Source organism: Acinetobacter seifertii (genome assembly GCF_016064815.1).
Classification (GTDB): Bacteria; Pseudomonadota; Gammaproteobacteria; order Pseudomonadales; family Moraxellaceae; genus Acinetobacter; species Acinetobacter seifertii.
This window is the reverse complement of the sequence record NZ_CP065820.1, coordinates 288,358-346,028: the sequence shown is the minus strand read 5'-3', so window position 1 is coordinate 346,028 and position 57,671 is coordinate 288,358. Positions and strand designations below refer to the sequence as shown.

Annotated in this window: 52 protein-coding genes, 6 tRNA genes and 2 pseudogenes (1 of these 60 running past the window's edge); 27 read left to right on the top strand and 33 right to left on the bottom strand. The window is 39.3% G+C overall.

The window, feature by feature from the left end; all coding sequences use genetic code 11:
- A protein-coding gene (ponA, locus tag I8T81_RS01655) for a penicillin-binding protein PBP1a (RefSeq protein ID WP_198071984.1) crosses the window boundary here: on the top strand, positions 1-437 show its 3' portion. It extends 2,119 nt beyond the left edge of the window; only the last 437 of its 2,556 coding nucleotides appear in the window; its start codon lies off the left edge, out of view; its stop codon occupies positions 435-437.
- A 16-nt stretch (positions 438-453) separates the two neighbouring features.
- On the opposite strand, the gene I8T81_RS01650 is transcribed toward ponA, so the two are convergent.
- From I8T81_RS01650 to I8T81_RS01610, 9 genes are all read right to left on the bottom strand, one after another.
- Entirely contained in the window at positions 454-1,278 is an 825-nt protein-coding gene (locus tag I8T81_RS01650) for a putative RNA methyltransferase (RefSeq protein ID WP_198071983.1), read from the bottom strand.
- 2 nt (positions 1,279-1,280) lie between these two features.
- Positions 1,281-1,613, bottom strand: coding sequence for a DUF7709 family protein (locus I8T81_RS01645; RefSeq protein WP_077163639.1), 333 nt, complete (start codon positions 1,611-1,613; stop codon positions 1,281-1,283).
- Positions 1,614-1,673: 60 nt separating this feature from the next.
- Positions 1,674-2,792, bottom strand: a complete 1,119-nt coding sequence (gene mraY / locus I8T81_RS01640; RefSeq protein WP_004705178.1) for a phospho-N-acetylmuramoyl-pentapeptide-transferase — start codon at positions 2,790-2,792, stop codon at positions 1,674-1,676.
- Positions 2,793-4,193, bottom strand: a complete 1,401-nt coding sequence (locus I8T81_RS01635; protein WP_198071982.1) for a UDP-N-acetylmuramoyl-tripeptide--D-alanyl-D-alanine ligase — start codon at positions 4,191-4,193, stop codon at positions 2,793-2,795.
- An 8-nt stretch (positions 4,194-4,201) separates the two neighbouring features.
- On the bottom strand, positions 4,202-5,701 hold the full coding sequence (locus I8T81_RS01630; RefSeq protein ID WP_198071981.1) for a UDP-N-acetylmuramoyl-L-alanyl-D-glutamate--2,6-diaminopimelate ligase: 1,500 nt from the start codon (positions 5,699-5,701) through the stop codon (positions 4,202-4,204).
- Between the two features lie 3 nt (positions 5,702-5,704).
- Positions 5,705-7,537, bottom strand: a complete 1,833-nt coding sequence (gene ftsI / locus I8T81_RS01625) for a penicillin-binding protein PBP3 (RefSeq protein ID WP_198071980.1) — start codon at positions 7,535-7,537, stop codon at positions 5,705-5,707.
- Between the two features lie 11 nt (positions 7,538-7,548).
- Complete coding sequence (gene ftsL, locus I8T81_RS01620) at positions 7,549-7,881, bottom strand: cell division protein FtsL (protein ID WP_004705170.1); 333 nt, start codon at positions 7,879-7,881, stop codon at positions 7,549-7,551.
- On the bottom strand, positions 7,881-8,804 hold the full coding sequence (gene rsmH, locus I8T81_RS01615) for a 16S rRNA (cytosine(1402)-N(4))-methyltransferase RsmH (protein WP_198071979.1): 924 nt from the start codon (positions 8,802-8,804) through the stop codon (positions 7,881-7,883). Before rsmH ends, ftsL begins: the two co-directional genes overlap by 1 nt.
- Positions 8,805-9,026: 222 nt before the next feature.
- The gene (locus tag I8T81_RS01610) at positions 9,027-10,028 is read right to left on the bottom strand and encodes a sulfate ABC transporter substrate-binding protein (protein WP_140336159.1); all 1,002 of its coding nucleotides are present in this window, start codon (positions 10,026-10,028) and stop codon (positions 9,027-9,029) included.
- Positions 10,029-10,428: 400 nt separating this feature from the next.
- Between I8T81_RS01610 and I8T81_RS01605 the strand changes: the two genes are divergently transcribed.
- The 8 genes from I8T81_RS01605 (at position 10,429) to I8T81_RS01570 (ending at position 15,517) form a co-directional block, all read left to right on the top strand.
- On the top strand, positions 10,429-10,728 hold the full coding sequence (locus I8T81_RS01605; RefSeq protein ID WP_049066027.1) for a hypothetical protein: 300 nt from the start codon (positions 10,429-10,431) through the stop codon (positions 10,726-10,728).
- Between the two features lie 118 nt (positions 10,729-10,846).
- Positions 10,847-12,355, top strand: coding sequence for a glutamate--tRNA ligase (gene gltX, locus I8T81_RS01600; protein WP_004705162.1), 1,509 nt, complete (start codon positions 10,847-10,849; stop codon positions 12,353-12,355).
- A 57-nt stretch (positions 12,356-12,412) separates the two neighbouring features.
- Positions 12,413-12,488: transfer RNA gene (locus I8T81_RS01595), tRNA-Ala, on the top strand.
- Positions 12,489-12,513: 25 nt separating this feature from the next.
- A tRNA-Glu gene (locus I8T81_RS01590) sits at positions 12,514-12,589 on the top strand.
- A 135-nt stretch (positions 12,590-12,724) separates the two neighbouring features.
- Complete coding sequence (locus I8T81_RS01585) at positions 12,725-14,143, top strand: amino acid permease (RefSeq protein ID WP_198071978.1); 1,419 nt, start codon at positions 12,725-12,727, stop codon at positions 14,141-14,143.
- 115 nt (positions 14,144-14,258) lie between these two features.
- Positions 14,259-15,143, top strand: a complete 885-nt coding sequence (locus tag I8T81_RS01580; protein ID WP_198071977.1) for a PGAP1-like alpha/beta domain-containing protein — start codon at positions 14,259-14,261, stop codon at positions 15,141-15,143.
- A gap of 134 nt (positions 15,144-15,277) precedes the next feature.
- Positions 15,278-15,353, top strand: a tRNA-Glu gene (locus tag I8T81_RS01575).
- Positions 15,354-15,441: 88 nt separating this feature from the next.
- A tRNA-Glu gene (locus I8T81_RS01570) sits at positions 15,442-15,517 on the top strand.
- A 95-nt stretch (positions 15,518-15,612) separates the two neighbouring features.
- Here I8T81_RS01570 and I8T81_RS01565 read toward each other — a convergent pair.
- The gene (locus I8T81_RS01565; RefSeq protein ID WP_198071976.1) at positions 15,613-16,560 is read right to left on the bottom strand and encodes a hypothetical protein; all 948 of its coding nucleotides are present in this window, start codon (positions 16,558-16,560) and stop codon (positions 15,613-15,615) included.
- Between the two features lie 273 nt (positions 16,561-16,833).
- On the opposite strand from I8T81_RS01565, the gene I8T81_RS01560 reads away from it, so the two are divergent.
- Positions 16,834-17,172 (top strand): zinc-ribbon domain-containing protein, encoded by a 339-nt coding sequence (locus I8T81_RS01560; protein WP_198071975.1) that lies wholly within the window; start codon positions 16,834-16,836, stop codon positions 17,170-17,172.
- Between the two features lie 18 nt (positions 17,173-17,190).
- On the opposite strand, the gene I8T81_RS01555 is transcribed toward I8T81_RS01560, so the two are convergent.
- From I8T81_RS01555 to I8T81_RS01520, 8 genes are all read right to left on the bottom strand, one after another.
- Entirely contained in the window at positions 17,191-18,147 is a 957-nt protein-coding gene (locus tag I8T81_RS01555; RefSeq protein ID WP_077168917.1) for a cation diffusion facilitator family transporter, read from the bottom strand.
- A 130-nt stretch (positions 18,148-18,277) separates the two neighbouring features.
- Positions 18,278-21,436 carry an efflux RND transporter permease subunit gene (locus I8T81_RS01550; protein WP_198071974.1) on the bottom strand — a complete coding sequence of 1,053 codons (3,159 nt, stop codon included), beginning with the start codon at positions 21,434-21,436 and terminating at the stop codon, positions 18,278-18,280.
- Positions 21,426-22,634 carry an efflux RND transporter periplasmic adaptor subunit gene (locus tag I8T81_RS01545; protein WP_198071973.1) on the bottom strand — a complete coding sequence of 403 codons (1,209 nt, stop codon included), beginning with the start codon at positions 22,632-22,634 and terminating at the stop codon, positions 21,426-21,428. The genes I8T81_RS01550 and I8T81_RS01545 overlap by 11 nt, the downstream gene beginning before the upstream one ends.
- The gene (locus I8T81_RS01540) at positions 22,634-24,043 is read right to left on the bottom strand and encodes a TolC family protein (RefSeq protein ID WP_019458436.1); all 1,410 of its coding nucleotides are present in this window, start codon (positions 24,041-24,043) and stop codon (positions 22,634-22,636) included. The genes I8T81_RS01545 and I8T81_RS01540 overlap by 1 nt, the downstream gene beginning before the upstream one ends.
- Before the next feature lie 57 nt (positions 24,044-24,100).
- The gene (locus I8T81_RS01535; RefSeq protein ID WP_025465216.1) at positions 24,101-24,496 is read right to left on the bottom strand and encodes a cation efflux protein, CzcI-like; all 396 of its coding nucleotides are present in this window, start codon (positions 24,494-24,496) and stop codon (positions 24,101-24,103) included.
- Positions 24,497-24,693: 197 nt separating this feature from the next.
- On the bottom strand, positions 24,694-24,867 hold the full coding sequence (locus tag I8T81_RS01530; RefSeq protein ID WP_002050594.1) for a hypothetical protein: 174 nt from the start codon (positions 24,865-24,867) through the stop codon (positions 24,694-24,696).
- A gap of 137 nt (positions 24,868-25,004) precedes the next feature.
- Positions 25,005-25,622 (bottom strand): methyltransferase family protein, encoded by a 618-nt coding sequence (locus I8T81_RS01525; RefSeq protein ID WP_019458439.1) that lies wholly within the window; start codon positions 25,620-25,622, stop codon positions 25,005-25,007.
- 230 nt (positions 25,623-25,852) lie between these two features.
- A complete protein-coding gene (locus tag I8T81_RS01520; protein WP_254626892.1) occupies positions 25,853-26,251 on the bottom strand; it encodes a cation efflux protein, CzcI-like in 399 nt (132 codons plus the stop codon).
- 317 nt (positions 26,252-26,568) lie between these two features.
- Between I8T81_RS01520 and I8T81_RS19070 the strand changes: the two are divergent.
- Positions 26,569-26,678 (top strand): annotated as a pseudogene (locus I8T81_RS19070) (hypothetical protein); the annotation flags it as partial.
- 338 nt (positions 26,679-27,016) lie between these two features.
- Complete coding sequence (locus tag I8T81_RS01515; protein ID WP_004705135.1) at positions 27,017-27,397, top strand: tetratricopeptide repeat protein; 381 nt, start codon at positions 27,017-27,019, stop codon at positions 27,395-27,397.
- Between the two features lie 42 nt (positions 27,398-27,439).
- On the opposite strand, the gene ettA is transcribed toward I8T81_RS01515, so the two are convergent.
- Positions 27,440-29,101, bottom strand: a complete 1,662-nt coding sequence (gene ettA, locus I8T81_RS01510) for an energy-dependent translational throttle protein EttA (protein WP_004705132.1) — start codon at positions 29,099-29,101, stop codon at positions 27,440-27,442.
- A gap of 220 nt (positions 29,102-29,321) precedes the next feature.
- Positions 29,322-31,043, bottom strand: coding sequence for a thiamine pyrophosphate-dependent enzyme (locus I8T81_RS01505; protein ID WP_198071972.1), 1,722 nt, complete (start codon positions 31,041-31,043; stop codon positions 29,322-29,324).
- A gap of 255 nt (positions 31,044-31,298) precedes the next feature.
- On the opposite strand from I8T81_RS01505, the gene I8T81_RS01500 reads away from it, so the two are divergent.
- Together I8T81_RS01500 and I8T81_RS01495 are read left to right on the top strand one after the other, a co-directional pair.
- Positions 31,299-32,582, top strand: coding sequence for an O-acetylhomoserine aminocarboxypropyltransferase/cysteine synthase family protein (locus tag I8T81_RS01500; RefSeq protein WP_198071971.1), 1,284 nt, complete (start codon positions 31,299-31,301; stop codon positions 32,580-32,582).
- 273 nt (positions 32,583-32,855) lie between these two features.
- Positions 32,856-33,746: an SDR family NAD(P)-dependent oxidoreductase gene (locus I8T81_RS01495; protein ID WP_004705127.1), complete on the top strand. Its 891-nt coding sequence runs from the start codon at positions 32,856-32,858 to the stop codon at positions 33,744-33,746.
- A 69-nt stretch (positions 33,747-33,815) separates the two neighbouring features.
- Here I8T81_RS01495 and I8T81_RS01490 read toward each other — a convergent pair whose 3' ends face one another.
- The 3 genes from I8T81_RS01490 to I8T81_RS01480 form a co-directional block, all read right to left on the bottom strand.
- Complete coding sequence (locus tag I8T81_RS01490; RefSeq protein ID WP_198071970.1) at positions 33,816-36,005, bottom strand: bifunctional SulP family inorganic anion transporter/carbonic anhydrase; 2,190 nt, start codon at positions 36,003-36,005, stop codon at positions 33,816-33,818.
- A gap of 336 nt (positions 36,006-36,341) precedes the next feature.
- The gene (locus I8T81_RS01485; RefSeq protein ID WP_198071969.1) at positions 36,342-36,983 is read right to left on the bottom strand and encodes a hypothetical protein; all 642 of its coding nucleotides are present in this window, start codon (positions 36,981-36,983) and stop codon (positions 36,342-36,344) included.
- Positions 36,984-37,060: 77 nt separating this feature from the next.
- Entirely contained in the window at positions 37,061-39,412 is a 2,352-nt protein-coding gene (locus tag I8T81_RS01480; RefSeq protein WP_039251066.1) for a Tex family protein, read from the bottom strand.
- 659 nt (positions 39,413-40,071) lie between these two features.
- Here I8T81_RS01480 and ompR point away from each other — a divergent pair.
- The 5 genes and pseudogenes from ompR to I8T81_RS01455 all read left to right on the top strand — a co-directional run bounded on the left by ompR (position 40,072) and on the right by I8T81_RS01455 (position 44,577).
- Entirely contained in the window at positions 40,072-40,836 is a 765-nt protein-coding gene (gene ompR / locus I8T81_RS01475) for an osmolarity response regulator transcription factor OmpR (protein ID WP_000060753.1), read from the top strand.
- Between the two features lie 17 nt (positions 40,837-40,853).
- Entirely contained in the window at positions 40,854-42,311 is a 1,458-nt protein-coding gene (locus I8T81_RS01470) for an ATP-binding protein (RefSeq protein ID WP_004705117.1), read from the top strand.
- Between the two features lie 53 nt (positions 42,312-42,364).
- Positions 42,365-42,466 (top strand): annotated as a pseudogene (locus I8T81_RS01465) (hypothetical protein); the annotation flags it as partial.
- Between the two features lie 35 nt (positions 42,467-42,501).
- The gene (locus I8T81_RS01460; protein ID WP_198071968.1) at positions 42,502-44,016 is read left to right on the top strand and encodes an acetyl-CoA hydrolase/transferase family protein; all 1,515 of its coding nucleotides are present in this window, start codon (positions 42,502-42,504) and stop codon (positions 44,014-44,016) included.
- A gap of 129 nt (positions 44,017-44,145) precedes the next feature.
- On the top strand, positions 44,146-44,577 hold the full coding sequence (locus I8T81_RS01455; RefSeq protein WP_019458450.1) for a GNAT family acetyltransferase: 432 nt from the start codon (positions 44,146-44,148) through the stop codon (positions 44,575-44,577).
- Between the two features lie 171 nt (positions 44,578-44,748).
- On the opposite strand, the gene I8T81_RS01450 is transcribed toward I8T81_RS01455, so the two are convergent.
- From I8T81_RS01450 to I8T81_RS01440, 3 genes are all read right to left on the bottom strand, one after another.
- Positions 44,749-44,824, bottom strand: a tRNA-Phe gene (locus tag I8T81_RS01450).
- A 126-nt stretch (positions 44,825-44,950) separates the two neighbouring features.
- Positions 44,951-45,026 (bottom strand) — tRNA-Phe (locus I8T81_RS01445).
- A 105-nt stretch (positions 45,027-45,131) separates the two neighbouring features.
- The gene (locus tag I8T81_RS01440; protein ID WP_004705113.1) at positions 45,132-45,515 is read right to left on the bottom strand and encodes a GNAT family N-acetyltransferase; all 384 of its coding nucleotides are present in this window, start codon (positions 45,513-45,515) and stop codon (positions 45,132-45,134) included.
- A 103-nt stretch (positions 45,516-45,618) separates the two neighbouring features.
- Here I8T81_RS01440 and hisB point away from each other — a divergent pair, with 103 nt between their 5' ends.
- The 5 genes from hisB (at position 45,619) to hisA (ending at position 49,082) form a co-directional block, all read left to right on the top strand.
- Positions 45,619-46,212, top strand: a complete 594-nt coding sequence (gene hisB, locus I8T81_RS01435; protein WP_002116767.1) for an imidazoleglycerol-phosphate dehydratase HisB — start codon at positions 45,619-45,621, stop codon at positions 46,210-46,212.
- Positions 46,212-46,829: an imidazole glycerol phosphate synthase subunit HisH gene (gene hisH, locus I8T81_RS01430; RefSeq protein ID WP_004705110.1), complete on the top strand. Its 618-nt coding sequence runs from the start codon at positions 46,212-46,214 to the stop codon at positions 46,827-46,829. The genes hisB and hisH overlap by 1 nt, the downstream gene beginning before the upstream one ends.
- A gap of 152 nt (positions 46,830-46,981) precedes the next feature.
- Positions 46,982-47,530, top strand: coding sequence for a DUF805 domain-containing protein (locus I8T81_RS01425; RefSeq protein WP_068935175.1), 549 nt, complete (start codon positions 46,982-46,984; stop codon positions 47,528-47,530).
- Between the two features lie 84 nt (positions 47,531-47,614).
- Positions 47,615-48,256, top strand: coding sequence for a 3'-5' exonuclease (locus tag I8T81_RS01420; protein ID WP_198071967.1), 642 nt, complete (start codon positions 47,615-47,617; stop codon positions 48,254-48,256).
- Positions 48,257-48,350: 94 nt separating this feature from the next.
- A complete protein-coding gene (hisA, locus tag I8T81_RS01415) occupies positions 48,351-49,082 on the top strand; it encodes a 1-(5-phosphoribosyl)-5-[(5-phosphoribosylamino)methylideneamino]imidazole-4-carboxamide isomerase (protein WP_002052186.1) in 732 nt (243 codons plus the stop codon).
- A 54-nt stretch (positions 49,083-49,136) separates the two neighbouring features.
- Here the strand turns inward: hisA and I8T81_RS01410 are convergent, their stop codons facing one another.
- Positions 49,137-50,828, bottom strand: a complete 1,692-nt coding sequence (locus tag I8T81_RS01410; RefSeq protein WP_198071966.1) for an ATP-binding cassette domain-containing protein — start codon at positions 50,826-50,828, stop codon at positions 49,137-49,139.
- 182 nt (positions 50,829-51,010) lie between these two features.
- Positions 51,011-51,562: a helix-turn-helix domain-containing protein gene (locus I8T81_RS01405; RefSeq protein WP_191001667.1), complete on the bottom strand. Its 552-nt coding sequence runs from the start codon at positions 51,560-51,562 to the stop codon at positions 51,011-51,013.
- Between the two features lie 98 nt (positions 51,563-51,660).
- On the opposite strand from I8T81_RS01405, the gene I8T81_RS01400 reads away from it, so the two are divergent.
- Positions 51,661-52,563 (top strand): DMT family transporter, encoded by a 903-nt coding sequence (locus tag I8T81_RS01400; RefSeq protein WP_198071965.1) that lies wholly within the window; start codon positions 51,661-51,663, stop codon positions 52,561-52,563.
- A gap of 35 nt (positions 52,564-52,598) precedes the next feature.
- On the opposite strand, the gene I8T81_RS01395 is transcribed toward I8T81_RS01400, so the two are convergent.
- Genes I8T81_RS01395 through I8T81_RS01380 form a run of 4 tightly spaced genes read right to left on the bottom strand, consistent with a single transcriptional unit; the run spans position 52,599 to position 54,928 of the window.
- Positions 52,599-52,904 carry an antibiotic biosynthesis monooxygenase family protein gene (locus I8T81_RS01395; RefSeq protein WP_151761814.1) on the bottom strand — a complete coding sequence of 102 codons (306 nt, stop codon included), beginning with the start codon at positions 52,902-52,904 and terminating at the stop codon, positions 52,599-52,601.
- Between the two features lie 3 nt (positions 52,905-52,907).
- A complete protein-coding gene (locus tag I8T81_RS01390) occupies positions 52,908-53,300 on the bottom strand; it encodes a DUF4870 family protein (protein ID WP_019458458.1) in 393 nt (130 codons plus the stop codon).
- A gap of 36 nt (positions 53,301-53,336) precedes the next feature.
- Positions 53,337-53,966, bottom strand: a complete 630-nt coding sequence (locus I8T81_RS01385; protein ID WP_198071964.1) for a DUF1294 domain-containing protein — start codon at positions 53,964-53,966, stop codon at positions 53,337-53,339.
- Positions 53,967-53,977: 11 nt separating this feature from the next.
- Complete coding sequence (locus I8T81_RS01380) at positions 53,978-54,928, bottom strand: homoserine kinase (RefSeq protein ID WP_198071963.1); 951 nt, start codon at positions 54,926-54,928, stop codon at positions 53,978-53,980.
- A gap of 112 nt (positions 54,929-55,040) precedes the next feature.
- Here I8T81_RS01380 and hisF point away from each other — a divergent pair, with 112 nt between their 5' ends.
- The gene (gene hisF, locus I8T81_RS01375; RefSeq protein ID WP_198071962.1) at positions 55,041-55,799 is read left to right on the top strand and encodes an imidazole glycerol phosphate synthase subunit HisF; all 759 of its coding nucleotides are present in this window, start codon (positions 55,041-55,043) and stop codon (positions 55,797-55,799) included.
- A gap of 41 nt (positions 55,800-55,840) precedes the next feature.
- Here hisF and I8T81_RS01370 read toward each other — a convergent pair whose 3' ends face one another.
- Complete coding sequence (locus I8T81_RS01370; RefSeq protein ID WP_198071961.1) at positions 55,841-56,479, bottom strand: hypothetical protein; 639 nt, start codon at positions 56,477-56,479, stop codon at positions 55,841-55,843.
- 109 nt (positions 56,480-56,588) lie between these two features.
- Here I8T81_RS01370 and I8T81_RS01365 point away from each other — a divergent pair, with 109 nt between their 5' ends.
- On the top strand, positions 56,589-57,593 hold the full coding sequence (locus I8T81_RS01365; protein WP_198071960.1) for an AraC family transcriptional regulator: 1,005 nt from the start codon (positions 56,589-56,591) through the stop codon (positions 57,591-57,593).
- Positions 57,594-57,671: the final 78 nt, after the last annotated feature.

Below are 57,671 nucleotides of genomic sequence, written 5' to 3'. Positions count from 1 at the left end.
CAGGTTTTAATGGCAAATTAGTCGCTATTACTTGGGTTGGTTTCGACCAACCAACGACACTTGGTCGTCGCGAGTATGGTGGTATTGCCGCATTACCAATCTGGATTAACTTTATGGATCAATCGCTTAAAGGCACTCCAGCGTCTTGGGTTCGTTTAGAGAAAGATGCTCAAGCACCTATTTCTCGTGAAAAACAAGATGTCGCAAGTGAAGTTGGCGATAAGAAAACATATCGCGCAGCGCCACCATTGGCTCGACCACTTTATCGTCCTGCACCGCCACAGCCTAAAAACACTACCAATGACTTCGATGACTTACCAGGCGAAGAAATTGTAATTCCATCTAAGGCAGCGCCTCCAGCAATGAAGCCTGCACAAGGAGCAGCACCGAAGCGAGACAAAGATGAATTAGAAAACTTGATTAACCAAATTGAGTAAAATAAAAAAGCCATCGTTAGATGGCTTTTTTATTACGCTTTTGAAAAAGATAAATTTGAAAAGATGCTGTTACCTCTAATTGAGACTGCTGCTCTAACTGCATTCGACGCTCTGGAGAGGCCTTGTATGCATATGGCGTCATAGCGATCAGATTTTTTAAAGCCTCTTGGTCAAGTAATAAAGGGGCATCTATAATTTGCTGTTCTTTCAACTCAAATAAATCTTGCAGTTGTTCAACAAACTTTTGCGGTGTATGCGGATTGACCTGCTCAAACAGTGCCTCACGCATCGCATATAAATGTTCAGTTGCAGGTGTGACAACAATTAAAAATCCATCATCTTTTAGCACACGTAAAATTTCTGCTTGTGGAATTGGACTAAAAAGGCTGGTACACACATCCATACTTCGATCGATTACCGGCAAAGTCGCTCCTGTACCAACAACCCAAGTCACGTTGTGATTTAACTTTGCTGCGCGTTGTACAGCATTTTTCGCAATATCTACACCTACACACTGCTCAACAGCATCTTGCATTGCACTTGTGTAATAACCCTCACCACAACCAATATCGAGTACTGATTTAGCTTTAAGCTGCTTTAGCAAAGCAACTACAGCTTGCTGTAAAGGTTGATAATAGCCATCCTGTAAAAAGGCACGGCGCGCATCTACAGACTCTGGAGTATCTCCTGGATTTTTACTGTGCTTATGTTGGACAACATGTAAGTTTACATAACCTTGTTTTGCAATGTCATAGCTATGACCCTGATCACATCGCCAAGTTTTATTTACCAGCTCTAGTCTTTGACGACACACAGGACACATTAAATTTTGCATAGTCACTTTTAATTATTCTCTTGTTCTTTTTGTTGTAAATAAGCCTTTGCGTGTAGTCCAACAAATGTGCGGCCTGCATTTGTTCCAGAAATCCATTCATCTACATCAAACAAATCAAATAAACCAATTTTAATTAAAGTCGGAATCGCAATTTTTAATTCCTCTTCAATTTGGCCTCGCTGCCCTGCATTATACAAATCAATATTATGCAACATCGTCGCTACTGTTCCAGTTTGTACTTTACTACCATCTTTAAGTACAACTTGAGGTAATACTTCCCCATCACTAACCACTTTTTGGTTAATTACAGATAATTGGTCTAGCCCAACAACCTTTGTCATTTACCTCTCCAATAAAAAAAGCCAGTAGAAACTGGCTTTATATTGACACCAAAATAATTTCTAGCGCAATTTTAAGGTCATTAAGCCTAATACGACTAGTATAATCGTAATAATCCAGAACCGGATAACCACTTGAGTTTCTTTCCAGCCTTGTTTTTCATAGTGATGATGTAAAGGCGCCATCAAGAAGACACGCTTATTCCGCATCCGTAGCGACCCAATTTGCAGGAATACCGAAACAGCCTCCATCACAAAAACACCACCCATAATCGCAAATACAATTTCTTGGCGCACCATCACGGCAATTGTTCCAAGCATCGCACCTAAAGCTAAAGCACCCACATCACCCATAAAGACTTGCGCTGGGTGTGCGTTATACCAAAGAAACGCCAAGCCTGCACCAATCATGGCAGAACAGATTACAACCAGCTCTGAAGTATATTTCACATATGGAATATGCAAATAATTAGCAAAACGGATGTCACCAGATAAGTAAGCGAATACACCTAAACCTGAAGCAACCATAACCACTGGCATAATGGCCAAACCATCCAAACCATCAGTTAAGTTAACCGCATTAGACGCACCATTAATGACTAAATAAGTGAATACAATAAATGCTAGACCTAAAGGAACGATAGAAAGTGGAATAGAAAGATTCTTAAAGAAAGGAATCAATAAATCCAACATATTTGCTGTATGTTCTGCATTAGATTGTTCAGTTGCAATTAAATATAACGCAATACCAGCACCGAGTGACGCAATAGAAGTCCAGAAGAATTTCTTACGAGCAGGTAAGCCAGCATTGTCTTTGTAGCGGATTTTAATCCAGTCATCTGCCCAGCCAACCGCACCAAACACAACCATCACACCAAGCACAATCCAAACATACGGATTAGATAAATCAGCCCACAACAGAGTACTAATACCAATTGAAAGCAGGATTAGAATCCCCCCCATCGTTGGTGTACCCATTTTTTTTGCATGATTTTCAGGAGCAAACGAACTTACTGCCTGACCGTATTTTAACGCCTGTAATTTACGAATCATGATCGGTCCGAGAACCAAACCAATGGTCAGTGACGTTAATACACTGAGTAAAGAACGTAATGTTAAATAACGAACGACTTGAAACGAACTGTGATAGCCCGCAAGTTGTTCAAACAACCATAACAGCATTTAAAGTTTCTCCATCAAATCAGCCATCAACGTTTCCATATGAGTAAAGCGAGAACCTTTAAACAGGAAACTCATGGACTGGGGTTGATGTGTTTGGATTAGATTGATTAAAAATGGAAGCGCCTCAGCTTGAGTCTGAAATGCTTTCAATTTATTAGAATGAAGGCCTGCACCTTCAAGAGCTGCCGAGGCAAACTGCCCAACTGCAACAATATGGTCTAAAGGAAGTTCTGCAAGATCTCGACCTAAGTCGTGATGCTCTTGCCAACTACTATTGCCAAGCTCGCCAATATCACCCATCACCATGACTTTAATGCCATTTTGCTGAAGTAATACTTGTGCCGCAGCACGCATAGAGGTTGGATTGGCGTTATAAGTATCATCAATAAACAAGTAAGGCGCTTTTTGAATAAAGTTCAAACGACCTTTAGCACCTTGCGCTTGCTCTAAACCTTTTACAATATCTTCTAGGCTAATACCTAATGCTAAAGCAAACGCTACGGCTGCCGTTGCATTTTGTACGTTATGCTCACCAGCAAAAGGCAATCTTACGAGGCTAGTACCTTGAGGTGTATGTAGCTGAAAATTGGCAGACTGTGGTAGCAGCTCAACTTCTGTAGCAAATACATCACCACCTATACCAAAGCTAGAAATTTGATGATCTTTGGCTGCTTCACGAATCTCGGCAGTGAAATCGTCTTGTTGCGGAACAATAGCAACGCCCTGAGGCAAAATATGAAGATAAATTTCCGATTTAGCACGGCAAATACCATCACGTCCACCGAACTCACCTAAATGAGCAGTTCCAATATTTAAAATGCCCGCGACATGTGGCTGAACGAGTTTTGATGTGTAATCAATTTCACCTTGATGGTTTGCACCAAGTTCCATCACCGCGTATTGATGTTCCTTGCGAAGCTCAAGCAACATCATCGGCACGCCAAGGTCATTATTTAAGTTGCCTCGGGTGATGAGTGTAGGTGCTAAACGAGACAGTATGCTTCCTAACATTTCTTTCGTGGTGGTTTTACCACTACTTCCCGTTAAAGCAATCACTTTCAATTGAGCATTTTGTTGACGGCGATAAGCACCAAGTTGCCCCAAAGCTAAACGAGTATCAACAACCACAAGCTGAGCAATATCAATATCTAATGGACGTTCAACAATCGCAATTTGACAACCATTTGCTGCAACTTGTGCAACAAAATCATGTGCATCGAAACGTTCACCTTTTAGTGCTAAAAAGGCGTCCCCACTTTCTGCATGACGCGAGTCAGTCAAAATACGTTTAATTTCAGTTTGAGGGATCTGGTCTTTATGCCAGTAACCCTGCGTTGCCTGTTGTAATTGTTGAGCTGTCCACGGTTCCAAAGGCACGGTACTGGTGGTTGAAGTATGCATAATTTTTCCTATTGTGCAGGGTAAGCAGCATCTACCGTATGATGTTGTGCATCAATCGCAGAACGCACTTCAACCACATCATCAAACCAGTGACGCACACCATTAATTTCTTGATAATTTTCATGACCTTTACCGGCAATCACCACAATGTCACCAGCTTGAGCTTGTTCTGCAACAAATTTAATTGCTTCACGGCGGTCATGAATTTCATGCATACGGTGCCCTGAAAAATCGATTCCTTGCTTCATGTCAGCAAAAATCTGTTCAGGGTCTTCTGTTCTTGGGTTATCTGAAGTCAAAATAACCGGATTTGCACCATCTAAAGCGGCTTGAGTCATGAGTGGACGCTTACCACGGTCACGGTCTCCACCACATCCAAATACCGCCCAAAGCTCATTAGAGACATGGCGCTTTAAAGTCTTAAGCACTTGAATTAATGCATCTGGTGTATGTGCATAATCGACTACAAACAATCGCTCATCATCACGAATGACTTGCATTCGGCCTGGGGCACCAACTAGTTTAGGAACAAAATTAACTAATGCTTGTAAATCAAAACCAGCTTGCTCAGCAGCTATGAGCGACGCAATCAAGTTTTCAACATTAAAATGGCCTAATAGCGGACTTTCTACCGCAAATAAACCTTGCTGACACATCAAATTAAAGGTTGCACCAGCCAAGCTATAGCTTAAATCGGTGATGTAATAATCGGCTGTATTTTGAGTTAATGAATAAGTCAAAATTTTAGGTTGCGCTGGATTATTCTGAGCAGACTTAATCATTAAATCTGCATGTGCATCATCTAAATTAATCACAGCAATTTTTAATGAATTAAATTGAAACAAACGAGCCTTTGCTTCTGCATAAGCTTCTAAAGTGCCATGATAGTCGAGGTGGTCACGACTTAAGTTACTATAAACAGCAATTTCAATCTCACAGCCATTTAGTCGCCCCTGCTCAAGACCATGCGAACTCGCTTCTAATGAAGCAAAAGTTGCACCCTGCTTAGCATAAGCATGTAATTCATTTTGCAATTGCAGAGCATCAAGAGTGGTATGCGTAGAAGGAGTCAAGTCTGGCAAAATACCATTACCAGTTGTCCCCATCACTGCACAGCGCTGCTGTTGTGAACTAATTAACTCAGCAATTAAGCGAGAAATAGTCGTTTTACCATTCGTCCCTGTTACAGCAATAATCCGTAATGGCTTAACTGTATCAGTCTGTTGTAAATAACGTTTTTGCCACTCACCCATACGCTGGCGCACATCAGGGCATACCCACTCATTTGCAACACCTAATTCGGTTTCACTAATTACAGCAAGTGCCCCATTTGCTAAAGCTGCTTCAGCAAATGTACGTGTTTTTTCAGGTTGGCTATAACTGGTCAAAGCAATAAAAATTTGGCCTGTTTCGATTTTACGACTATCTAAACCAAAGCCATGAAATGGCTGGTGAGGCCATTGTGCATCAATCTCGATTGGATTAATTTCTTGAAAAGAAACAGTCATAGCTTACCTGCGAGTAGGATTCTGTGGAGTATTAAGTGGCTTATCAAGCGGTACGTTCATTAAACGCAATGACTCTTGCATAATACGAGCAAAAACTGGCGCAGCAACCAAACCACCGTAGTAACGACCTTGTGGATTCTCCACAACCACGATAACTGCTAAACGCGGGTCACTAATTGGTGCAACGCCTGCAAATAAAGCACGATATTCACTATTTGAGTAACCCTTACCATCAGCACGTAATTTATGAGCGGTACCTGTTTTACCACCTACTCTATACCCTGGGATATTGGCCTGTGTCGCCGTACCACCTGGCATAGTAACTTGCTCAAGCATTAACAAGACTTGATCAGCAATTTTCGGATTAAGAACCTGCTCACCTTTAGGTGCCTGATCTAATTTATGCAAGCTTAATGGCATTTTTACACCATGATTTGCAAGCATGGCATAGCCTTGAGCCAATTGAAGAATAGTTGCGTTTAGACCATAACCATAAGCCATAGTACCAATTTGAGAAGAGTTTAATTTACTTACAGGAAGTACTAAACCTGAACTTTCCCCTGGGAACTTCACAGCAGAACGCTTACCAAAACCAACACGATTAAAGAAGGTCGGCAATGTCTCTTTTGGAAGTGATAATGCAATTTTTGCAGAACCCACGTTTGAAGACTTAATAATGACACCTGTTACGGTCAAAGTCCCGTAGTTATGGGTATCACGAATGGTATGCCAACCTAAACGCATTGAACCGGGTGAGGTATTTACAATGGTATTTGGTGTGTATTGACCCGTTTCTAAAGCAGATGAAATCGTGAATGGCTTCATGGTTGAACCCGGCTCGAACATATCGATCGCACCACGGTTACGCATAGCATCCTTATTAGACAAACCATTCTTATCATTCGGGTTATAAGATGGCCAACTGGTCATAGCCAAAATCTCACCCGTTTTAACATCAACCGCAATAGCCGTTGCTGAACGTGCATTATTCGCAACGCCCGCTGCCGTCAATTCACGGTACATAATGTACTGTAAGCGAGAGTCGATACTTAAAGTGATATTTTCACCCGGTTCACCCTCACGGATTACTTCAGAAACTTTTAAACGGTTACCGCGCTTATCACGGATAACTTTTTGTTCGCCATCTACGCCAGAAAGCTGTTTATTCAACTGCATTTCCAAGCCTTCAACACCCTGACCTTCACTGTTGGTCAAGCCAATAATTTGAGCATTTGGCTGTGGTTGAGGATAATAGCGTTTGTAAGTTTTCTCCGCATAGACCCCTTGGAAGTTACCTTTCATAATAAGGTCAGCTTGTTGCGGTGGAACTTCTTTTTTCAAAACTAGATAGCGAGAACGCGGACGCGCATTCATCTGCTTCTTAAGATCAGCACGGTCAACACCAACTACATCAGCAAGCTCATCTAGGTTTAAATTTTTATCAGGTAGCTGACGTTTTAATTTACGATTTTTTGGATCTTGTTTTAGTTCAGCCGTAATTTGATCGTATAAATGTTTGGTTTCAAAATAATCACGCGGATCCATCACAATTTTCATGATTGGACTACTAATCGCTAAAGGCACACCGTGGCGATCGCTAATCACCCCACGCATAGCTTCTACACGTTCAGTACGCAAAATATTGGCATTGGCCTTATTTTGTAAAAAGTCCTTATTAATGATTTGAACATAAAATGCACGTGCAATTAATACCACAAAACACAGTAATACCACTGCCCAGAGCAGATAAAACCGCCACATATCAAAGGCAAGACTTGGTTTTTCCGAAATAGACTGCTGTTTTTTTCGTGTTTGCTTTGTTCGCTTATCTACCATACAGCAAGGCCTTACTTATTGTGCTCTGGAGTCATCGGTAAAGAAATTACCACCGTTTCTGCAGCAGGTGGCGAAAACATTCGTAATTGTGTGACAGCACGTGTACCAATTTGAGCAGTAGCACCAAACGTTTGCTGCTCAATCAATAAACGTCCCCATTCAGCATTGAGATCATCACGTTCACGCATATAAGAGCTTAGCTCTCTATAATCATGACGATACTCAAACACCTGTAATACCACCATCATGGCACTGATAAAAACCACTGCCACCATGACTGCATACACTACGAATTTTTTGACCACTTTTTTTCCTGTGGTTTCGATTTCATCACTGCTTTTCATTACTCGCCTTTTTGTTCCAAGCGTTCAGCAACCCGAAGCCATGCACTACGTGAACGTGGGTTCGCTTTTACTTCTTGTTCACTCGCACGAACCCGCGAAATTTTCTTTAATCTTCTCGTATCAACCCGCTGCTCTGGCATACCCCAACCAGAATCCTCGGCCAAAGTTGATTCTTTTTGAATAAACTGTTTGATCAAGCGGTCTTCAAGCGAATGGAAGCTGATCACCGACAAACGTCCTTTTGGTTTAAGCAAGTCTACAGCTTGCGGCAAAAACACTTCAATATCATCCAGTTCTTTGTTAATAGCAATACGGATTGCCTGAAAAGTACGCGTAGCTGGATGCTTATGCTTTTCCCATTTTGGATGAGCTGTTTTTACAAGTTCAGCCAATTGCGCCGTAGTATCTAATTTTCCGGCTTGTTTAATTGCTTTCGCAATACGTCGACTATATCGTTCTTCACCGTATTGATAAATGATATTAGCCAATTGTTCTTCTTCAATTTCAAGTAACCATTCAGCAGCCTTCAAGCCTTTAGAATTATCCATGCGCATGTCTAAAGGGCCGTCTTGCATGAAACTAAAACCACGTTCTGCTTGGTCTAATTGAGGAGAAGACACACCTAGGTCAGCCATAATCCCATCAACGCTTTGCACCCCAATTTCCTGCATTTTTTCTTTAATTTCAGCAAAACTTGCATGAATAATGGTAAATCTTGGGTCTTCTTGTGCTAAAGCAGCCGCAACTTCCAGAGCTTGAGGGTCTTTATCAAAGGCATATACTCGAGCATTTTCATCGAGTTTAGACAATAATAAGCGCGTATGCCCGCCTCGTCCAAAGGTTGCATCGATATACACCCCAGTTGTGCGATCTGCCAATAAGCTTTCAACGGTCTCAAAAAGTAAGACAGAAATATGCGACATAGGAGTTAAATCATAGCGTAAAAATGTAACTGCACATTATCACCTTGTTTATGATGAACACCAAACGGCTTTTTGTAGGAAAATATTAATTTTTCATAGAGAAAACCGTTTTCTTTGCATTTTTTAAGCAAAATAAAAAAGCAAGCTCACCTTTTCAGGTTCACTTGCTTCAATATTAAAAGTTTAAGTAATTTTTAAACTAGAGAACTGCACATATTTTATTTACTGTTTACCATCATAAATCTGATCAAAGATAGCTCCATTAGCAAAGTGAGTTTGCTGAGCTTTTGCCCATCCGCCAAAAACATCATTAATCGTAAATAATTTAATTTTTGGAAATTGTGCTGCATATTTTGCAGCGACCTGAGGATTACGTGGCCGGAAGTAATGTTTAGCCGCCAACTCTTGTCCTAAAGGTGAATATAAAAAGTTAAGATAGCCTTTTGCTAAAGTACGGTTACCATCCTTATCGACTGTTTTATCTACAATCGCAACAGATGGCTCTGCCAAAATTGAAATTGATGGATAAACAATTTCATATTTATCTTTATCAATTCCTTTAGTTGCCAATAATGCTTCATTCTCCCAAGAGAGTAGAACGTCTCCAATTCCACGCTCAGCAAATGTAGTCAGCGAACCACGTGCCCCAGAATCTAGCACTTTGACATTGTGATAAAGTTTTTTAACCAGCTCTTTTGCTTTGGCATCATTTCCACCTGGCTGTTTTAAAGCATATCCCCATGCAGAAAGATAAATCCAGCGCGGTGCTCCCCCCGTTTTCGGATTAGGCGTAATAATTTCAACACCAGGCTTAGTTAAATCATTCCAGTCACGAATATTTTTTGGATTACCTTTTCTAACCAAAAACACGACTGTAGATGTATAAGGTGCCGAGTTATTAGGAAATTCTTTTTGCCAGTTTGGCTGGATATATCCTGCTTTAACAATTTCATCAATATCATTTGCTAAAGCCAAAGTCACCACGTCAGCCTGAAGACCAGTTGCTACAGCTCGAGCCTGTTTTCCTGAACCACCATGGGATTGTTTAAAATCGACATCCTGACCAGTACGTTGTTTCCAAAATTTTCCGAATGCCTGATTATATTCTTGATAAAATTCGCGGGTTGGATCATAAGAAACATTTAAAAATGTAGTCGCAGCTTGCACCGCAGTTACTGCCAACCCCATATATGTTGCAACTGCAATTATTGCTATTTTTTTCATTTATTAAAAAATCCAATTTATTTTAAACTCTAATATATTTTTATTTTTTTATTTTTCAATCAAATACTTATAATATTTTAAGGTTTACTAATTACTTTAAAAGATATAATCGACGATTACTTTTTATTCATAATTTCGAAAAGTTTTGTAATTATTCTTATAGTTTATTTATAGTCTTCACTTTATCTACACATTAATTTGTTAAATAATGAGACGTAATGGATACAGATAGGCTACATTTGAAAGATACCAAGGTGAAATAAAGGTATTTTTTGTAAAAAGTGTGACATAGTTCTACTTTTTTATTAAAATTTATGTTTGAATCGTAGCGTTACCGTAATTTACATTTGGTTAAACTCAAAAAATAGACGAAATGTACATACTGAGGGGATGAGCAAAAATGAAAATTAATTATGGAAAAGCTTTGAGTTTGGGTTTGGTGCTCAGTTTTGCATCGCAATTATCTACTGCCGCAGCACTCAAAGATACACCGAGCAAAAGCGTTTCTGACCGTCAGTCTTCGCTTATTGAAAAAGCCCTAGACCAACAAAAACGCAATGCGATAGCTTTACCATCTACAGATGATGAGCTAAAAGTACTTAACACAATTCGTGTAACACCTACTCAAAATTTTCTTGCAGCACAGCATGAACGTTTTTCACGTTTTGTTCAGGCAATATTCCAGCCGCATACCTCTTAATATTTGAAACGCCCCCCTCAACGTTTCAAGTTAAGCCCAGTCTGTCGTTAAATAAAAACGTCAGAATACTGGGCTTTTTCGTTATAATAGTTTCAATTTTTATTTTGACCCATAATCTATGAAAGTTCGTACTCGTATTGCACCCTCTCCTACTGGTTTCCCTCATGTTGGTACTGCCTACATTGCCTTATTTAACATGTGTTTTGCGAAACAACATGGCGGGGAATTTATTTTAAGAATTGAAGATACAGACCAACTTCGCTCTACGCCAGAATCTGAAAAAATGATTTTAGATTCATTACGTTGGTTAGGTTTAAACTGGTCTGAAGGCCCAGATGTAGGTGGCCCTCATGCACCTTATCGTCAATCAGAACGTATGGGAATTTATAAGCAATACGCGTTAGAACTTGTTGAAAAAGGTCATGCTTTTTACTGTTTCGCGACAGCAGAAGAACTAGATCAAATGCGTGCCGAGCAGCAAGCTCGTGGTGAAACACCAAAATATGATGGTCGTGGTTTAAAGCTTTCTCAAGAAGAAGTTACTCGCCGCCTTGAAGCAGGTGAACCTCATGTCATTCGTATGAAAGTGCCAGAAGAAGGCGTATGTAAATTTAATGACTTATTGCGTGGGGAAGTAGAAATTCCTTGGGCACAAGTCGACATGCAAGTCCTTCTTAAAACTGATGGTTTGCCAACTTACCATTTAGCCAATGTAGTTGATGACCATTTAATGGAAATCACTCATGTATTACGTGGTGAAGAATGGCTTCCATCTGCACCAAAACATCAGTTGCTTTACCAATACTTTGGTTGGGAAATGCCAACACTTTGCCATATGCCATTGTTACGTAACCCAGATAAATCGAAGTTATCTAAACGTAAAAACCCAACATCAATTAACTACTACCGCGATATCGGCGTTCTACCAGAAGCCTTACTCAACTATTTAGGCCGTATGGGCTGGTCAATGCCAGATGAGCGTGAAGTATTTACCCTGCAAGACATGATGGATCACTTTGATATTCAACGTGTATCTTTAGGTGGTCCAATTTTTGACGTCGAAAAACTCAATTGGTTAAATGGTCAATGGATTAAAGGCTTAACACCAGGCCAACTATTAGACCGATTACTTACTTGGAAAAGTGATCGCAACACTTTAGAAGACATTGCTGCGGCTATTCAACCACGTATTAATTTACTTTCTGAAGCTGTGAATTGGGCTGGTTTTTACTTTAACCATATGCCACAAATTACAGCCGAAATGTTTGAAAGTAAAAAATTGACTCAAGAACAAGTTCGTCAAAGCTTACAATTTGCAATTTGGCGTCTTGAAGGTCAATTTACTTGGAATAATGACACGGTTAGCCAAACCTTAATGGACTTGGCAAATCAGATGGGCATTAAATTACGTGACTTTATGCCAGCGTTCTTTATTGCAATTGCTGGTTCAACCAGTTCAACACCAGTGATGCAATCGATGGTTACGATTGGTCCTGATTTAACCTTTGCTCGTTTACGACATGCATTAGAAATTGTGGGTGCACCGAGCAAAAAAGAAGTAAAAATCTGGGAAAAGCTCAATGAAAGCTTAAAATTGCCGAAAAATGAAGCAACTAGCGAAGCTTAATTCATTTTTTTGTTGACGTGTGAGCGCATTAACCCTAATATTGCGCTCACACAAACTGGGGCCATAGCTCAGTTGGTAGAGCGCTACAATGGCATTGTAGAGGTCAGCGGTTCGATCCCGCTTGGCTCCACCAAGATCCTTTGTGTTTGCCTCATCAAGTCCCTATCGTCTAGAGGCCTAGGACATCGCCCTTTCACGGCGGTAACCGGGGTTCGAATCCCCGTAGGGACGCCATTTTCTATTAGAAAAACTCATTTTAAAGACTCTTTCGTCATCTTCCTGTCTATTCTTTGACACCTTCTTGATTGCACATTTGTCTATTTTATCTAAAATAGCGTCTTTCTCAAATTCTCTCAATGTGTATGTAATATGCAGCCATCTGACAATCAACTAGATGCTCAGCATCAGAACAGTACTGCACCTTTAAAAAGAGCCATGAGTACTCGCCACCTTGTGATGTTATCGCTCGGGGGAGCAATCGGTACTGGTTTATTTTTGGGTTCAGGGGAAGTCATTTCACAAACTGGACCTATTGGCGCAATTATTGCCTACATTCTTGGGGGCGCGATTGCTTACATGGTTATGCTCTGTTTAGGCGAGCTGGCTGTCCACATGCCTGTATCTGGCTCTTTTGGTGCATATGCTCAAAAGTACATTAGTCCAAGTACAGGTTATATGATTTCATGGATGTATTGGCTAACATGGACAGCAACGCTAGGAACCGAGTTTACTGCTGCAGCTCTACTGATGCAGGAATGGTTTCCACAAGTCTCAATGTGGATTTGGACACTGATTTTTGCCATTACGATTTTTGGACTCAATATTAGTTCAACTCGAGTATTTGCTGAGTCTGAGTTCTGGCTAGCACTGGTTAAGGTCGTTACCGTTATTGCCTTTATTGTGCTTGGATTATTAGCCATTTTTGGTTTAATTCCTTTTCATGGCGCTCAAACTGCTCCTCTATTTAGTAATTTAACTGCCCAAGGCTGGTTCCCACACGGTTTCCTTCCTATTTTTACGACCATGCTGATTGTGAATTTTGCGTTCTCTGGAACGGAACTGATTGGTGTGGCTGCTGGCGAAACTAAAGATCCTGCTCAGAATGTTCCTAAAGCGATTAATGCTGCGATCTGGCGTCTTCTTATTTTCTTTGTCGGCACCATTATCGTGATTAGCGCATTACTTCCTTTCCAGCTTGCAGGCTTAAGCAGTGAAAGTGTAAGTAGCAGCCCTTTTGTTACTGTATTTAATTATATTGGCATTCCATATGCTGACGACATCATCCGTTTTGTAATTATTACTGCTCTACTTTCAGCTGCCAATTCAGGTTTGTATGCGGCATCACGCATGATGTGGTCTTTATCAGAACAAAAGCTTCTTCCAAGTGTATTTTCAACTCTTTCAAAAAGCGGAACACCTATTGTTGCTTTAGTAGTAACTATGTTTGGTGCAATTCCCGGTTTATTGTCAGAACAATTTGCACCTGAAACCATCTTTAAAAACTTACTCGGTGTTGCAGCTTTCACCATGGTTATTGTCTGGATGAGTATCTGTTTAAGTCAGTTCAATTTCCGTAGGCAGTGGTACCGAGCTGGGCATACAGTTAAAGATTTAAAATATGCAGCGCCGTTATTTCCTATCGTTCCAATTTTAGGTTTTCTTTTCTGCTTTATTACCTGTTTAAGTATGGCAGCAGATCCTCAAATGCGAGCTGGTTTTGTAGGTTGCTTAATTTTTACTGCTTTATGTTATGTGAGTTACTTTATTTTTTATCGTGACAAAGCTTAAGTGCTTGTAATTAAAAGTGTAGCAAAAAGCTACACTTTTTTTTGCCTAGACACTGGCTTTATAGAACCTGCCGTTGTAGATTAAAATTCATATTAAAAACAATTCTTTGCCTACAATGAAAATTATATTTATCCACGGGATGAATCAGCAGAATTACACAGCACATAGCTTAAAGGAGCATTGGCTAAAAGTATTTAAACTGGGCTTAAAACAATTACATTGTAGAGTTAATTTAAGAGATCTACATATACATATGCCATTTTATGGCGATTTAATGACGAAATATCAATTATCCAATCAATTAGACCTAAACACCTTACTTCCAAAATCTTTTAACTTTCACTTGCCTATCCACTTAAACCAACACCCCCCTACACTTAAGGAACATACTCCTTTTGTTCCTCAGCTTCCGCTTTCCCCAGATCAACCAGCAGAAAGCTTATCAGAACGCCTATATCTAACCTCTCAGTTAGTAAAAGACCGTGTTCTTAAGGAAATGGTGGTCCTTTTAAATAGTTTTCCAAAACTACACGAGAGCTTAATTCAACAATTCTTAATTGAAACGTATATGTATTTATCAAATCCTGATTTTATGCATGAAGTTCACCAAAGAATTTTAAAACAAATGCACAATGATGAAGACTGCATTGTAGTTGCGCACTCTTTAGGTTCTGTGATTGCATTTCACTTATTATCAGATCCGGCTTATCATTTTTCAGTACAACGCTTTGTTACCTTGGCTTCACCACTTTCTTTTCGGGTAATCCAAAGTAAACTTCCCATTCCGATTGAACGACCAAAATGCCTCAATGGTGATTGGTATAATTTCTACTCAAAAGATGATTTTTTAACTGCTTTCCCGTTAAGTGAAGCACCTTTTGATTTTACCCCGCCCATCATTAATCAAGAGATTTTTACTTTTGCTAACCAGCCCCATGAAATTGTTGGTTACTTACAGCATCATGAAGTTATCAAAGCCATTATTGAACCTTTTCAATAAAAATAAGCCATAAATGCCTATATTTTCTACAATTTGAGTTATTTTTAAGCGCTTGACCATTTTTTTTAATATTTCTTCAGAAAACTATTTGACACTTTTATTAAATCGACCTAATATACGCCCACCTCTGAAACGTCCCTATCGTCTAGAGGCCTAGGACATCGCCCTTTCACGGCGGTAACCGGGGTTCGAATCCCCGTAGGGACGCCACTAAATTCGAGGAAAAGCAAAGATTAATTATTTTTGTCGAGAATTTAGGTAAGCAGTTTACTGCACACAGGTAACTAGCCTCATATAAGTCCCTATCGTCTAGAGGCCTAGGACATCGCCCTTTCACGGCGGTAACCGGGGTTCGAATCCCCGTAGGGACGCCAAATTCTAAAAAGCCACTGCATAATGACAGTGGCTTTTTTCTTATCTAAAAAAAGTAGAAAAAGCTGATCATCAACCAGCTTTCCATCATTTTAATTTAATTCGCAATTCCAACTTGAACTTCAAGACGACCTGATTGAACTCGCAAACCTTTTATTTCAAACTGATCTACCAATTGCTGTACAAGCTCACGGCTTTCTCTCAAAATATTAAGTCCCGGTAAAATACTAAAGTCGGTTAAGTTTAAAAGCTTCTCGACCATCCATGAACGGTTATTAATGAAGTCAATAAATCCTGCCTGTTCAAGGTCAATAAACCACATACGGTGACCATCACGCTGAATGCCTGGAATATCACGAATCAAATGATTAATTAGCGATGGTATAGGTAACATGTTAATCACTTCAAAACCAACTCGTCCAATTCGACGCACAGCCCAATTCGACAAAGTTCCCCCATGACGAATTTGCACATCTAAGCTTTCATCCATTTGGCGTAAGCGTAAAAATTTTTCTTGCCCAATTCGACATTCCAACACACGGAAATCTAAACTAAGTCGATATATAAAACGGTGATAGTGTCCATCTATTTCAACCTGAAATCGATCGTTCCCACACTGAACTTTAATATCATCAATTTCTGAACGATCTATTCGTTTACGAATTTGACTGTTTAACAGCATTTCAGGCAAATATAAATTCAGCGTGCTTTTACCTAAAAAGGTACGTGCCATAATTAAGGCAACTTGCCGCGCAGTTTCGCTCGTTTCAGACACCATGTCTCTAACAGTTCCAGCTGCCAGATTGGTCATGCCAACAACCCCTCTCTTTGTATGAGTTGTTACATGATCTAAAGCATCTAAAGCTGCATCTGCAACCTCTGCAAGATTACGTGTCGTATCACTAGCAAAGCCAACTGCATCATGAGCATGTTGCAAGGTCTTATGCAGCAATCGGCGTGAGAATGACAGTTTTATAGGGTCAGGGGCCCCTGAAACTGTTGATGTCGTTCTAGGCTCCGACTTATTGTCATCTTCTTGACCCAAGTCCCTCTCCTTTTTATATTTCTTTCACATCCTATTAATCAGCTTTTCAGCTCATTCCCAGTGTTGAACACACTTGGTTTTTATCTAGATTAGCATGCTCTACAGTATTATTTTAACTTTTATGTGTACGCATAAATCATCATTTTTTTATATATGCTTGTTTCAAAAAAGTATTTTATATCTCATTTTCACATCACTTTTCTAAAGCCCTACAAATTTTTTCCTTTCTCTGCATTTCCGTTAGAATAGATTCAAATTTAATGTGGAGCTGTCATGCAATATCGTTGCCCTCAATGTCAAAGTGTTAAAATTATGCCTGTAAGCCAAGGTGTTAACAGTGCCAAGCCTGTTGTGCCTAAGAGCTTAGTGATTTTAGTTCCTGCCATTTTTGTACTATTACTCTTGGTTGTGATTAGTATTTTTATGTGGATTTTTGGCAATGGTGCAGGCACTTCTCTACAAATTGCAACGGTCGTTATTTTTGTTGTGACTTTAGGGGCAGGTTTTATGTTCTGGCGTGATCTGCCTGACTTTAAGTTGTCCATGCAAGCATTTATGCAGTCACAAAAACACTGGAAATGTCGTGACTGCAATCACGAATGGGAAATTTAAAAAATTATTCACATCAGCTTAGTGCTGATGTGAATGTTCTTTGTCAGTCTCATCATGTTCATGTGAAGCATGTTGAGCAATATGCTGGCAATTGATCTCGGCATCATCTTCAATTTGCAATGTCACTTCGCCAATACCATGCTCATGGGAAAGCATTTCAACAGCATCTTGATAGAGCTTAGTACGGTCAGCGTCAGGTGCAAATAAATGCACAGTTAAATGGATGTTTTTAGACGTAATCGCCCATACCTTGAGTTGGTGAATACTTTCAACACCATTTAAAGACAGTAAATCAGCACGTAACTTTTCAATATCGACTTCTTCGGGTACACCTTCGAGCAAAATATTAATACTTTGTTTGAGCAAAACCCATGTTCTTGGTAATACCCAAAAACCAATCAGTACCGCAATAATCGTATCGACCCAGTACCAGTTGGTAAAGTAGATCACAACTGCACCAATAATAACGCCAACCGAGCCTAGCGCATCACTCAAAACCTCTAAATAAGCACCTTTGACATTTAAGCTGTTATTAGCACTCGACATGAGGATTTTCATTGAGATGAGATTAATCACTAAACCAATGGTTGCTACAATGAGCATGCCCACACTTTGAATTTCAGGTGGCTTAGAGAAGCGGATATAAGCTTCATATAAAATATAAATCGCCACCACGAACAGCATGAGCGCATTAAATAATGCAGCCAGAATTTCAAAGCGCTGATAACCAAAAGTACGTTTATTATCGGCTGGGCGCTTCGCGATCTGAATTGCAACCAAAGCAATTGCCAGAGCAGCAGCATCAGTAAACATATGCGCAGCGTCAGAGAGTAATGCCAAACTTTGCGTGATTAAACCAGCTACGACTTCAACAATTAAAAATGTTGAAGTCAGTGCTAAAGCAATCATTAATTTCTTAGCATTACCTTCAGTCACTACAGCATGACTATGATCATGACTATGTTGTCCACCCATTTTGCGGACTCCTTATTATTTATCTTTATGGAGAGGTAAAAGTAACAATAGATACATTTTACTTTTACCTCTTTCAAATACTTTTTTGAATTGACGCTGTCATCAAAAAAGATATCTCAAAACGATGACATTATGAATGCTCAGCGCTTTTTGCTTTGCTTTCATTCATCCATCGATAAATGACTGGTAATAAAACCAAAGTTAATATCGTAGATGAAATAATGCCACCAATTACAACCGTTGCCAAAGGTCGTTGTACTTCTGCTCCGGTTCCTGTCGCTAAGGCCATCGGAATGAAACCAAGTGAAGCTACGAATGCTGTCATTAATACTGGACGTAATCGTAATACCGCTCCTTTCCAAGTTGCCGCATGAACATCTAAAGTTGTTCTTAGCTCTTTAATAAATGTGAGCATGACCAGACCATTCAATACAGCAACACCCGATAAAGCGATGAACCCGACCCCAGCAGACATGGAAAGTGGAATATCCCTCAACCATAAAGCTACTAGTCCACCGGATAAAGCGAAAGGAACACCACTAAATACCAGTAAGCTATCTTTAAAATTACTAAATACAGCCATCAGCAACACAAAGATCATGATGAGTGCCATAGGTACGACGATTTGCATTCTTGCAGTAGCAGAAGCAAGATTCTCAAACTGTCCGCCATAGCCTAACCAATAACCGCTAGGTAGCTTTTGCTGTGATAGCTTGCTTTGCATTTCTTGTACAAAAGACCCAAGGTCCCGATCACGCACATTTGCTGTCACAACAACACGGCGTTTACCATTTTCACGACTTACTTGAGCAAGGCCTAAAATATTCTCAACCTTAGCAACGTCTTGTAACTGGATCAAACCACCGTTTGGTAAGCGAATCGGTAACTGGGCTAACTGCTGAGGTGTACGCATGTTTTCCTGTAGGCGGATCACAAAATCGAAACGTCTATCACCCTGTAAAATTTGTCCTACACTCTGCCCACCAATGCTGGCAGCGACAATATCCTGAATCGATTTAACTGATAATCCGTATTGGGCAGCCAAAGCGTGATCAACATCTACATTCAGTAATGGTAAACCGTCAGTCTGTTCAACTTTGACTTCACTAGCACCTTGAATACTACGTAATTGTTGAGCTATTTTCTCTGCTTCCTGATTGAGGACCTGCATATCGTCCCCAAAAACTTTCACGCCAATATCACTACGTACACCTGAAATAAGCTCATTAAAACGTAGTTCAATTGGTTGTGAGAATTCACTGTTATTACCAGGAATCTGGTTCACGAATTGCAGCATTCTGGCACGCAATTCATCTATTGTTTCTTTAGGGTTTGGCCACTGATCGTGTGGTTTTAATAGCACGATACCATCAGAAATATTAGGAGGCATCACATCTGTAGCAACCTCGGCCGTTCCTGTTCTTGCAAAAATGGCTTTAATTTCGGGAAAAGCTTTCAATAACTGCTTTTCCACATTCTCCTGAATCTTAAGTGATTCCTCGATACCAGTACTCGGTGCACGCATGAGTTGCAATGCAAAATCACCTTCACTTAACTGAGGCGCGAACTCACTTCCTACTCTTGTTGCAACTGCACTTGTTAAAATCAAGATGCTGACCGCTGCTGTGACAACAACATATCGGAAGGCATATGCTTTATCGAGTAAGCCTGCATAACCTTTTTTCAAGGTCATCATCCAACGGCTTTCTTTTTCCTTCACTTCCCCCGTAACAAACAAAGCGACAGCAGCCGGCACAAAGGTCACAGATAGAATAATTGCTCCCAATAGCGCTAGGACAACGGTCATTGCCATAGGATGGAACATTTTTGCTTCTACGCCTGTCAGAGCAAAAATTGGCAGGTACACGACCATAATGATGATCTGACCAAATATTAGTGGGCGTCGTGCCTGTTTAGCTGCAAGGAAGACCTCTGTAAAACGTTCTGAACGTGTTAATAAACGACCTTTTAAATGCTGTGCTTCAGCTAAACGCCGAATACAGTTTTCAACAATAACAACTGCCCCATCCACAATGATCCCGAAGTCTAAAGCTCCTAAGCTCATGAGGTTAGCACTGATTTTTTGTTCTGCCATACCCGTTAAGGTAAAAAGCATTGCCAAGGGAATAATACAAGCGGTGATTAAAGCGGCTCGAAAGTTTCCTAAAAAAATGAAAAGGATAACAATGACTAAAATCGCCCCTTCAATCAAATTTTTGGCTACCGTTTTAATCGCTTTATCTACGAGACTACTACGATCATAGACTGTTTCAATCACAACACCCTGTGGGAGTGATTTTTGAATTTCTTGAACTTTCTGATCAATCGCTTTGGCAATCGTTTTACTGTTTTCCCCCATCATCATCATGGCGATACCTAAAACAGTTTCCTGTCCATTATAGGTAGCACCACCAGTACGCAAGTCATGACCAATCGATACTGAAGCCACATCAGCAACCCGTATAGGTAAACCGTTTTTAGTTGCGACCGTAACGTTCTGAATGTCTTGTATCGACGTCAGCATACCCGGAACACGAACTGTGAGTTGCTGACCATTCTCTTCAATAAATCCAGCACCGCGGTTTTCATTGTTATTTTGAAGCGCATCCTGTAAGTCGGTGAGTGGAATCTGCAACTGCTGTAACCGCGTCAGATCTGGTGAAACCACATAGGTTTTGTTATATCCACCAATACTATTAACCTCGGCTACCCCTTGTACGCGTTGTAACTGAGGACGAATAATCCAGTCTTGAATTTCACGTAGATCCATCGCGCTATAGGCTGAACCATCTGCTTTTTTGGCATTTGGCTCTGCTTTTACCACCCATTGATAAATCTCACCCAGTCCAGTTGAAATTGGAGACATTTGTGGATCAATGCTATTGGGTAAAGCACTCTTAGCCTCTTGTAAACGCTGGTTAATCAGCTGTCTTGCCCAGTAAATATCTGTACCATCTTTAAAGATAATCGTGACCTGAGAAAGACCATATCTGGAAATTGAACGCGTCTGTTCCAGATTTGGAATACCAGACATGGCATTTTCAATCGGATAAGTGATCCTTTGCTCAACTTCAGGTGCCGTAAAACCATTGGCCTGACTATTGATTTGTACCTGCACATTGGTGATATCTGGCACGGCATCAATTGAAAGTTTCTGGTAGCTATAAATTCCAACACCAATCCAAGCAATAACAAACATCATGACCCAGATGGCATTTTTAATTGAAAACTGAATGATCCGATCAAACAAACCTTCAGCCTCTGGCAAATCAGGTTTATTAATGTCCATGCTCAGCCTCCCCTTTTTCAAGTTCGGACTTGAGCAAGAAACTACCTTGAGTCACATATTGCTGCTTTTCAGTAATTCCGGATTTAACCTCGACCCATTGTGCATCTGAAGAATAATTGCCTAACTCTACGGTAACTGGAGCGAAATGAATTTTGTCCTTCTCCTGTTTTGCAACAAAGACCACATTCTTTCCATCAATCTGTTGTACCGCTACCTTGTTTACCCGTAATACCATCGCTGCATTATTTTGTTTCAATAACACGTTGACCATTAAGTTAGGACGTAATTCTTTTGAAGGTGTCAGCACCTTGGCCCGAACCTGTAATCGACCAGTTTGACTATCCGCTTCTGACGTTAAACTTTGTACCTGCGCTTTGAAAATATTGTTCGTTTGCAGTGATTTAAATTCAATTTCCTGATTAGGCTGAATATTGGTATTTGTACTTGGTAACACAAACTCAACCCATAGCTGATCTAGGCGATCAATCACAAATAATTGTTTTTCAGGGCCAATTTGCTCACCAATAACGATATCTTTATTACTAATTACACCGCTTAAAGGCGCCGTTAAAACATATCGACCGCTACTTGAACGATTCGCTCCCAAGGCACTTAAACGGCTATTTGCAGCTTGTACCTGAATTTGTGCCTGACGATAAGCATTGTAAGCACGCTGATAATCTTGACGTGCTGAAACACCTTGTTCCCACAATTGCTTTTCACGTTGATAATCTTGCTGAGCTAATGTGAGTGCTTCTTGTGCCATGCTTAAGTTAGCTTGTTGATCGACCAAATCTGGTACAAATAAAGTCGCAAGCGCCTGACCCTTTTCAACTTGTTGTCCCAGCGCAACATTTACACTATCCACTCGTGCAGAAAAAGTAGAAGAGACATGTGCTTGCTGGTCTGTATTTACGACAAGTTTGGCAGGATAAGAAAGACTCTGCTCAACTTCTCCACGTCCTACTTGCTCTAACTTCACACCATATTCAACCAGTTGCTTAGAAGTCAGATTTAAACTTCCTTCCTCTTTTTCAGACTCACTATGGCCTGCTTCACCTTCTGTATGTCCTTCTTCACTTTTCTCAGTATTAGGCTGTTTTTTCCCTGAGAAAAATAACCAAGCACTTATAACAAGACAGACTATCAGGAGCAAAATAGCAATAAGCCATTGGTTTTTCATTTTTTTAACTGACATTACTCTGCCCCTCCAACTGTCGGCAACTTATAAGTGTCTTGCCATAAATTTTGATTGATTTGATTTAATGCATCCCCAGCCATCACCATATTAGGATCGATCCCGAGAGCTAAACTTTCTGCTTCAATTGCTTTTTGCCAAGCAGATTTAAGTAGTTGAACTTTTTTCAACCTTTGTTCTTGTAATTGCAAGGTAGATTGCTGAACATCAGTAATTGCAAATTTACCGACTTTGAAACCAAGCAACATTTTCTCCTGTACCGTTTCTGATAAAGGAATCTGCTGTTCATTCATCAAGTTATATTGCTGCTTTAAACCAGCCAACTCGTACTGTAAGGTGCGTATAGAATCTAAGCTTTGCTTTTTATAAAAACTTTGCTGCTGAGCAATTAAATCAAGTTTGCTTTGAGCAATTTTCAGGGCATATTGTTGACGATTAAAAATATTTAAGGGAACTGCAATACCTACTCGAATCTGATTTTCAGTACTATTTGTATCTGCAGTTTTACTACGAACCACACCCATATTTACCGTAGGCGTAGGGCGATTTTTTGCTTTTAAATAATTAATTTCAGAATTTTGCTGTATTGCTTGAAGCCGCATGGACTGTTCTAACAAATTCTGTTTTAAGTATTGATCGATATCACCTTCATTTTTTAAAGGCCAAGCACTTTTGATATCTGGACGTAAGGTGAAGTTATCTTCCGTCTCACCCCATAAGTTCGCCAGTTTTCGTTTGGCACTACTCAGTGATAATTCAACTTCTTGATATAAACGCTGATTTTCAACATGCGTCATTAAAGTCCGGTCTAAATCAACCTGAGCAATACTGCCTGCTTGAAAGCGTAAACGCGTAGCATCAAGAAAGTTTTGACTTGTTCTTAACTGAGCTTTTGCAACCTCATGTTGAAGCTCTAAAATTGATACTTGTGACCATAAATATTTAACAGCCAACTTGAGTTGAGCCTCATACAAAACCTGATTTAACTCAACTTGATTTTGCTGGACAGTTGCTAGTTTTTTTGCCGCGGAGCGTACACCAAAAATATCTAGCTTTTGGGAGATACCAAGTTCAAGCTCCTGATCTTTTCCAGAGTTAAAACCCGTTTGCTGTACTGAAACAGTAGGATTTTCCCATAGCTGGCTCTGCTTGATATTACTGTCTGCAATATCTTGTTGAGCTTGCCAAATTCCTGTTTGAGTCTGAAACTGCTTAACCTGATCTAACACTTGGTCGAACGTTAAAACATTCTGTACGCGCTGCGCTTGAGTGTTCTCAGCAAGATTTTGATTTGAACTAGCAGCAGTTGTTATCACACTAGCTGAAAGTGCAACAGCAACAACTAATGATTTAAGTACCCAAGATGAACTCAGACTAACGAAACGTTTTTCGTATAAAAAAATAGACATAAAATAACCCTATGAAATAAATAATATTTCTGGTGGGCTAATTTTCGGCTACCCCACCTATAGCAGGGTTAAAACAGGAGGCGGATCTTGTTTAGAGATATGAGGGGACTTATAGGAATTGGACCAATAGTATTGTTGTTTGAGCTCAGATGATCGCATTAACGGTGAAACAATTTTTTCTTGCGCTTCTACAATCACAACATGAAAACATGAAGGTAAATGATCATGATGATCAGACAAGTTCAAAGGAGCTTTGTGAGTGGTCCCTGCGACGTCAGTCTTTTCAGTATGGCTATGCTGTGAAATTTCATAATTCAACGCTGCATGATGACCAAAATGATGCAATGCTTTTTCCTGATTTTCATGGGCGCAGAATGCCGCTGCCACATTCCATAAACTTTGGAATATGAGCAAACAGAACAAGACGGACATAAAAAGTGCAGAACGTGGCAACAGCACACCATTAAACTAAAAAGTTGAACAAGGGCACTATAGCAGGCTCATCGCATGTAATAAAATTACATCTCTGAATGCCAACATAGAAACAATACCGAATAACTTGGATTAAAGATAAATAAGCCATTAAAAATGTTTATCTTTATAGCTAGAAAGCTAATTATTAAATAATTAGCTTTCTGCAAAAATAAAAATTATTTACGTTTACATGTTAAATGAGGATTCTTACTTTTTTCTGTTTTAGCTTTCGTTTCTTGCTGAGACTTAATATTCTTTTCGAGGAATATTAATCCTCCATCAGCATGAGCCAAACTCGTTGAAAGAAATAGAACCATCAAAGCCGATTTTATATTTAATTTAATTAACATCATAATCACCTAATCTAAATATTCCGAATGTATTTAAGGAGTTAATCCTTAAATACATATAATTTTTTGCATGCCTCGATTCATCAATTCAGTACAATCTTCCGATTCTTTGAAAAGCATGCACATTTCACTTTTTACTAGAACCAACTAAATAATGAAGGAAGAACACCATGCGATCGCAGCTCATCAAAAAGTTGGACCAATGCAGCAATCCAGATAAACCAAACGACTTGAGTCAAAAAAATACGAAAGTGCTTTGGTGAAACTTGATAAAAATCTGGTTCTTTAAAATTCTGGAAACTGGGTAAAAAACGGGGAATTGTTTTTACATAATCTGTATATGCTGTTCCATATTTTTCACTTAAAAAAGCTTCTTCTTGGCTTATGACATAATGGTAATAACAGAAGAAATACAGCGTGAATAATATGGGAAAAATGAAAGTCTCAGTAATCAACATGATTCCGAGTCCTCCCAAATAGCTAAACAGATATAGAGGATTTCGACACAGAGAATATGGGCCGTCAGTCACTAACTTGGCATTTTTAAATCCGGAAATGTAAAGACTGCACCATATTCTTCCCATTACTCCGATACCAACAAATAGCCATCCAAAAACCCATAAGATATGTTCTACAAATGCCGCCTGAAAATGCCATTTGCTAAAACTTAAAGCGAGAATAATAGCCAAAACAAAACCAATAACTCTGGAACTCACAGTTCGAACACGGGGGGAAAATAAAATATTCATTTCCATAATCCCCCATCACTGTGAATACTCAGAGACAAGGTAACTGTTTTGTTTAGATGATATTTCTGTTCTTCAGAAAAATTTGATGGAAACTTATATTCTGCCTTTTGATTAGAATAAAGACGTGAATATCTAAATGAGTAATCCACATAGAGGACTACCGTGCCTTGTTTACACATACAATTAACCCTTTGAAATAAATAAATTTCTAGTGGGTTATTTTTCGGCTACCCCACCTATAGCGGGGTTAAAACAGGAGGAGGATTTAAGTCTCCAAGATACGGAGACTGATAAAAATTAGACCAGTAATACACTTGTGAACGCTCATGTACATATACAACAGGTTCTTGAGCCTGTTTGGCGTTATCAGTCATGACTACATGAAAACATGAAGGTAAATGATCATGATGATCTTGCCAACTTAGTGGAGCATTATCAGAATTTTCTACAATACCAACATGTTCAGTCTGCATATGGTCGGAAGATTGATACACATTTAAATCTGCATGATGACCAAAATGTTGTAATGCTGTTCCCCTATTTTCATGCACACAAAATGCTGCTGCCACATTCCATAAGCTTTGGAATATAAGCAAACTAAACAAGACGGACATAAAAACTGTAGAACGTGCCAACGGTACACCATGACGTAAATTGCACAAAGTCACTATAGCAGGCAATCAACATGTAATAAAATTACAGAATCTTGATTTATAGGTTCAGTTCTTGTAAATCAAATTGTTCCTAAATTTTCTTTCGTGAATAAAAATTTAAAAATTAGGATTTGAAAAAAAATACTGCCTAATTGTAAAAACTATAAATGCAGCTTTTATATCCTTTCACCTCAATTAGTTGCAAACAATAAGTTTAGCAAACCACTAATACCTTAAAAGCCGAGTCGATAATTTCAAAACTTTAAGATCGCATTACAGCAAAAAAAAAATGAAATAGGTTTAAACGTGTAACACGTATGGCACTTTATTCTTTAGCAATGGCATTTATGTAGTCACAGTAGCACCCTCTCTGATCTGGACAGATTTAAGAGGTAACTTTACTAAGTAGAGATTTCCTCAATAGTGAACAACTAGTTCTTAAACTGGTTTTGTTTAAAAAAATTTCTTTTGTTTGATATTTATAAATTTTCTTAAGAATTTTTTAACTTCATTAAACTTATTTTCTAATTTTAAAAGTTCTAGCTTTACTTAGGAACACCGCTATTTCTATTGTAATTTCGCTAAGCGTAAAAACACGTGTAACTTTTATGTAAGCTAAAACTTCATCATTTTTCATCCAAATGCGCTATATCACATTTACAAAATAAAACATAAGATTTCTGTATAAGGGACTAGCTTAAAAGTGTGAGTCAATTCAATCAAATTGAGGAACAAGGGGAGACTATCATGGATATGAAAACAATCAAGCATGGGCTTAATCACTTGTTTGCCTTTGAAAACTTACCCGCCGATATGCATTCGCAAGCTGAGGATGAAATTGAGCAAGGCTTACGTTTTGAAGAGTTAGCCCTACAAGATCATGAGCGTATGCAAAATTGGTTAGATATTACCCCAAATGACCGCAATGCAATGTGGTGTTATCTTCGTGCAGCTTTAAGAGGTAACGCCGATGCTTCCTTTAAACTGGGTATTGGCTATTTAAACGGTCAATTTGGTTTAGATAAAAACTACACTGAAGCTGAAAAGTGGTTAAACAAAGCAGCAAGCCAAGGTCATCCCGACGCTGAACGCTGCCTACAAGAAGCCTTTAGTAAACTCGCCTTCTAATAAAAAAACCAGCCCTTAGGCTGGTTTTTCATTTACGGATAATTAACCCGTAATCTTTTTGTATTTCGTACGTTTTTGAGATGCATCTTCGCCTAAACGTGACTGACGGTAAGCTTCATATTCTGCATAGTTACCAGTGTAGAATTCTGGCTGTTCGTTCTCAAACGACAAGATGTGCGTTGCAATACGGTCAAGGAACCAACGGTCATGCGATACCACCATTACCGTACCTGGGAACACAAGAATTGCATCCTCAAGCGCACGTAACGTTTCAATATCCAAGTCGTTCGATGGCTCATCCAGTAAGATCACGTTTGCGCCCATCTGTAAGATCTTCGCAAGTTGTAAACGGTTACGTTCACCACCAGACAATTCACCTACACGTTTTTGCTGATCTTGGCCTTTAAAGTTAAAGCGACCAATATAAGCACGTGATGCGATTTCGTAATCACCAATTTTCAGGATATCTAAACCGCCAGAAACTTCTTCCCAAACCGTTTTATTGTTATCCAAGGTGTCACGAATCTGACCTACGTAAGCCACTTTAACCGACTCACCTAAAGTCACAGTACCCGTATCCGGTTGCTGTTCGCCAGTCATCATACGGAATAAAGTGGTTTTACCCGCACCGTTTGGACCAACGATACCCACAATAGCTGTTGGAGGTACGGTAAACGTTAAGTTTTCGTACAACAAGCGACCATCGAATGATTTACTGATACCTTCCACTTCCACAACTTTATTACCCAAACGCGGGCCAGGTGGAATATAGATTTCAGACGTTTCATTACGTTGTTGGAATTCTTTAGAGTTAAGCTCTTCAAAACGTTCCATACGTGCTTTGTTTTTCTTTTGCTGACCTTTCGCATTTGAACGAACCCATTCAAGTTCTTTTTTCAATGCTTTAGCAAAAGATTCTTCTTGTTTCTGCTCTTGTTCTAAACGAGCATTTTTCTGTTCTAACCAAGAAGAGTAGTTACCTTGGTAAGGAATACCATGCCCACGGTCAAGCTCCAAGATCCACTCGGCAACGTTATCAAGGAAATAACGGTCATGCGTAATCGCAACGATTGTGCCAGGGAAATCTTTCAAGAAACGCTCTAACCAAGATACAGACTCTGCATCCAAATGGTTCGTCGGTTCGTCAAGAAGAAGCATGTCCGGCTTAGAAAGCAATAAACGACAAAGCGCTACACGACGACGTTCACCACCTGAAAGTAATGTTACATCTGCATCCCAAGCTGGAAGGTTCAAGGCATCTGCCGCGATTTCAAGCTGGTTATTTAGGTTGTGCGCATCCCAAGCATGGATAATTGATTCTAATTTTTCCTGCTCTTTTGCAAGCGCATCAAAATCTGCATCTGGGTCTGCATATTCTGCAAATACCTGATCTAGACGTTCTAAAGCATCTAAAGCTTCACGTACGCCATCTTCAACGTTACCACGAACGTCTTTAGTTGGATCAAGTGGCGGCTCTTGCTCTAAATAGCCGATTTTAATTCCAGGTTGTGCACGAGCTTCACCTGAGAAATCTTTATCTACGCCAGCCATAATACGAAGCAAGGTAGATTTACCCGCACCGTTCAAACCGAGAACACCAATTTTGGCACCCGGGAAAAATGATAAAGAGATGTCTTTTAAGATTTCGCGCTTTGGCGGAACCATCTTAGACACTCGGTTCATCGTATAAATATATTGGGCCACGCAGGACTCCTCAATTGAAAAACCAACAGATCGCAATGAGCGAAAAATAGTAGCTATTATATGCTGAACGCGGCAAAAAAATAAGGCGTGATTGAGTTTAATCGGTTTTTATGACTGATAAATGTCGTCAAAATTGTTTCCTGATATAAAAAATGCATGACCTTGAATCATGCATTTTTCACTTAGCAGAATGCGGAGAGTTGAACTGATTTACATAGATTTATTTAATGAAATTATTGACTAATAAGTTTTTAACATCATCTACCCGACCCGACATTAATGCTTTAATCGCATAGAGTGAGGTTGATGAAACCTGATTCAGGTTAGGATCTGGCGGCATTACCAGTTCCATCGGATTGGTATGAACATCGAGTAAAGCTGGACCATCATGTTTTAAAAAACTTTCAACTGCCTGCTCCAACCCTTCGCCATGCTTTATTGTTTGCCCATGTAACCCAATGACATTGGCAAGTTGACCAAAATCAGGATTGAGCAAATCAGTATAATGGTCAAGCAATCCTTCGACTTTTTGTTCAAGTTCTACAAAATTCAACGAACTATTGTTAAATACCACAATCTTGATGGGTAATTTTTCCTGAATTGTAGTGAGCAGGTCTCCCAGTAACATGGCTAAGCCACCATCTCCACACAATGCAATAATCTGGCGATTCGGAAACGCTTTTTGTGCTCCAAGTGCCTGCGGCATGGCATTGGCCATAGTGCCATGTAATAAGCTGGTAAAGGTTCGACGTTTGCCATTGACGTCAATATGTCTTAATACCCATACCATCGGTGAACCACCATCTCCGAAGAAAATTGCATCCTGATCTGCATAGCGGTTGAGTAGCGAAACCAGATATTGTGGATGGATTAGCCCGTCTTTACCCACCCGTTCTTCTTTATGGCGTGTTTCATCACTCTGATGTTTCAGCGCAAGACAATGATCTAGAAAATCACGCTCATGACGTGTTTCAAGTAGTGGCAATAAAGCATCGAGCGTCGATGAAATTTTACCCACGGCGCCCAATGTAATTGGATGGCGTCGACCCAAATGAGTCGGATCAATATCAATCTGCAAGATTTTGGCATGACTTGGATAGTACTGTGCCCATGCAAAATCGGCACCCAGTAAAATTAGTAAATCACAATCCATGAGGGTGTGATAACCCGCTTTATTACCAAAAATACCTGTCATACCCATATTGTATGGATTGTCATATTCGACAAAATCTTTGGCACGTGAAGTATGTGCTACGGGAGCTTTTAACTTATCTGCAAAAGCCACCAGTTGGTCATGCGCACCCTCACATCCTGCCCCTGCATAAATTCCAATTTTTTGATGCTGTGAAATCAGATCAACAATCTGTTTGAGCTCAGATTTACTCGGCAAAATATCAGGATCTGTTTGGCGTGGTACAAAAGGTAGACCTGCTTCAGCTGACGCTTCACTGATATTCGCAGGAACAATGACCACGGCGACACCACGCTTGCTCAGTGCAGCCTGACAAGCCATACTCATAATATGTCTGGCTTGTGAAGGTTGGGTTATTTCTTCACAGAAAACCGAATTTTTGGCATAAACCGATTTAAAATCAACATATTGTGGAAAGTCGATAAATCCGGCCATCTCAGTGGAAATCTGGCTGGCAATCAAGATGACTGGGGCACGATTACGATGCGATTCATACAAACCATTAATAAAGTGCAGACTCCCTGGTCCACAAGATCCTGCACATGCCGTTAAGTGACCACTGAGTAAAGCATCCGTACCTGCTGCAAAGCCACCAACCTCTTCGTGGCGCACATGAATCCATTCAATTTTACTCTTAGACATGGAGTCGGTGACATGGTTTAAAGTGTCACCCACAATACCGTAGCAACGTTGAACACCTGCCTGTTCCAGCACCTCAATGATAATGTCAGATACTTTTTGAGTACTCATTACTTCACTTCTCCAGCTTTTTTATCATGAATTGAATTACTTTTGCTTTTTATAGTGTTCTTGCAAGGTTCAGACTGCCAGTAAGTTTTTGTGGCGTTCTCTCAACATCATGTAAATTCAATTCAGTGATCTGAAAAAATTAAACTAAGTTCTTTTATGCTTAAAACTGCTGAACTTTACATAAAAATATCTAAATCATGCATAAAGAGTATGCTAAAAAATCTGGATTATTCTTTGACCACTTCGATGATAACAATGTCACATACATACCGAGATGAAACCTTAGCCATTCACGCAGGCTACACTCCTGAAGCAACAACCAAAGCGGTCGCTGTTCCTATTTATCAAACCACTTCTTATGCCTTCGATAATACACAGCATGGTGCAGACCTTTTCGACTTAAAAGTACAAGGTAATATTTATACTCGTATTATGAACCCCACCACTGCTGTACTTGAGCAACGCCTTGCTGCACTCGAAGGAGGCATTGGTGCTTTAGCTTTAGCATCGGGAATGGCAGCCATTACTTATGCCATTCAGACCATTACTGAAGCTGGAGATAATATTGCTTCTGTCTCAACTTTATATGGCGGTACATATAACTTATTTGCCCATACACTACCAAAACAAGGAATTGAAGTTCGCTTTTTTGATTATCAAAAACCTGAAAGCTTGCGTAATTTAATTGATGATAAAACTAAGCTTATTTTTGTCGAGTCAATTGGTAACCCGCTCGGCAATATCATTGATCTAGAAGCAATTTCAAAAATTGCACATGAATATGGCGTACCTGTCGTTGTCGACAACACAGTTGCCACCCCTGCTTTATTAAAACCATTTCAATATGGCGCCGATATCGTTATCCATTCGCTGACTAAATATATTGGTGGCCATGGCAATAGTATTGGCGGTGCGATTGTCGATAGCGGCAAATTTCCTTGGGGTAAATATCCAGAACGTTTTAAAGTTTTGAACACGCCAGACCCAAGTTATCACGGGGTTAATTATGTCGAAGCTTTAGGTGAGGCTGCCTATATAGCACGAGCTCGTGTAGTGCCATTACGCAATACAGGTGCTGCGATTAGCCCGCTCAGTGTTTTCTTAATTTTACAGGGTCTAGAAACGCTTAATTTACGGATAGAACGCCATACTGAAAATGCACAGAAAGTCGCGGAATATTTGCAAAATCATCCAAAAGTAAAATGGGTCAATTACGCAGGCTTAAAAGATCATCCACAACACCAACTTGCACAAAAATATGTAAAAGGTAAACCTTCTGCAATTTTATCCTTTGGTGTTCAAGATGGTCGTGAAGGGGGTACTCGCTTCATTGACGCACTACAGCTATTTACTCGTCTTGTGAATATTGGTGATGCGAAAAGTCTGGCTTGCCATCCTGCAACAACCACACACCGCCAGCTTAATGAACAAGAATTAAAAGCTGCCGGCGTAAGTGAAGATATGGTTCGTCTTTCTATCGGTATTGAACATGTTGATGACCTGATTGCCGACTTAGAACAAGCACTTTCATCTGTATAATTTTTAAACCAATAAATAAGCCTCTGGAATATAGAGGCTTTTTTATTTTCATTTGATTTAATCCTTCACAATAATTAATGGATTAGGGTAATAATTTAGAGTTTTTACTCTAAATAAATTGTTAAATTTCATATATTTACATACTAGACAATTTTTATACATCTATTAAGATAGGGCAATATTTAGGAGTTCATCAGGATGAACCAACGGTTGTAAAAAATAAAAATTACATACCGGAATAAATAGCCCCTGCCCCTACTTAGGTAAAATGCTGTGAATAAAAAATTAGAAGCTCTGTTCCAAGAAAAGGTACAAGGTAAAGTCATTTTAGTGACAGGTGCCTCAAGTGGAATCGGTTTAACGGTTTCGAACAAACTTGCTGACGCTGGTGCGCATGTTTTACTGGTTGCCCGTACTCAAGAAACATTAGAAGAAGTGAAAGCAGATATTGAAAGCCGTGGCGGTCAGGCATCAATTTTCCCATGTGATCTTAACGACATGGACATGATTGATCAGGTTTCTAAAGATATTTTAGCTTCTGTTGATCATATTGATATTTTAATCAATAACGCAGGTCGCTCTATTCGTCGTGCTGTTCATGAGTCTTATGATCGTTTCCATGACTTTGAACGTACCATGCAATTAAACTACTTTGGCGCTGTACGAATGGTGCTTAATATTTTGCCTCACATGATTCAACGTAAAGACGGTCAAATTATTAATATTAGTTCAATCGGCGTATTAGCAAATGCAACACGCTTCTCTGCCTATGTCGCTTCTAAAGCTGCACTTGATGCATTTAGTCGTTGTCTTTCTGCCGAAGTTCATGCGCATAAAATTGCGATCACATCAATTTATATGCCTTTAGTGCGTACCCCAATGATCGCACCAACCAAAATTTATAAATACGTGCCAACCCTTTCACCTGAACAAGCAGCTGACTTAATTGCTTATGCAATTGTGAAACGTCCAAAACGTATTGCGACGAACTTAGGTCGTTTGGCGTCTATGACGTATTCTGTAGCACCAGGCATCAACAACATGTTTATGTCGATTGGTTTCCGCCTGTTCCCAAGTTCTGATGCAGCAAAAGGCCAAAAAGCTGAGAAATTGAACTGGGCACAAAAAGCTTATGCACGAATTTTCCCAGGTGAACATTGGTAATTCGACATATTAAGTTGAGTTAAAAATAAAAAAGCGCTTCTTAAGAAGCGCTTTTTTATTTAGGCTTGTTTACGCATCTAAAAATTCAACATGCCCTGTTTTAACATCGTAAATCGCACCAACAATTGCAATCTCACCGCGGTCTAGCAAGTCTTTAAGTACTGTACTGTTATTAATAATATATTGGATGTTGTAGTGAACGTTCATTGCTGTCACCTGATTAATAAAAGCTTTGTTTACCTCACGTGGTTGCATAATGTCATATACACTTTCTACCGAGCGCATGAGCGGTCCAAGCACATATTGAATATGCGGCATTTCTTTGACATCAGAAATTTGTTTTTCCTGTAACCTTAGCTGACATGCACTGGTCACTGCTCCGCAGTCGGTATGACCTAAAACTAAAATGACTTTAGAACCTTTGGCCTGACAGGCAAACTCAAGTGAACCTAGTACTTTTTGACCTGCGATATTACCGGCAATCCTTAAACTAAACAGATCACCAATACCCACATCAAAGATCATTTCGGTAGGCGCACGTGAATCCATACATCCCAAAACAGCCGCAATCGGGTGTTGACCTTCATCTGCAGTGACACGGATTTGACGGTAAATATCACGTTGTAAACGTTCATTTTTTACGAAACGTTCATTACCTTCTTTAAGTAAAGTAACCACCTGCTGCGGACTTAATTTACGCTGTAAATCTCTAGTACTAATGTAGATATCAAGAACTGCATCATCTACTTCTTCATAGTGCTGTTTAAACCCTATAAGCTTCAAATCAACCTGACGCTTAACTGCCGTTTCATTTTGATAATCTTGAATGACCTGATAAATATCTGGATCAATCGAATCGCATTGAGTCGCATCAATAATCAACTGCTGATCTTTATGAACATGTTCCAATGCAGAAATGAGCGCTGAACGATTAAGAAAAGTCACTTGTGATGGAAGCTCAATACGGGTCACGATTCCATGTAAGTGCTTTTCTTTATAAACACGAACGCCTTTATTGAAGTTGCCATACAAAATAAACGCACTACTGGTAAATAGACCCACCAAAATTCCGGTTAACAAGTCTGTCAGTAAGATTGCAACAAGGGTGATAATGAAAGGTAAAAACTGTTTCCAGCCTTTTTGATAAAGCTGTTTAAATAGCTTTGGATGAGTCAGTTTAAAACCAGTCACGATTAATATCGCTGCAAGTGCAGACAATGGAATCATATTCATAAGTTGAACAAAGAATAAAACTGCTAGTAGCAATAATATGCCGTGAATAATCGTGGAATATTTACTACGTGCGCCTGTATTTGCATTTACAGAACTGCGGACAATGACTGAAGTGACTGGCATGCCGCCAATTAAACCTGAAACAATATTCCCCGCACCTTGTGCCCACAGTTCACGATTAGGTGGAGATGAACGCTTTTGAGGATCAAGTTTATCTGCGGCTTCTAAGTTTAGTAATGTCTCTAAAGACGCCACAATCGCGAGTGTAATTGCTCCAGTATAAATTAATGGTTCAGCCAGATAGCTAAAGTCTGGAAAAACCAATACCTCTTGCGGCGCTTGCAATATGTTTGGTAGTTGAATCAAATTATTGGTTTGTACTGCCCAAGGCGAGCCGATATTCATTAACACAAAATTTAAAACTGCTGCAATAACCACAGCAATTAAAGCCGAAGGTATGGCCAACTTTTTAAGTGGACTATTATCCCAAGCTAAAATTAAAAATAAACTCAGTAGGCCAATAATCGCTGCGCCAGCGTCAAAGTGCTGAAGAAAAGTATCAGGTGTAGCAGTCCAAACGTTTTTCCATGAAAAGTCAGTCAGCCCAAATAAATATGGCAACTGAGTCACAATCAGAATAGCACCAATAGCAGCCAATAATCCTAAAATGACGTTGTTTGGAATAAAGTTAGCAAAGAAACCTAACTTAAATATTCCAAATAGAATTTGTAAAATTCCTGCAAATACAATACACAATAAAAAGGCGGCATAGTTGCCGCCTAATTGATCTAACTGTACAAGGATGACCGCAGTCAGCCCTGCTGCTGGGCCAGAGACACTGATGTGAGAACCACTCAGTAGGCCAACAATAATTCCACCAACAATCCCGGCAATAATACCCGAAATGATTGGAGCGCCTGAGGCTAAGGCAATACCCAAACATAAGGGTAACGCCACGAGAAATACGACCACTCCCGAGAGGAGATCGTTTAAATGAAATCTATTTTTCAGTTCTAAAGCCGGCATAAAAACAACCATTTATAATATAAAAAAACAATCAATTTTTAATGTAACTGCCTGAAAGTGAGGAACTTACTTCAAGGCTTTGTCGATATTGTCTGACAACTGAAAAGGGTTAAAGTTGAGTTATGCTATAACGTTGTATAGTTGATTGTAGATTTCACAACGTTTTTGTTGATCTTAAGATTCACCTCATCTTTACCACTGCGATTTTTTAATAAATACTCATGATTAACTATTCATAAATATAACTGGTACAACAATTTATAGATTTGGAAAGTTGAATAAGATACGAAAATGCTTAAGTACTCTAATCTTTATTAGATAATTTTTATTTTAGATTTATAAAATATAGCCTATCCAAACATTATCTGTTTCAACAATATAATATTCATCCCCATCAATTCTTTTTACTTCTCGATATTTCTCAATTACATTGTTATTAAACCATTTTTTTGTATCTTCATAATTTTTTTGAGTCTTATAGTCTTCAGGACTACCAAGCCAATCTTTCTCATATAACGTTATTTCTATTTTCTTCTCCCAATTGACTTTCTTCATCATATCGCTCACTTCTTGCCACTCGACTATACTTAAAGAAGTTTCATCTAATGGTTTTTCAAAAAGATGTTGATAATATTCAATTTTTTCACCAATTACGCAAACAACCTGTGACCGCTTCAAATCATTTTCAAATAACCATATTTTTAAATAATAAGGTTGATCTAAGAAATCTAATTGTTCTTTCCATGACATGTATATTTGGAGCAAACCATTAAAAAATAATTCCTTATATATACCTTGAGGCTGTGGATACTGACTATTTGTCAGAGATAACCTATCCCATGGGTCTACCCAAAACTTTACATATTCACACTGATATCGCTTTAAATATGCAGTATCAAGGTCAAGATGATCATCAATCCACTGTTTAATTTTTCTAATACGTCTTTTTTCTCCACGAATTTTTTTATATTTAATCATTACTTATCCTATTATTTCCACATAAAAAAGAAGCCTATCGAGATAGGCTTCTTTAATCAAATTTTTAATCCAGTAGTTTATTTAGAACCTTTAATTCCTGCTTGTAGTAACAATGCACCAAAACCACCAATTTTTTGCTCTTGTGGTTTTTCTTGCTTGCTACGTTGTGGACGCTCAACCTGATCTTTACGCGGCTGTTGAGGACGTTTACCTTGCGGTTTACGCTCAGAACGCTGTTCATTATTTTGCTCACGACGTGGTGGACGCTGTGCCTTAACAGGAGCTGCACCTTCTGCACGCATACTCAAGTTCACACGGTTACGCTCAGCATCAACTTGCATCACACGTACTTGTACAATCTGACCTGGTTTAACTACTTTATGCGGATCAGAAACAAACTCATTTGCTAATTCAGAGATATGAACTAAACCGTCTTGATGTACACCAATATCAACAAAGGCACCAAAGTTTGTAACATTGGTAATTACACCTTCAAGCTGCATGCCTTCAGTCAATTGACCCACTTCAGTAATATCTTCGCGGAATTTAGCAGTACGGAACTCTGGACGAGGGTCACGGCCTGGTTTTTCAAGTTCAGCTAATACGTCTTGAACTGTTGGCAAACCAAATTTGTCATCAACAAATTCATCAGCTTTTACTTGGCGAATGATTTCGGTATTACCAATAATGTCTTTAACTGTCGTCGCTTTCGCCGCAACAATTTTCTCAACAAGACCATAACTTTCAGGGTGAACAGCAGAAGCATCTAAAGGTTCAGAGCCATTTTGAATACGTAAGAAGCCAGCCGCTTGTTCAAAAGTGCGCTCGCCTAAACGAGGTACGCTTTTCAACGCTTGACGGTTATCAAAACGACCATGTTCTTTACGGTATTCAACGATTTGCTGAGCAATTGCTTTGTTTAAACCTGCAATGTAAGCCAAGATTGCTGGTGAAGCAGTATTTACATCAACACCAACAGCATTCACACAGTCTTCAACTACCGCATCAAGTGTTTTTGCCAAACCAGTTTGATTTACATCGTGTTGATATTGACCTACACCAATCGATTTCGGGTCGATCTTCACAAGCTCAGCAAGTGGGTCTTGTAAACGGCGAGCAATAGAAACTGCTCCACGAATTGAAACATCAAGCTCTGGAAGTTCTGCCGAAGCCAGTTCACTTGCAGAGTAAACAGATGCACCTGCTTCGCTTACAGTCACACGTGTTAATTTAAGGTCTGTATTTGCAGCCATCATTTCAGCAACTACAGCTTCTGTTTCACGGCTCGCAGTACCGTTACCAATCGCAATAAGCTCTACGTTATATTCACGACACAAACGAGCCAATTCAGCAATTGAACCTTCTTTATCTTCTTTAGGCGCAAATGGGTAAATCGTGCTATGAGCAAGTACATCACCTGCATCACTTACGACAGCCAGTTTCACACCTGTACGGATACCAGGGTCAACACCCAAAGTTGTACGGCTACCTGCTGGGGCAGATAACAATAAATGACGAAGGTTTTCAGCAAATACCTGCATTGCTTCTGCTTCAGCAGCAAGACGTTTTTCTGTTAGTAATGAATGCTCGATTTGAGGACGAACTTTACCTAACCAGAATAATTTTGCAGTTTGCTTTAAGAAATCTTGGCGAGTTTGTGGCTGAACTTGATCAAGGTTGTATTCAGTTTCAATACGTGCTAAAGGTGCATCATCTTCACCATCTACTTTTAAACCAAGTACGTTTTCTTGACGGCCACGTAACATTGCCAATAAACGATGAGAAGGTAGTTTGTTTAAGCCTTCAGAGAATTCAAAGTAATCGCGGAACTTTTTACCGACTTCTTTCTTTTCTTCAGAAGCAACTGTACTTTTTAATACTGCTGTTTTTGCAAAAGTTGCTTTTAATTCTGTAGTCAGCGCAATGTTTTGTGCCCAGTCATCAATCAGAATATGCTGAATTGCATCTAACTGACTTTCAACATCTGGATATTCTTCATGACTAAAACCAGCCAATGCTTCTGTTGGGTCAATTTGTTCTGCAATAATTTTTTCAGCGATTGGTCCTAGACCCGCTTCTTTCGCCTTGAAAGACTTACTCGTACGCTTAGGACGGTACGGTGCATAAATTTCTTCTAAAGCATTTTTTGTTTCGGCTGCATTCACCCGCGCCAATAAGTCATCATTCAATTTATTCTGTTCTTGCAATGACTGAATGACCTTTTCACGGCGCTCATATAAATCACGTAAATACGCTAAACGAGTATCTAATTGGCGTAACTGCGTATCATCTAAACCTTGTGTTACTTCTTTACGGTAACGGGCAATAAATGGAACACTGGCACCTTCGTCAATTAAGCGGATGGCAGCTTCTACTTGGTTTGGACGTACGGCAAGCTCACTTGCCAACTGCTGAACTAAGTCAGTCATCGTGTTTGATCCCACAAGGATAAAGTTTAAAAGCAATGATTATAAAGACCAAGCCCATAAAATCCACACTTGTTTGCGTATTCAAAACGTTTTTTTGTATTGACTATGAATTTTTCACATTCTTATCTTAAAAAAACTCTTTTAAAACCTGATCTATTTGTCATTCTACTTTTCAAGTCAAACTTTATTTAAAGATAGGAGTTGTAGCAACTCTTCTAGCATCCAATTAAATTTTTTAATACAAATTACGAGAAAATGAACATATTGATACATGGCTAGAAGGTATAAAAACTTCATTTTTCTTCTTTTTATATATAAATTTTGAACCACTCATCAATAAAATATCTAACAATGCTTGTAAAAACTAAAGAATAAATGAAGGGGATTTTTTTAAATAATTTATTTGAAACAAATGTTTATTAAAATTTAATCGATAAAAATCTGGCGAATGATTGAATATTTGGTTTTTTATCGCGGCCTTTGCTAAATTATGGGCATAAGATGTTGTTTTTTGGTTTCAAGCACCTACGAAAATTGTAATTTTGAGCAAATTGATACATAGTCTTAACAAGAACATCGGCATTATACTGAGGGCTTGCTGGCAATAAGCCTGAGCGCCCCAATAATATATAAATTATGACTTTAAAAGGGAGTACATCATGAGTTTAGTTGTACCTGCTGAACATCCTGAAACCGTACATAACGAAACGGATCGTGTCGAGCGCATTTTAGTAGTCGATGACGATGTGCGTTTACGTACCCTCTTGCAACGCTTTTTAGAAGATAAAGGCTTTGTTGTAAAAACTGCCCATGACGCTTCGCAAATGGATCGTTTATTACAACGTGAGTTATTTTCTCTTATCGTTCTCGATTTCATGTTACCCGTTGAAGATGGTTTAAGTATTTGCCGACGCTTACGTCAGTCAAACATTGATACTCCTATTATCATGTTAACTGCTCGTGGTAGTGACTCTGATCGTATTGCTGGTCTAGAAGCTGGTGCAGATGACTATTTACCAAAACCATTTAACCCTAATGAGCTTCTAGCACGTATTCGCGCAGTATTACGTCGTCAAGTTCGTGAAGTTCCGGGTGCTCCAAGCCAACAAGTTGAAGTAGTTAGTTTCGGCCCATGGTCTTTAGATCTATCTACACGTACGCTTACTCGTGAAGGTCAAATCGTTACCTTGACTACAGGTGAGTTTGCGGTATTGAAGGCTTTGGTACAGCATCCACGCGAACCATTAACACGTGACAAACTCATGAACTTGGCTCGTGGTCGTGAATGGGGTGCAATGGAACGTTCTATTGATGTTCAGGTATCTCGTCTACGTCGTCTGATTGAAGATAATCCAGCACGTGCACGCTACATCCAAACTGTGTGGGGCGTGGGTTATGTGTTTGTTCCAGACGGTGCTGAATAAGTTTGAGATAAAATAGAGTGACTTTAGAGCCAATTCCACCACAAAACTTTACCGATTACGTTACGTACTCAGAGCGTAAACGGACGAGGTGGGAACGTTTTCTCGACAAGATTAAGCCACGTTCTGCTGCCATGCGTACCACTATTTTGGTACTGCTGGTGGTGTTCTTTAGCCTGTTTATGTCATTGTGGTTTTTTTGGCGCACTCTCTATTTACCAGAAATTCAACAACATGCCCGTTATCTGGCTGTTGAACTAGAACTGGTCAATAACCCTAATATTCGTATTTTACATGGTAATAACGAAGTTGATATCGATACCTGGTTACGTAATCGGGTTGGTATTGAATACATAACCGACCCTAAAGAATATCCTAGTGTCCGCGATAAAGTTATTGCTGAGTTTTTTACTAATCATGTTGAGCAGAAACTAGCCAATGAGATTGGCACTAAGGACGTTACGGTTTACTTCCAATTTAAACCAAGTCCTCGTATTTGGATTCAAACTCCTGAAATGCATGGTAATTGGGTCCGTGAGCCTCTAAAAACATATGCAAACTATAGCCCTGAACTATTAATTGGTTGGGTTGTGGGTGTTCCTTTAGCCTCAGCCATCATTATTTTGATTTTGGTTCGACAAATGAACCGCCCTTTGCGTCGTTTGCAAAATGCTGCTAATGAATATAGTAAGTCAGGAACAGCGCCTTACCTAGATACCAATCATGGTCCACTAGAAATTCGGCAAGTAAACCAAGCCTTTAATCGCATGGTATATACGCTTGATCAAACCGAGCGTGAACGACGGATTATGTTGGCTGGTATTTCACATGATTTGCGCACGCCCCTTACACGTATTCGTTTAACAGCAGAAATGTTGCCTGATGAGTTTTTTCGTGAAGGCTTGGTGTATGACGTAGATGATATGGATGCGATTTTAAATCAGTTCATCTCGTATATGCGAGACGGTTCGGATGAAGAATTAAAAGACACCAATATCAATATGTTATTGCAGGAATTAATTGTTCAGTTTAAACCGCTTGATATTCGTTTCGAAATGCAAGATGTACCGATTATTCCTGCACGTAGCCTCTCATTAAAACGTCTCATTGCCAACCTAATTAACAACGCAAAGCGTTATGGTGCAGAGCCAATCGAACTCAGTGCAAAAGTTGAAAATGAACATATTTTGATTACAGTGGCCGACAATGGTGAAGGCATTCCCGAAGACCAAATTGAAGAATTAATGCAACCTTTTGTTAGAGGTAACGCTGCTAGAACAATTCAAGGTAGTGGTTTAGGCCTTGCAATTGTTAAACGTATTGTCGATATTCACCAAGGTGAGATCCAAATTCACAACCGTGAACAAGGTGGCTTAGAAGTTATTATTTCGTTACCTATCCCAAAACCAGCGGTTGAAGAAAATACCACGACAAATCCGTTAGAAAAAATTAAACAAACTTTAAGTGAGCGCTTCTAATTTGATCGAATGATCATTTAAAGTGCTATTTTAAATTTTTAAAAAATATTTAAAATCAATTAAATAAAAATCATAAAAATAAATTATACCCACATTTATTTAAAAAATTAGACCTTAGCCTAACACCTATGCACTTTTCATTTTTTCATAGCTAAAATCCCGTATGTTTTGACAATATTGAGGATGTCCAATGTCTTTAAGTCGTATTCGCCTAGCTTCTCTACATGACAAGGTCATCAGTGCTGAACAAGCTGCGCAATTCATCGAAAATGGAATGACCGTTGGTATGAGTGGTTTTACTCGTGCCGGTGAAGCTAAAGCTGTTCCACAAGCACTTGTAGAGCACGCAAAGAAAAATCCGTTAAAAATCACGTTAATTACGGGTGCTAGCTTAGGTAATGACTTAGACAAACAACTCACGGAAGCAGGTGTTTTATCTCGTCGCATGCCATTTCAGGTAGACAACACTTTACGCCGCGCAATTAACAACGGCGAAGTCATGTTTATTGACCAACACTTGTCAGAAACTGTCGAGCAAATGCGTAACCAACAACTTAAACGTCCAGACGTTGCAGTTATTGAAGCGATTGCGATTACTGAAGATGGCGGCATTATTCCAACAACTTCAGTTGGTAACTCTGCAAGCTTTGCTATTTTTGCAGAAAAAGTAATTGTTGAAATCAATACTTCATTAAGCGAAAGCTTTGAAGGTTTGCATGATATTTATATTCCGACTTACCGTCCAACACGTACGCCAATTCCATTAACAAAAGTGGATGAGCGTATTGGTACAACAGCAATTCAAATCGATCCTACAAAAATTGTAGGTATTGTATTTAACGATACGCATGACTCACCATCAACAGTTACTCCTCCAGATGATGAGACTCAAGGTATTGCAAACCACTTAATTGCTTTCTTTAACAAAGAAGTTGCAGAAGGTCGTTTACCGAAAAACCTTGGTCCATTACAAGCAGGAATTGGTTCTATTGCCAATGCTGTATTAACAGGTTTAAAAGATTCTGATTTTGAAGACCTCATCATGTACTCAGAAGTACTACAAGACTGTACTTTTGAACTCATTGATGCAGGCAAAATGAAATTTGCTTCTGGTAGCTCAATTACCCTTTCAGCGAAATGTGGCGAAAAAGTTTTTGGCAATATCGAAGCTTACAAAGACAAATTAGTGCTTCGTCCGCAAGAAATTTCTAACCATCCTGAATTAGTTCGTCGTTTAGGGATTATTGGCATTAACACTGCGCTTGAGTTTGATATTTACGGTAACGTGAACTCAACTCACGTATGTGGTACAAAAATGATGAATGGTATCGGTGGTTCAGGTGACTTCGCGCGTAACGCACACTTAGCGATCTTTGTGACTAAATCAATTGCTAAAGGCGGCGATATTTCCTCTATCGTGCCAATGGTGAGCCACGTTGACCACAGCGAACACGACGTTGATATTTTAGTGACAGAGCAAGGTCTAGCAGACTTACGCGGTTTAGCACCTCGTGAACGCGCTCGCGCTATTATCGACAACTGTGTACACCCACTTTATCGTGATGCATTAAATGACTACTTTGACCGTGCATGTGCCAAAGGTGGACATACTCCTCACTTACTTCGTGAAGCATTGTCTTGGCATGCAAACTTTGAAGAGACAGGTCAAATGCTTCAAGCAGCACCAGTTGCAAAATCAGCTTAAATCACTGGTTTAATTCAAGCACTTCTTCGGGGGTGCTTTTTTATTTGTTTAAATTATTAATAAACACTGCTCAAACTCATATTTTTATTTTATCTTTTCAACACATCAAAACAAAAAGTAGAAATCCGCATGTTCATTATTCGCCAATTTACAAATGCAGATCTGGATGATGTCGTTAATTTATGGGAAAGCTGCGGTCTCACCCGCCCTTGGAATAGTCCTGAAACAGATATTTTCAGAAAAGTTTCACAACAAGATGATTTATTTTTAGTTGCTATTAAGGATGAGCAACTCATTGGCACGCTCATGGGCGGTTACGACGGTCATAGAGGCTGGATTAACTATTTGGCTGTTCATCCCCACCAACAACGCTTAGGAATCGCTACAGCGCTTGTACAGCAACTTGAGAAGCGCCTTATCGCTCGTGGTTGCCCAAAACTTCAATTATTGGTGCGTAAAGATAATTTGAATGTATTGAACTTTTACGAACAGCTCGGTTACGACGAAGTAGAAGCCGTGTGTTTAGGTAAACGACTCATTAATGATAATCCTCACGAGTAGAGACAAGTTTTCAGTTGAGCCATTTTTAGAAAGTGAAGGTAATATTGGGGATAACCCTATTTGCTTGTGGATAAAATGAGATTTATACACAGGCGCGATCTTCATATTTTTTATTAAATCAGCAGACATGAAAAAAGCCCCATACTTTAAAGTATGGGGCTTTTTCGAATATGGTGGCGAGACCCAGGATCGAACTGGGGACACACGGATTTTCAATCCGTTGCTCTACCTACTGAGCTATCACGCCGATGGCCTGTATTAAGCCGCATCTCAGAACAATAGTCAACAATTATCCTGAGTTTCTGATTTAAATGGATATTTTTTATACTTAAAAAAAATCCCTGATGGGATCAGGGATTGAAAACACAAATAATGGTGGCGAGACCCAGGATCGAACTGGGGACACACGGATTTTCAATCCGTTGCTCTACCTACTGAGCTATCACGCCGAAGTGGGCGTATTAAACAATGTTTATTAGTTAACGTCAAGTAACTTCCGCATTTTTTGTAACAAGTGATTATTTTTAAATCACAATTACACTAAAAATAGGCTTTTAGGTATGTAGTTTACCAATATGTGCTAAACAACGATGGATAGCTCCACATCCCGGTTCAAAAGTTTTAACGCCATTTGATTCTTCTATACGGCAAGCTTCTTCAACTAAGCGCTCAGCGACACCACGACCACGGTTAGCAGGATGCACAACAATATATTCAAGAACCTTGCTTTCACCTTGTCCTGAAGACCAAATTGCACCTATAATTTTGGTGTTAAATTCCGCAGTGTATAGCGTGGTATACTGCTGTAAATCTTGTTCAAGTTGTTCAATCGCATCGTGCCCGTCACCAAACTCCGGGCTTGTATCATACAGTCGCTCAAGCTGATCGCGGATCTCTGAATTATCTAGAGAACTATAAGCATGTACGGTAATAGGCATTGATTAACCCTCCTGAGCAAACTATGATGCTGTCACGAATTCGTCACAGCGAAATTGTCGTTAACATCCAATCATTTTTGACGTTTTTTTGAGGAACGTGTCCATGACGCAACGTATCAGTGAAGTGGTTAGAAATACCAATGAAACCAAAATTCGAGTTCGTTTAAATCTCGATGGTACTGGTCAAGGCACACTAAACACCGGAGTTCCATTTTTAGACCATATGATTGATCAAATCAAGCGACATGGCTTATTTGATATCGATATTCATTGTGATGGAGACCTCGAGATTGATGATCATCATACCGTAGAAGACTGCGGTATCACGCTTGGACAAGCTTTTGCACAAGCTTTAGGTGATAAAAAAGGTTTAAAACGCTATGGCCACTTTTATGCGCCGTTAGACGAAGCTTTATCTCGCGTAGTGGTAGATTTATCTGGTCGTCCGGGTTTATTTATGGATATTCCATTTACTCGCGCACGTATTGGTACTTTTGATGTGGATTTATTTTCCGAGTTTTTCCAAGGTTTCGTAAACCATGCGCTTATGACCTTACATATCGATAACTTGAAAGGTAAAAACAGCCATCATCAAATCGAGAGTGTATTTAAAGCACTAGCTCGTGCTTTACGTATGGCATGTGAAGTTGATCCACGTGCTGAAAACACGATTGCATCGACAAAAGGTAGCCTCTAATGACACGTATCGCGTTACTTGATTATGGCATGGGCAATCTACACTCAGCAGCTAAAGCACTTGAGCATGTGGGCGCTACAGTCGATGTAACTAACGACCCAAAATTAATTGCACAAGCCGACAAAATTGTTTTCCCAGGTGTGGGGGCAATGCGTGACTGTATGCAAGGCATGCGTGAAGCAGGTATTGATGAAGTCGTACGCAAAGCTGCTTTTAATAAACCAGTTCTTGCGATTTGTGTAGGCATGCAAGCATTACTGCAAAGTTCTGAAGAAAATGGCGGTGTAGACGCACTAGGTATTTTTGACGGTGTAGTAAAGCACTTCCCTCAAATGGAAGGCTTGAAAGTCCCACACATGGGCTGGAACCAAGTTCACCAAATGGACCCAAGCCATCCAATGTGGAACAACATTGAACAAGATGCTCGCTTCTACTTTGTACACAGCTACTATGTTGAACCGAAAGATGAAAAGCTTGTGGCTGCAACATGCGAATATGGCGTGAACTTCTGCACAGCAATTCACAAAGATAATTTATTTGCGACTCAATTCCATCCAGAGAAAAGCCATACTGCTGGATTGCAGTTACTTAAAAACTTTGTGGAATGGAATATTTAATTTCACGAAAGCTTTAAACAGATCAGGTCTAGATGGCCTGATCTTTTTTTTTATTTATAATAATAAGGAATCATTTATAGAATGATATTTTATTCAACAAAATATTGAATATTCATACTTTTAAATAAAACCAAATGAACAGGATAAACAAAATGAATTCACCTTTTGAAAATCAACCACTTCAGCAGGATTCACCCTTTAAGGCGAATGGTCGTTTTGGACGACTCTCATATGCTGCTTGGACCTTCCTATTTACCCTAACCCTCGCTGCTGTTGTTCTACTTATTATTTTTACTTTCGGTCTTACACAAAATGAGGGCACCCCTGGTTTTACTGCGCCGGGCATCGTCGCTATTGCCATTCTCTATATCGGTGGTATTTATATTAGCTTCGTATTTACTATTCGCCGTTTGCATGACCGTAATAATACAGGTTGGTTATCTTTACTCATGCTCGTACCAGTCGTGAACATTGGCCTTGCCATTTATTTATTCTGTGCAAAAGGAACTGAAGGCCCTAATGATTATGGACCAAAGCGTCCAACGCCAAGCTGGGAACGTGTTTTAGGTTGGATCTATATTGCGCTTATTCCACTTGCAGTAATTTTTGCTATTGTTGCCACAATCATGGCTCCTACCTATGAAGGCTATGTTGAAAAAAGCGAAAGCGTTATCATTGGGTCTCCATCTCAGTCTCAATAATTTTTAAAGTTTCGTAAAGCCTAGTTCTCTAGGCTTTATTCATATATAAAGGGAATAGCTCAATTTATTTGTACGCTGTTAAATATGTCCGAAACCCTTCCCCTCCTCGATAAAGCCTCTATTCAACAGCTCCCACCTTTTAAAAATCTTAACCACCAAAATATTGTGGTGATTGAAAATATTGAGCAATGCAAAACTATTGCAGAAGAACTAAAAGCAGCGATCTTTTTAGGTTTTGATTCAGAATCTAAACCGACATTTAGAGTAGGTGAGGTCTCGACGGGTCCACATCTGATTCAGCTTGCCACAGAACATAAAGCCTATTTATTTCATGTAAACTCATCAACTTTAAAGTTTTTGCAGCCTATTTTGTCAAACCTTCAGCAAATTAAAGTCGGCTTTGGTCTTAAAAATGATAAGCACATTTTTCATAAAAAAGGCATAGAGCTTGAAAGCTGCGTTGACCTTGCTAAAGGTTTTAGTCACCTTGGTTTTACTCAACAAATGGGTGTACAAAAAGCCGTAGCACTGTTGTTTGGACAGTATCTTTCAAAGTCAAAGAAAGTCGGAACATCAAATTGGGCGCAAAAGCCACTAACACCACAGCAAATCAGTTATGCCTCTGCCGATGCGTATGCAGCTCTACTGGTATTTTTAGAGCTTCGTAAACAAAACTTATTACCGGCTCACATTTCACAAACGATTCAAACCGCACTTCACGCGTAAAGTTATAAAAGTCTTTTCTAAGGCTTAGCGATTGATCAATACTTTGCTAAGATGTGCACAATTTCATAAACATGATGAAGCAAGGAGCGAAAGCATGCTAATCATTCCAGCAATTGACCTGAAAGATGGTAAATGTGTGCGTTTAAAACAAGGGCGTATGGAAGACGATACCGTTTTCTCTGACGATCCGGTTGCAACTGCCCAGCATTGGGTAAATGAAGGCGCACGTCGTTTGCATTTGGTCGATTTGAATGGTGCTTTCGCAGGTACGCCTATCCATAAACCTGTTGTTGAAGCGATTGCTAAAGCTCAGCCAGAATTACCAATTCAAATTGGTGGTGGTATTCGTTCATTAGAAACGATTGAACATTACTTAGAAGCTGGTGTGACTTTTGTCATTATCGGGACTAAAGCAGTTCAAGAGCCAGAATTTGTAGAAGAAGCTTGTAAGCGCTTTGCTGGCCACATCATTGTTGGTATTGATGCCATGAATGGTATGGTTGCAACTGACGGTTGGGCTAATGTTACTGACGTGAAAGCAACCGACTTAGCAAAACGCTTTGCAGATGCTGGTGTGTCTAGCATTGTTTATACAGACATTGCACGTGATGGCATGATGCAAGGTGTAAACGTTGAGCAGACTGTCAACTTGGCTCAATACTCTGGCTTACCAGTGATTGCTTCAGGTGGCGTAACTAACCTTGATGACGTTCGTAACTTAAAAGGCAAACCAGGCATTTTAGGTGCAATCACAGGTCGTGCAATTTATGAAGGTACTCTAAACCTTCGTGAAGCTCAGCTTCTGTTAGATGAAAACCGTCTTTAATTTTTAAGATGTAAAAAAGGGCCTCTTTGGGCTCTTTTTTTATTTTAATCATTTCTAATTTAATAGTTTTTCTAAATCGATCACCTCATCTGCCAGTTCCATTGCATAGGGTGAATGCGTAATCATAATCACGGACGGAACAACTTGCTGAATATATGCAAGTATATCTTTTGCAGTATCTACATCTAAAGCTGCGGTCGGTTCATCTAATATGATGAGTTGTGGACGTGCTAAAAGACCCCGAAGGATACAAATTCTTTGCTTTTCTCCCCCTGAAAAATTCTTATAAATTTCAGTGAGATCATCATCGAGCGTTAACTCATGCTTTTTCAAAATATGTAACAGCTTAAACTGATCAAGCATCCGAATTAAATAAGAATCTTCATATATATACTGAGAGTTATAAACCAAATTTTCTCTTAAAGAATAAGGGAAAATCACAGGTTGCTGGGCAACATAGACCACTTCATCAAAAATATGCTTAGAAAAGTTATGACTAATATCGACATTTTTATAAAAAAGCTGCCCTGACTGAATCTCATATACCCCCATTAAATAATTCATCAGAGAAGTTTTACCTAGCCCGGTTTGACCAATCACGACATATGTTTTATTAGCCAAAATTGTTAAATTAAAATGGTCTACTGCCCTTTTTCCTAACAAAAATTTGGCATTTATAAATTGAAATATGACTTCGGAATGTTGAATGGTAGACGACGTATATTGCTCTTTCTTGAGATTAAAATACTGTCGGTATTTTGCTAAAGCCACAAAGTTGCCATTTAACCGCATCAAACTTTGGGAAACAGCTAAAAATGGATTGGTGAGTTGAATAATATAAGTACTTATCAATACGAAAGCCCCAGCTGTCAATTGCTTGTCAGTTGAAAGAAATACGGTAAATAACATAAAAATAAGTAAGAATAAAAAGATCATAAACAACTGAGAAATCATCAATAATCCTATTTTCTTATTCCTATCTTTTGCCGTTGTGATATATAAATTTAGAGTGTCATTAAATTTCGATAACTGAAACGGTACTGCATTTTTTACTTTAATTTCATAGGAGTTAGATATTTGATGTATTAAATGACTATTCACTAAATTGTCTTTTTCATACATGGCATCGAATAATGAACTACTTCTTTTATTTATATGAAAGGAAACGATAAAAATAATAATAGCGACCAATAAAAAGCTAATACTGAAAAGTAAACTAATGGTCGTAAACAAAACCGTAAAAATCATTACCAATTGGAAAATAATTGGTCCTAAATAAAAAGTTAACGTTAAATTAATCTCACCAAAAGCAGTACTTCCTCTTTCAAGATCACTCATTACTGTTCCAGCCTCGATTTGATCTTGTGCATCTTTTTTTAGATTTAAATAATTTTTTAAGCCTGCAGAAATTAATGATCCTTTGAAATCGACCATCAAATAAGCCCCAAAAATATTTTGCGTCCAATGGCATAACTCATTGACTAACCATGCGGTCGCGTAGGCAAGTACAAGTAGATATAAAAAATTAAATGGGAGCTGAATATTGAGTAAAAAGTTATATTCGTGTGCAGAATAATCGATAATAATTTTTAGCAAGTATGGTAATAAAGTCGTAAAAAATGCTGCAAATACCACTAATAAAAACATAAGAAACATACTACTTCTTTGTTTCTTATAGTTTTCTTTAGAAATATTCCAGATAAATTTATAGTTCTGAATATCTTGCGAACTTAATAAAAACTTCATTTCTCTATCTTTTTTCTGTTAAAACGATTTAAAATAATTTCATTACACACGAAATATCATAACTTGTCTTATTTATTGTTCTTCATGTTTTTTGTTTAAAACTAAACTTACAACTTTTTAAATAAGATAAATGCAAGATATAAAACCGAATACTTCATATAGTTTAAAAAAAGATTTTAAAGTTAATACACCACATTACGAATGAATTTAAGTATTTGATTACCGCTATTCACATACGTATAAGTCACTGAACTGGCATATATAATTGAAGAGCCAGCAGCTATAGTTTTTGAGCTATCTGCAAATTGTATCGTTAGCTCACCTTCTAATACATAAATCAGTTCTTGCCACCCTTCTGGGTCTGCTTCAGCAATATAAGACTCCCCTACTGCCAATGACCACGTCCAAAGCTCAACTTGGCTATGAGACAGAACTGAAGCCAGTAATGTTGCTTTGCTTTCCTCTTTTTCACCCTGCCAAGCAAGTACATTAACCAAGGCTTGTTCTTTATGCTCGGGTGCGCTCACAATCATTCTAAAATCTACCCCCAACACTATCGCAATCGCGTCGAGTTTAGCCAAGCTGATATTGACTTGTCCTGTTTCTAAAGCAGCAATGGTACGTCTACTTACACCTGCCTGATCTGCCAATTCCTGTTGGCTTAAACCACGCTCATCTCTTAGTGAACGGATATTTGTGCCTACGTGCTGTAAAACGGTACTCGACTGGCTCATAGAATAGGTAGTAAAGAAAATTTGAGCAATATATTGCACAAAACTGAAGAATAGCGCAATATGTGCAGTATATTGCACAATTTATTTTAATTTTGAGTATGCCACTAATTTCTTTGAGTTCAAGCAAAGCCCCTCAGTTAGCACTCGTTTTGATTACTATGATTTGGGGTGGAACATTTCTTACAGTGCAATATGCACTGAATTTTACATCGCCTATGTTTTTTGTAGGCTGCCGATTTGCTGTAGCAGCGCTAACGTTATTGCTTATTTCATTCAAGAGCATGAAAGGCGTTACCTTAAAAGACTTAGGTGCTGGTACTGCAATTGGTGTAGTGATTGTAGGCGGTTATGGAACTCAAACAATTGGTCTGCAAACTATTCCGAGTAGTGAGTCGGCTTTTTTAACGGCGCTTTATGTTCCACTTGTTCCTATTTTAATGTGGCTCATCTTTAGAAAGACGCCACATGTCATGACTTGGGTGGGAGCAGCTTTGGCCTTTGCTGGTCTTGTTTTATTAACAGGTAATGGTTTGGAGCAAATTTCATTAAGTTTTGGGCAGCTTTTAACAGTACTTGGCTCAGTTGCGATTGCTTTAGAAATTATTTTTATTAGTTACTTTGCTGGAAAGGTAAATTTGCGCCGTGTAACCATTATTCAACTTGCTGTCGCGTCTCTACTTTCGTTTGCTGTTATGCCTGTGGTGGGTGAGCATACGATTCCAGCATTTTCATGGCCGCTTGTACTCCTTGCTGTTACATTAGGTTTAGCAAGTGCACTGATTCAATTTGTGATGAATTGGGCTCAGCGTATGGTTGATCCTTCACGTGCTGCGATTATTTATGCAGGAGAGCCTGTTTGGGCAGGAGTTATTGGCCGAATCGCAGGTGAGCGATTACCAGTTATTGCTCTTTTTGGCGGTGCTTTAGTGGTGTTAGGTGTTTTAGTCAGTGAGTTAAAACTTAAGTTACCCATTAAAAAAACTAAAAGAATTCGAGAATAAAAAAAAGAGAGCTTAACGCTCTCTTTTTTTATCTATTATTTTTTCTTTAATAAAATGCAGGGCTCGTAGTACTCAACTGTCGGCATTGGATCATAAAATGGATGGAGCAATGCTTTCCATTCCTGATAAGCTTCAGACTTTCTAAACCCTTCGGTATGATGCTCAATCTCATCCCAAAAGATCATTAGAATATAATGATGTGGGTCAGTTGCATGTCTAATGAGTTGGACAGCATTGAAGCCCTCCATTGGATAAACAATATGTTTTGCCTGCTCGAATGCTTTAAGAAATGCTTCACTTTGCCCAGGCTTTATACTCAAATGCACATGTTCAATAATCATGATTTATTGATACATCGGACGATTGTCGTTTAATGCAATCAAACCGCGAATTGCACGATATACAATCCAGATCCATGCCGCTGTAATCACGCCCACACAGAATACGGTCGATGAGATCGCAACACCTGCAAATAAATCGGTATTTTCACCTGTAAAGAACAAGAAAATAAACGGCAGAAAGGCAATAATATTCCAAGCCAGATACCACCAAAATGTTCTGATTTGCCAAGTAAAGTGACTCGCAAAAATTGAACCTTGTACATCGGAACGTTTTACGTAGTTAATAATTAAAGCAATAATCGCAAGTAAGCCGCCCGTAAAAATGGCAACAATATAAAGTACATACAAAATAAGTGTTAAAGTACGATTTGGATCTTGGTCGATAGAACTATTCATTTTTATACCTCTCAAGTTTAATAAAACAATTTACTTTTACGATCCCCGCAAAACGTTTAAAGGAGAAATTAGCCACAAAATCAAAAGTAAATGAAGGAATATGGTACAAAAATAAATCTTACGAAATGGTTGTTTTTGTGTTTTATGTCTCAGTTTTTGTTGTGCCCACCATGCAGCTGGCCAACCACCTAAAAAGCTCACAATATGTAAAGTCTGTTCAGGAATACGGCGATTGCCTAGTTGTGCGGCTTCTTTATCTTGTGAATATAGCCAATAACTTAAAGCATTCATCATTAAAACAAACAACAAAGTATAGGCTGGTAAAGTATGGATAAAACTCATAATGCCCATTAGAACAAAATAAAATACGATGCCCATTTGCATGGCAGACCATGGTTTTGCCTGAAATGAAGATTCTGTTTTTGCTGACTTTGAAGCTTTACGCGTTTGTGATGCCTTCAAATAAGTGACTTGCTGGGCACGGAAGCGACCTCGCTCATCTAAAATGACCAAATACTCTAGTGCACAACCAATAATTGGCCGAGGTCCGGGGCGTGCAAAATCTTTGATATGCAAAAAGACTCGCTCTTTTTCAGCATCGTCCGGCTGAATAAAGCCATAACCTTTTTCGTCGAACCATTCGACTAAACGCCCCTGATCTCGCATCTCTATTCCTTTTATGCTTTTACATGGCTTAAACGGTCTTGCATCATTGCTCGCATTTCCTGCGGGTCTTTTTGCAAAATGTCGTCGCCTGTACGTCCTTCTTCTTTATTTTTTTGAGCAACTTGCAAGCGCATTGACCAAAAACGGCATGCTGCCATTGCTAAGAATACATCTAAACACTCAATTTCATCTGAAGTAAGCACACGAACCTTTTGGTATGCCGCTAAGTAAGCTGCCACTTTGTCTGAGTTTAAATGCGCTGCTGGATATTCGGTACAAAAATCATTGATGGTAATCGCAATATCAAATAGCAACTCATCTTGATTTAATTCGTAAAAATCTAAAATACCTTGTAATTGCTCACCTTCAAACAAAGTATTGTCACGGAACAAATCTGAGTGAATAAAACCTGTTGGTCGGTTTGAATACTGCGCTGTTTTAGTATTAAAAGCTTGATAGACCTGCTCAAGTAACGTTTGGTCTTCTTGAGTCATATTTGGCTTAAGCTGTTCTGCAACACCTGTCCAGTATTGATGATCGCGTCTATACTCACGTTCAAGTGGAAAATCTTGTAAAGCCACATGCAGTTTCGCCTGTGCATCTGCAATTGCGGCAACTTGCGCTACTGTCGTTTGCATGGGATGGTCACCCATGAGACGTGGTGCAATCTGTGCGGGCTTATCTGCAATAACATGAACCGCTTGTCCGCTATGTTTTAACGGCACGGCAACAGGTACATCATGAGTCCCCAATTGCTCAAGTACAGGAATAAGTTCGCCTGCTCCTTGTGCATCTAACTCTTCAAATACAGTCAATACATATTGTTTACGGTTTACATCAACCAAAAAATAATTGGTGTTTTGAATACCTCCCTGAATTGGGTTCAGCTCCAACACCTCTAATCCATAAGGTGCAGCAAAGGTGCGAACTTCATCTAAACTCAACGGGGTATAAACCGACATGGAAAACCTGCAAAAAACATCTGTGAAGTTTGATAGAATACCTCTTCCCTCCATGAAGGTGTAGCGCCTGTGTAGGAACTTTCACCAACGGCGATTATTTTTGGAAAAAGCTATGCTTGCTAAACGTATTATTCCTTGCCTAGACGTTGATAACGGACGCGTAGTTAAAGGCGTTCAATTCCTCGATATTCGTGATGCTGGCGACCCTGTAGAAGTGGCACGTCGCTATAACGAACAAGGTGCAGACGAAATTACTTTCTTAGACATTACCGCTACACATCATGGACGCGATACCACTTACCGTACTGTTGAACGTATGGCCGAGACTGTATTTGTGCCCTTAACTGTTGGTGGTGGTGTACGTAAGGTTGAAGATATTCGTGCGTTATTAAATGCAGGTGCAGACAAAGTGAGTATTAACTCAGCTGCCGTATTTAATCCGGAATTTGTTCAAGAAGCTTCACAGCACTTTGGCGCGCAATGTATTGTCGTTGCGATTGATGCCAAAAAAACTGGCGATAACAAATGGGAAATCTTTACTCACGGTGGCCGTAAACCAACGGGCATTGATGCGATTGAGTGGGCTGTACAAATGGCTAACTACGGTGCGGGTGAGTTACTGATTACCAGTATGGATGCCGATGGTACGAAAGCAGGTTACGACATTGCTTTAATGCGTGCCATTAATGACCGCGTTACCATTCCAACCATTGCTTCAGGCGGTGTAGGTAACTTACAACACCTTGCAGACGGTATTTTACAAGGTGGTGCAGACGCAGTATTGGCAGCAAGTATTTTCCACTTTGGCCAATATACGATTCCAGAAGCTAAACAATATTTAGCTGAACAAGGCATCGAAATGCGCTTGTAAGCGCATTGATAATAAATGGGGCGATATGCCCCTTTATTTTTTTATGCAGCACCATCGACCGAATTTATGTCGCTAACAAGTTGAGGCTTTTCTTTTTTCTCAACCCATTTTGCAGGAAAAATTTTCTCTACTGCGTAGGACAGTGGTCTAGCAAGTGCAATCGGTAATCGTATACCCAAAGGGTTTTGTTCTTTTAAATCTGCCGAAGACACCACACGTGTTCCCATCACATAATCAAACCAAGGCTTAGTCACACACCAATTAGCGTCTTGATTAGAGTTCATGTGGTGGTCGTAATGCCACGGAATTTTACGCTTTGCCCAGTCAGGCTCTAAATGTGCACGGCGATGAATATAATAATAATTACCAGCACTGTACCAAGCCGCGAGTGCCATACCTTTTGAAAATGGATAGAAAACTGCACTTGAGACTGTTGCCACTACGGCAAGTGAAATTAACTCATTTTTAGTTCGCCAGTTGCCAACGCCTTCCACATAGCAATCATCATGAAATTGCTGTTTGCGTACTTCACGATGGTGTGCCCAATGTGACTCCATGCTTCTGGGCACTGGGCTATAGCGCGGTTGTCCAGCACGGTGCACACCATGCAAAATATATTTGTGTGCCACCCATTCAAATGCATTTGCAAACGCAATTCCGGCAATAAAACCTTTTAACATCACCTAACTCCTTTTTCTTTTTATTCAGCATATAAAATTCGTTATGCTAGGTATTGACCAGAATTTATGGTTTCATTGACAAATCACGACAAGAAAGAGGTGGTCACGGATGCCACAACTAAAAAATTACACAGGTTCAGTGTATGGAGGACTGGGACATCTATTAAAAGCTTATTGTGAAGCAAATGAGTTAGTGATTCCTGAACAATTAGCACACATTCAAAATCTCGAACGCTTTGACTATGTGGTTTGGCGTGACTTATTAGAAGTGATTTATAAACTCGACCCGAAGCCAGGATTAGGTTTAGAAATTGCCAAATATGTACAACCCAAACACTTAGGAATTATTGCCTACCTTGCACTCTCTTGCGATAACTTAGGGGAAGCCTTAATTCGATATCATGACTTTCACCGTCTGATTTATGACGGAAGTCCATTAGTTGTTGAACTACAGGGACAATATGCTTCTATTCGTTGGGAAGCGACTGAGCTACACCCTACTCAACTTACCGATGAAATCGCGATTGCGCTGGTCATTCAGTTCTTACGTCTTTTTATGTCTCATGAAGATGTACATTTACATGAGGTACGTTTCTTAAATGCCGCCCCTAAAAATATCAGGGTGTATGAACAATACTTTCAATGTCCTGTTCGTTTTAGCCAGCCTCGTACAGAGCTGCTTATTCCAATTACCGAAATTAATAAACCGCTGAGCAGCGCTGACCACACTCTACAACAATTACTGGTTCAGCAAGCACAAGCGCTTTTAGAGCAATTGCCAAATTCAACCCAGCTTGATCAGCGCTTACAGCACTCCATTTTAACTGGCTTACAAAAAAACCAGTATCAAATTGAATATATTGCAACACAGTTAGGACTTTCAGTTCGACAGCTCCAGCGTCATTTACAACAACAAAACACCACCTTTCAAGAGCGTGTACAACAAGTTCGCTTTATGCTGGCAACCGAATATTTAAAAGACCCTCATTTAAGTTTACAAGAAATTGCCCTTTTGCTTTGCTACTCAGAACAAAGTGCTTTTCAAAGAGCTTTTAAACATTGGACCAATCAAACACCACAACAATGGAGAGATCATTTTTTAGACAAAGAATAACCAACCAAAACTTACAAATCTTTTCTTGATTAAAACAACACTGAAAACAAAAATTTCATATAGTCACATGCTTAATTT

Excerpts from the sequence above, each read along its gene's own strand:
- I8T81_RS01515 (WP_004705135.1), top strand. The coding sequence starts at position 27,017 with ATGGATATGAAAACAATCAAGCATGGGCTTAATCACTTGTTTGCCTTT.
- I8T81_RS01610 (WP_140336159.1), bottom strand. The coding sequence starts at position 10,028 with ATGAAAAAAATAGCAATAATTGCAGTTGCAACATATATGGGGTTGGCA.
- ompR (WP_000060753.1), top strand. The coding sequence starts at position 40,072 with ATGAGTTTAGTTGTACCTGCTGAACATCCTGAAACCGTACATAACGAA.
- mraY (WP_004705178.1), bottom strand. The coding sequence starts at position 2,792 with ATGCTGTTATGGTTGTTTGAACAACTTGCGGGCTATCACAGTTCGTTT.
- gltX (WP_004705162.1), top strand. The coding sequence starts at position 10,847 with ATGAAAGTTCGTACTCGTATTGCACCCTCTCCTACTGGTTTCCCTCAT.
- I8T81_RS01420 (WP_198071967.1), top strand. The coding sequence starts at position 47,615 with ATGTCCGAAACCCTTCCCCTCCTCGATAAAGCCTCTATTCAACAGCTC.
- I8T81_RS01440 (WP_004705113.1), bottom strand. The coding sequence starts at position 45,515 with ATGCCTATTACCGTACATGCTTATAGTTCTCTAGATAATTCAGAGATC.
- I8T81_RS01370 (WP_198071961.1), bottom strand. The coding sequence starts at position 56,479 with ATGTTAAAAGGTTTTATTGCCGGAATTGCGTTTGCAAATGCATTTGAA.
- I8T81_RS01460 (WP_198071968.1), top strand. The coding sequence starts at position 42,502 with ATGTCTTTAAGTCGTATTCGCCTAGCTTCTCTACATGACAAGGTCATC.
- hisF (WP_198071962.1), top strand. The coding sequence starts at position 55,041 with ATGCTTGCTAAACGTATTATTCCTTGCCTAGACGTTGATAACGGACGC.
- I8T81_RS01480 (WP_039251066.1), bottom strand. The coding sequence starts at position 39,412 with ATGACTGACTTAGTTCAGCAGTTGGCAAGTGAGCTTGCCGTACGTCCA.
- I8T81_RS01645 (WP_077163639.1), bottom strand. The coding sequence starts at position 1,613 with ATGACAAAGGTTGTTGGGCTAGACCAATTATCTGTAATTAACCAAAAA.
- I8T81_RS01555 (WP_077168917.1), bottom strand. The coding sequence starts at position 18,147 with ATGGGTGGACAACATAGTCATGATCATAGTCATGCTGTAGTGACTGAA.
- I8T81_RS01365 (WP_198071960.1), top strand. The coding sequence starts at position 56,589 with ATGCCACAACTAAAAAATTACACAGGTTCAGTGTATGGAGGACTGGGA.
- I8T81_RS01605 (WP_049066027.1), top strand. The coding sequence starts at position 10,429 with ATGAAAATTAATTATGGAAAAGCTTTGAGTTTGGGTTTGGTGCTCAGT.
- I8T81_RS01580 (WP_198071977.1), top strand. The coding sequence starts at position 14,259 with ATGAAAATTATATTTATCCACGGGATGAATCAGCAGAATTACACAGCA.
- hisA (WP_002052186.1), top strand. The coding sequence starts at position 48,351 with ATGCTAATCATTCCAGCAATTGACCTGAAAGATGGTAAATGTGTGCGT.
- ftsL (WP_004705170.1), bottom strand. The coding sequence starts at position 7,881 with ATGAAAAGCAGTGATGAAATCGAAACCACAGGAAAAAAAGTGGTCAAA.
- I8T81_RS01545 (WP_198071973.1), bottom strand. The coding sequence starts at position 22,634 with ATGTCAGTTAAAAAAATGAAAAACCAATGGCTTATTGCTATTTTGCTC.
- I8T81_RS01395 (WP_151761814.1), bottom strand. The coding sequence starts at position 52,904 with ATGATTATTGAACATGTGCATTTGAGTATAAAGCCTGGGCAAAGTGAA.
- I8T81_RS01485 (WP_198071969.1), bottom strand. The coding sequence starts at position 36,983 with ATGATTAAATATAAAAAAATTCGTGGAGAAAAAAGACGTATTAGAAAA.
- I8T81_RS01400 (WP_198071965.1), top strand. The coding sequence starts at position 51,661 with ATGCCACTAATTTCTTTGAGTTCAAGCAAAGCCCCTCAGTTAGCACTC.
- I8T81_RS01530 (WP_002050594.1), bottom strand. The coding sequence starts at position 24,867 with ATGTTAATTAAATTAAATATAAAATCGGCTTTGATGGTTCTATTTCTT.
- I8T81_RS01490 (WP_198071970.1), bottom strand. The coding sequence starts at position 36,005 with ATGCCGGCTTTAGAACTGAAAAATAGATTTCATTTAAACGATCTCCTC.
- I8T81_RS01455 (WP_019458450.1), top strand. The coding sequence starts at position 44,146 with ATGTTCATTATTCGCCAATTTACAAATGCAGATCTGGATGATGTCGTT.
- I8T81_RS01425 (WP_068935175.1), top strand. The coding sequence starts at position 46,982 with ATGAATTCACCTTTTGAAAATCAACCACTTCAGCAGGATTCACCCTTT.
- I8T81_RS01585 (WP_198071978.1), top strand. The coding sequence starts at position 12,725 with ATGCAGCCATCTGACAATCAACTAGATGCTCAGCATCAGAACAGTACT.
- I8T81_RS01385 (WP_198071964.1), bottom strand. The coding sequence starts at position 53,966 with ATGCGAGATCAGGGGCGTTTAGTCGAATGGTTCGACGAAAAAGGTTAT.
- I8T81_RS01630 (WP_198071981.1), bottom strand. The coding sequence starts at position 5,701 with ATGACTGTTTCTTTTCAAGAAATTAATCCAATCGAGATTGATGCACAA.
- I8T81_RS01380 (WP_198071963.1), bottom strand. The coding sequence starts at position 54,928 with ATGTCGGTTTATACCCCGTTGAGTTTAGATGAAGTTCGCACCTTTGCT.
- I8T81_RS01560 (WP_198071975.1), top strand. The coding sequence starts at position 16,834 with ATGCAATATCGTTGCCCTCAATGTCAAAGTGTTAAAATTATGCCTGTA.
- I8T81_RS01540 (WP_019458436.1), bottom strand. The coding sequence starts at position 24,043 with ATGTCTATTTTTTTATACGAAAAACGTTTCGTTAGTCTGAGTTCATCT.
- I8T81_RS01390 (WP_019458458.1), bottom strand. The coding sequence starts at position 53,300 with ATGAATAGTTCTATCGACCAAGATCCAAATCGTACTTTAACACTTATT.
- I8T81_RS01410 (WP_198071966.1), bottom strand. The coding sequence starts at position 50,828 with ATGAAGTTTTTATTAAGTTCGCAAGATATTCAGAACTATAAATTTATC.
- I8T81_RS01505 (WP_198071972.1), bottom strand. The coding sequence starts at position 31,043 with ATGAGTACTCAAAAAGTATCTGACATTATCATTGAGGTGCTGGAACAG.
- ftsI (WP_198071980.1), bottom strand. The coding sequence starts at position 7,537 with ATGGTAGATAAGCGAACAAAGCAAACACGAAAAAAACAGCAGTCTATT.
- I8T81_RS01635 (WP_198071982.1), bottom strand. The coding sequence starts at position 4,193 with ATGCATACTTCAACCACCAGTACCGTGCCTTTGGAACCGTGGACAGCT.
- I8T81_RS01550 (WP_198071974.1), bottom strand. The coding sequence starts at position 21,436 with ATGGACATTAATAAACCTGATTTGCCAGAGGCTGAAGGTTTGTTTGAT.
- hisH (WP_004705110.1), top strand. The coding sequence starts at position 46,212 with ATGACACGTATCGCGTTACTTGATTATGGCATGGGCAATCTACACTCA.
- I8T81_RS01500 (WP_198071971.1), top strand. The coding sequence starts at position 31,299 with ATGTCACATACATACCGAGATGAAACCTTAGCCATTCACGCAGGCTAC.
- rsmH (WP_198071979.1), bottom strand. The coding sequence starts at position 8,804 with ATGTCGCATATTTCTGTCTTACTTTTTGAGACCGTTGAAAGCTTATTG.
- I8T81_RS01405 (WP_191001667.1), bottom strand. The coding sequence starts at position 51,562 with ATGAGCCAGTCGAGTACCGTTTTACAGCACGTAGGCACAAATATCCGT.
- I8T81_RS01525 (WP_019458439.1), bottom strand. The coding sequence starts at position 25,622 with ATGGAAATGAATATTTTATTTTCCCCCCGTGTTCGAACTGTGAGTTCC.
- hisB (WP_002116767.1), top strand. The coding sequence starts at position 45,619 with ATGACGCAACGTATCAGTGAAGTGGTTAGAAATACCAATGAAACCAAA.